Below are 55504 nucleotides of genomic sequence, written 5' to 3'. Positions count from 1 at the left end.
CACGATGAAGCCGGCGTGACAGCCGCACGTTGTCATCAAGGCGTCGCCGCCCCGGCCTATCGTCTGCGCCCCGATGGCACCGCTGACCCTCCCCGGCCGCAGCGCGCGGCGGCTCGGCGTCGGCGCGCCGGCGGCGCTGGCGTTGATGCTCGCTTCGGGCTTCTCCGGGCTGGGGCTGCAGATCGTCTGGACGCGCCAGGGCGCGCTCTGGCTGGGCCACGAGACGGCGGCGGTGCTGGCCGTCGTCGCCGCCTTCTTCGCCGGGCTGGCGCTGGGAGCGTCGACGCTGGGTGCGTGGCTGGAGCGTGGCGCCCGTCCGGCGCTGGGCTATGCGTTGTGCGAGGCCGTGATCGGGCTCTGGGGCCTGGTCCTGGCCGCCTTCGGCGCCCAGGCCGGCGGCTGGCTGGCGGCGCTGGCCGGCCCGGCGCCCGCGCCGGCCTGGCAATGGACGGTGGCCTTCGCGGCGACCTTCGTGCTGCTGCTGCCGGCCACCGCGGCGATGGGCGCCACCCTGCCGGCGCTGCAGCGGGCGCTGGCCGGGCGGCCCGGCGGCTCGGTCGCGGCGCTGTACGCGGCCAACACGGCCGGCGCGGTGCTCGGCGTGCTGGTGCTCGCGTTCTGGCTCGTGCCCTCGCTGGGGCTGCTGCGCAGCGCGGCGCTCTGCGCGGCGCTGAACCTGGGTTGCGCGCTGCTGGCGCTGCCGGTGCTCGGCGCCGGTTCACCGCCGCCGCAGCCGCGGCGCGACCCGCAGGCCGCGGCGACCCTGCTGCCGCGGCTGGCGGCCACCGGGCTGCTGGGCATCGGCTACGAGGTCGTCGTCGTGCGCGTGCTCGGCCAGGTGGCCGAGGACACGGTCTACACCTTCGCGCTGCTGCTGGCCGTTTACCTCGTCGGCAGCGCCGCGGGCGCCGCCTGGCAGGCGCGGTGGCCGGCGGGCAGCGTCGACGGCCTGCTGCGCGCGCTGGCTGCGGCCTGCCTGGCCGGCGGCGCCAGCCTGTGGTTCGCGCCGGAGCTCAAGGCCGCGGTGCTGGCCAGTACCGGCGGCGGTTACGCCGCGGCGCTGGCGGCCGAAGCGGTGCTGGCGCTGGCCGCCTTCTTCGCGCCCACCGTGCTGATGGGCGCGCTGTTCGCCCGCCTGGCCGAGCACGGCGTCGCCGCCGGGCTGGGTTTGGGCCGTCTGCTGGGGCTCAACACGCTGGGCGCGGCGGCGGCGCCGCTGGCCTTCGGTGTCGGCCTGCTGCCGGCGGTGGGCGCCAAGGTGGCGATCGTCGCCATCGCCGCGGGTTACCTGGCGCTGGGCTCGGCCGCGTCGCTGCGCTCGCGCCGCAGCTGGGCGGTCGGCGCGGCCGCGGGCGGCATGGCGCTCGTGGCCCCGGCGCTGGTCTTCGTCGACCTGCCGCCCGGCGGGCGGCTGCTGCAGCTGCACGAAGGCGCGATGGCCAGCGTCAGCGTCGTCGAGGACGCCAGCGGCAGCGCCTGGCTGAAGATCGACAACCGTGCCCCTGAAGGCAGCAGCGCCACGCGCTGGGCCGACGCGCGCCAGGCCTGGCTGCCGTTGCTGCTGCACCCGGACCCGCGGCACGTGCTGTTCCTCGGGCTGGGCACCGGCGTCACCGCGGCCTCGGCGGCCGAGGATCCCCGGCTGAGCGTCGATGCCGTCGAACTGGTGCCCGAAGTCGCGGCGCTGTCGCCGCGTTTCACTGCCGGCTTCGCGACCGCAGACCGCCTGCACCTCGTGGTGGCCGACGCCCGCCGCCACGTGCGCGCCAGCGATCGGCTCTACGAACTCGTCGTCGCCGACAACGTGCACCCGGCGCGCAGCGGCTCGGGCAGCCTGCTGACCGTGGAGCATTTCGCCGCGGTGCACGCGCGCCTGGCCGCGGGCGGCCTGTTCTGCCAGTGGCTGCCGCTGCACCAGATGGACCTGGAGAGCCTGCGCAGCGTCGTGCGCGCCTTCCGCGAGGTCTGGCCCGGCGCGGTGGCGGTGCTGGCGACGAACAGCCTGGACACGCCGGTCGTCGGCCTGATCGGCCGCGCCGGCGGCATGCGGCTGACGCCCGAGGCGCTGCGCGAGCGCCTGCGTGGCGCGCCGCAGGCCGCGCGCTGGGGTCTGGACGACGAGTTCGCGCTGCTGGGCAGCGTCATCGCCGGCCCGCGAGCGCTGGCGCGTTTCGCGGCCGACGCGCCGCTGAACACCGACGACCGCCCGGTCGTCGCCTACCGCGCCCCGCGCCTGACCTACGCCCCGGACTCGCGCCCGCGCGATCGCCTGCTGGCCTTGCTGGGCGCGCTGGACGTGGCCGCGGACGAACTGCCGGCCGACCCCGGTGCGCTGGCGCCACGGCTGGCCGCGTATCGCCAGGCACGCGACCTGTTCCTGGCCGCCGGGCGCGACGTCGTGCCCAGCGCCGATCCGCGCCGCATGCTGGCCCAGGTGCAGGCACCGCTGCTCGCGGCGCTGCGCCTGAGCCCCGACTTCCGCCCGGCCTACGAGCCGCTGGTGGCGATGGCGGCGGCGCTGGCGGCGCGCGACAGGCCGGCGGCGCGGTCCCTGCTGGCCGAACTGCACATGCTGCAGCCGGCCTGGCCCGAGGCGGGCCGTGTGCTGGAGGAACTGCGCTGACGCCGTGGCCGGCGCTGCGCGTCGGCTCCCGGGCCGCTCAGCCCCGCTTGTCCATCCACTTCAGCAGCAGCCGGTACAGCGTTCCCGGATCCACCGGCTTGCTGATGAAGTCGTCCATGCCGGCGGCCCGGCAGCGCGCCTTGTCCTCGGCGAAGGCGTTGGCGGTCATCGCGATGATCGGCAGGCCGGCCGACGGGCGCTGCTGGCGGATCGCGCGGCAGGCGTCCAGCCCGTCCAGGCCCGGCATCTGCATGTCCATCAGCACCAGCCGGTAGTCGTGCTGCAGCGCCATGTCGACGGCGCAGATGCCGTCGCTGGCGACGTCGACCACCAGGCCCACCTCGTCCAGCAGGGCCTGCGCGACCTCGGCGTTGACCGGGTTGTCCTCGGCCAGCAGCACGCGGGCGCCGGCGTGGCGGCGGCGCAGCGTCTGCTCGGCGTCGGCAGACGGTCCCTGCAGCAGCGTGGCGTGGGCCGACGGGTCGCGGCGCAGCCGGGCCGTGAACCAGAAGGTGCTGCCGGCTCCCGGCTCGCTGGTCGCGCCGGCGTCGCCACCCATCAGCTCGGCCAGCCGGCGCGTGATGGCCAGCCCGAGCCCGGTGCCGCCGGCGCTGCGCGTCGTGGAGCGGTCGGCCTGCTCGAAGGCCTCGAACAGCCGCGGCAGATCGTCGGCGGCCACGCCGATGCCGGTGTCCTGCACCTCGAAGCGCAGCAGCACGCCGTGCTCGTCCTGTTCCAGCAGCCGCACCCGGATCGTCACGCTGCCGCTCTCGGTGAACTTGACGGCGTTGTTGGCATAGTTCAGCAGCGCCTGCTGCAGCCGCGTCGGGTCGCCGACGAGGTCTCGCGGCATCGGGTCCACGGCACTCGCCAGCTGCAGGTGCCTGGCCTCGGCACGTTCCTCCACCATCGACATCACGTCGGCCACGGTGGTCTCCACACGCAGCGGCAGCGCCTCGAGCACCATCTTGCCGGCCTCGATCTTGGACAGGTCGAGCACGGCGTTGAGCACCTCCAGCAGGTGCCGGGCGGCGGTCTCGAGCTTGGACAGCCGGTCCAGCTGGCGCACGCTCAGATCCTCGCGCCGGATCAGGTGCGCCATGCCGATCATCGCGTTGAGCGGCGTGCGGATCTCGTGGCTCATGTTGGCCAGGAAGGCGCTCTTGGCCAGGTTGGCGGCTTCGGCGCGCCGGCTGGCCTCGGCCAGCTGGCGGGTGCGCCGCTCCACGGTGTCCTCCAGCTGCCGGCGGTGCTCGGCCAGCGCCTGCTGCGCCTGCAGCCGCTCGGTCACGTCCATCGCCACGCCGTCCCAGAAGGTGGCGCCGTCGGGGCGGCGCTGCGGACGCGAGCGCACGTCCAGCCAGCGCAGCCGGCCGTCGGCAAGCTGGAAGCACAGCGTGGCGTGGAAGTCGCTCAGGCCGGCGGCGCTGCGCGCCTCGTCGGCCAGGTAGCGCTCGCGCGCCTCGGGCGTGAGCAGCGCGAACAGCGGCCCGGCGTCGACCATCACCTCGGCCGCGCGCAGCCCCAGCGTGCCCTCGACGCCGCTGCTGACGTGGTCGAAACGTCTGCGGCCGTCGATGAGCTCGTAGCGGTAGATGAAGCCGGCGGGCAGGTTGTCGCCCATCGAGCGCAGCTGCTGCTCGCTGCCGCCCAGCTCCCATTCGATGCGCTGCGAGTTCATGCTGATCAGCGTCAGCGTGACCAGCTGCACCGACAGGATCTGCGCCAGCGCGTAGATGCCGCCGAAGCCCTTGATGGCCTCGAACGCGGTGCTGACGTCGCCCAGCTCCTGGCCGGCGCGCACCAGCGTGATCAGCGCGAACAGCGTCAGCCACAGCGCGAGCAGCAGGTCGTTGGAGCCGAAGTGGGGCGGGCGCCGGCGCAGCGTGACGGCGACGGTCGCCAGGCTCAGCGTGCAGGAGAACAGGCAGTAGCAGACGATGCGATCGGACAGCCGGGCGGCGTCGAGGCTGAGCCAGCCGAAGCTGCCCAGGAAGAGCAGCGCCAGCACCGCCTCCAGCCAGGCGCCCACGCGCAGGCCGCGGAACACCAGCATGCCGCGCAGGATCAGCGCGTGACCGGCCAGCAGCAGGCCGTTGCGCGCCACGCGCGCGGCCCAGCCCGGCGGCAGCACGTCGGGGATCAGCAGCGCCGTGCCCAGCGCCAGGCAGGCGATGCCGCAGGTCCAGAAACCGAAGCCCGGGTAGGTCCTGCGCGTGCGCAGCACCACGCCCATCACCAGGGCGGCAGCCGAGGACAGCAACGCGTTGGCGGTCAGCAGGGTCGCGGCGTCCATCGCCCCATCGTAGCCACCCCGGGCCGCCGTGAGGCGGCCGCCCCTCGGTCAGGGTGACGACGCGTGCGCCCGGGGGCTCAGGCCCAGGCCTTCAGCGCCCGCAGCAGCGGCCGCTTCTTGTCCTGGTGCGCCTGCATGCGGCGCAGGATGTCGTCCAGCGTGCGGATGGCCTCGACGACGTAGGGGCCCTTGTTGAGCATCACGCATTCGGCGCGGCCGGCCATCGCCGCGTCGGTGATCTCGGCGCGGCTGGGCTGGCCGGTCTTGGCCAGGCCCTCGAGCACCTGCGTGGCCCAGACCACCGGCAGGTGCGCGGCCTCGCAGGCCCAGAGGATCTCCTCCTGCACCTCGGCCAGGCGCTCGAAGCCGCACTCCACCGCCAGGTCGCCGCGCGCGATCATCACCCCGGCCGCGGGGCCTGCCATCGCCGCCAGCAGGATCTCGGGCAGGGCCTCGAAGCCCCGCCGGGTCTCCACCTTGAGCATCAGCGCCGGGGACGGCCCGGGCAGGGCGGCGAGCGCCGCGCGCAGCGCCTGCACGTCGGCGGCCGACTGGGTGAACGACAGCCCGACGAGGTCGGCGTGCGCGGCGACCGTCGGCAGGTCGCTCAGGTCCTGGGCGGTGAGGGCCGGCAGGTCGAGTTCGGTGTCGGGCAGGTTGATGCCCTTGTCGGCGCCGAGCTTCTGGCCGCCCTCGCGCGCGTGGGTGATCTCGACTTCCACCTTGCGCGTGCCGCCGCGGCGCACGACGCCGCCCAGGTGGCCGTCGTCGAACCAGACGCGGTCGCCCTTGCGCACCTGGGCCAGCGCCTGCGCCAGCGTGCAGCCGATGGCCGGCAGCGCGGCCGCCGGGTCGGCCGGGTGGCCCTCGCGCTCGGGCAGCAGCGCGAGCCGCGTGCCGCGGTGAAGCAGCAGCGCGCCAGGCGTGTGCGGCAGCGCCTGCAGCCTCGCGCCGTGCGGGTCGCCTGCGCGCCGGATCTCGGTCGTGTCGCCCAGCCACAGGCTGCGGCGGCATTCCAGCAGCACGCCGCCGCTGCGCCGTTCGGCCACGCGCAGGCGGCGGTGCCGCCCGCGGGTGTCCACGAGTTCGACGCGGTCGCCCGCGTCCAGCAGTTCGAGCCAGTCGCCTTCGACGGCCAGCGTGATCTCGGCGCCGGCAATCCCGGCGGTGCCGGCGCCGGCGCGCAGCCCCAGGCGCGCCGGCTGCACGACGCGGCCCAGCGCGTCGCGCAGGGGCTTCAGGTGCACCACTGCCGGCCCCGGCCGCAGCGCGCCGGTGCGCAGCTTCGGGCCGCCCAGGTCCATCAGCACACGCACCGGGCGGCCGCATTGCCGGGCGTGGTGGCGCACGCGGGCGGCCATCTCGACCCAGGCCGCGGCGTCGTCGTGGGCGCAGTTGATGCGGGCGATGTCCATGCCTGCGGCCACCAGCGCGGCCACCAGCGCATCGTCGTGCGCCGCCTCGCCCGGCAGGGTGACCATGATGCGCGCGCTGCGCTCGGCCGGCGCCGCCCCCAGCAGCGCCTCGGTGTGCCGGGCCAGCAGCCGTGCGCCCTGGCTCAGGCCGGTCGGCTCGGGCCGTGTCGGTGCGCGCCCTTCCTGGCCGACGAGCCGGCGCAGGATGCCCAGCACCTGGTCCAGGTTGGCCAGCACGTGGGTCTCGGCGCGCCCGAGCGAGGACAGGCCGATGGCCGCCAGCCGCTCCTGCACGCGGCGCAGGTCGTAGCGTCGCAGCGCCAGGTAGTGCGCGAGATTGATGGCGCTGTCCCGGAACGAGGCGTCGACGGCGGCGAGCCGCGGCGCCAGCCGCGCCTCGTGCTCGATCATCGATTCGCGCAGCACCTGCAGTTCGGCGATCAGCGCCTCGCAGCTGGCGTGGTCCCAGGGCCCGGTCGCAGGGCTTGCGGCGGGGCGGGTGGTGGTGGTTCGGTCCATCGGTCGGTGTTCTCCCTTGGGGGCACTCTGCGCGCGCCGCGTGGCGTTTTCGTGACCGTCACCTCGGCGTCACGGCCCGGCCCCAGGATGCGGGGCATGACGACGATCGACCTCGTCTACTTCAACGCCGGCGGCGGCCATCGGGCCGCGGTGCAGGCGCTGCAGGAGACGGCGAAGGAGCAGGGCCGGCCGTGGACGCTGCGCCCGGTGAACCTGGTGCGCGTGCTGGACCCGGGCGCGAGCTTCCAGCGCCTGACCGGCTTCGAGCCCGAGGACTACTACAACCTGCGCCTGCGCCGCGGCTGGACCGCCGGGCTGGCGCACGAGCTCAAGCTGCTGCAGGGGCTGATTCGCCTGGCGCACCGGCCGATGCTCGCGGCGCTGCGCCGCCACTGGCTTCAGAGCCGTCCCGACCTGGTGGTCTCGGTCGTGCCCAACTTCAACCGTGTGCTCGCCGAGTCGGTGCAGGCGGCCTGGCAGGGCCTGCCCTTCGCCACCGTGATGACCGACCTGGCCGACCACCCGCCGCGGTTCTGGATCGAGCCGCGTGTCGAGCAGCACCTGGTCTGCGGCACCCCGCGGGCGGCCGAGCAGGCGCGTGCCGCCGGCGTGCCGGCGTCGCGGCTGCACCACGTCTCGGGCATGGTGCTGCGCCCGGCCTTCCACCGTCCGGCCACCGGCGACCGGCGCGCCGACCGCGCCGCGCTCGGCCTGGACCCCGACCGGCCGGTGGCCGCGGTGATGTTCGGCGGCCACGGCTCGCGCCAGATGCTGAAGATCGCGCGCGCGCTGGGCGAGGTGCAACTGGTGCTGCTGTGCGGCCACAACGCCGCGCTGCAGGCCGAGCTGGCGGCAATGCGGCGCGCGGCACCGCACGTCGCGCTGGGTTTCACGCAGAACGTGCCGCGTGTGCTGCAGCTGGCCGACGTCTTCGTCGGCAAGCCGGGCCCGGGGTCGATCAGCGAGGCGGTGCAGCTCGGCCTGCCGGTGCTGACGCTGGAGAACGGCTCGACGCTGCCGCAGGAGCGCTACAACGTCCAGTGGCTGCGTGAACTGGGCCTGGGACTGGCGGTGGGCTCGGTGCGCGAGCTGCCGGCCGCGATGGCCGAACTGCTGCAGCGCCTGCCGCAGTACCAGGCGCGGGTGCGCTGGGTCGACAACCGCGCGGCGGCCGAGGTGCTGGAGGTCTTCGACGAACTGCTGCGCGGCCGCAGCGCTCCGTCGCGGCACGGCCTGGGCGAGGCCGAGGCCGTGGCGGCCTGAGCGCCGCAGGGCGCCGCTTCAGGCCACCGGCTCGGCCTCCGGCAGGGACTCGGCCGCTGCCGGCATCGCCGCCACCGGCAGGGTGCGCCGCCCGCCGCGCACGATCTCCAGCCGGCCGTCGGCGTGTTCGACGAGGGCCGTCAGGCTCTCGACCCAGTCGCCGTCGTTGCAGTAGAGAACGCCGTCGATCGTGCGGATCTCGGCGTGGTGGATGTGGCCGCAGACGACGCCGTGCGCGCCGCGGCGGCGCGCCTCGTGCGCGAGCACGGTCTCGAAGTCGTCGATGTAGCTGACGGCGCGTTTGACCTTGTGTTTCAGGTAGCCCGACAGGCTCCAGTACGGCAGGCCGAAGTGCGAGCGCGCGCGGTTGAACCAGCGGTTGAGCTCCAGCGCCAGCGTGTAGGCGGCGTCGCCGACGTGCGCCAGCCAGCGCGCGTGCTGCACGATGCCGTCGAACAGGTCGCCGTGCGTCACCCAGAGCACGCGGCCGTCGGCGGTCTCGTGCAGGCATTCCTCCAGCACCTCGACGCCGCCGAAGTTCAGCTCGGCGTAGCGGCGCGCGAAGCCGTCGTGGTTGCCGGGCACGAAGACGACACGCGTGCCCTTGCGCGCCTTGCGCAGGATCTTCTGCACGACGTCGTTGTGCGCCTGCGGCCAGTACCAGCTGCGTTTGAGCTGCCAGCCGTCGACGATGTCGCCGACGAGGTACAGCGTGTCGCACTCCAGGTCGCGCAGGAAGGCCAGCAGCGCCTGCGCCTGACAGCCGGGCGTGCCGAGGTGGATGTCGGAGATCCAGGCCGTGCGCACCCGCAGCGGCGCGCCGTCCGCGGCGCCGTCTCGGGCGTCGGGCGGGGAGGGAGGCGCCGTCTGCATGGACCGGCATCGTCGCCGGCCGGCGTGACGCGGTGGTGACGGTCGGTGCACCGTGCCGCCTTCGGCTTCGGCGGTCCGCGGCCGCAGCACCGGCGGCGTGCGCAAGTCTCGCGGCCGCTCGCAGGGGCGCCGCCGCTCAGATGGGTGTAGCCGTAGAGGCCGGCGGGCACGTTCAGCGGCGCAGCGCGACCAGGCCGCCCAGCGCCAGCCCGACGGCGAAGCTGCCGTAGACCAGCGACAGGCTGGGGCGCGAGAGCCGGTGCTCGAATCCCGGCGTCAGCCGCCGCGGCACCAGCTGCAGGTCGACGACGGCGGCCATCGCGGTGACGGCGGCGGCGTCAGCCATCGCGTTGAGCGGCGTCGGCCGGCGGCGGCGGGCGCGGATCAGGTCATAGACCGCGGCCCACAGCATCGACGATGCGACGTGGATCACGGTGCCGGTGGCGGCGTGGCGCAGCGAGGGCCCGTCCGCGTGCAGCGCGCGGCGCGGCCAGAGCCAGTGGCTGATCGCGTTCAGCGGCGCCGCCGGCGTGCTGTCCCGGCGGCCGCGCCAGACCAGTGCCACGGTCGACAGGGCGGCGGCCAGCAGGCCGTCGGTGAGGGTGTCGCGCGCATGGCTGCGCGGCGCCAGCGAGATCGTCGTTGTCATCGGTCGCTCCGTCGCCGTTTGCCCGGGGCGGCGGTATGCCGATTGCCCGGCCGGCTGGCCGCTTTCGGCAAGCGCTGTTCCCATGCGAATCCTCCTCACCGGCAGCAGCGGCTTCATCGGCTCGCACTTGCGCGACGCGCTGCGCGCACACGGTCACGAGGTGGTCTGCGCCGGCCGGCGCCCCGACGGCAGTGGCTGCGCCTTCGTCGCGGCCGACTTCGCCGCCGCGCCGCCGCGCTGGAGCGAGCACCTGGCCGGCCTGGACGCCGTCGTCAACACCGTCGGCATCTTCCGCGAGACCCCGGGCGCGCGTTTCGCCGACCTGCACGTCACCGGCCCGGTGGCCTTGTTCGAAGCCTGCGCCGCGGCCGGCGTGCGCCGCGTCGTGCAGGTCTCGGCGCTGGGCGCCGACGACGAAGCCGAGAGCGGCTTTCACCGCAGCAAACACGCCGCCGACCAGCGGCTGCTGGCGCTGCCGCTGGACGCCTGCGTGGTGATGCCGTCGCTGGTCTTCGGCGCGGGCGGCGCCAGCAGCGCGGCCTTCCTCGCCTGGGCCTCGCTGCCCGTGCTCGCGCTGCCGGCGGGCGGCCGGCAGGCGATCCAGCCGGTGCACGTGGACGACGTCGTCGCGGCGCTGCTGGCGCTGCTGCAGGCGCCAGCCGGGCGCTGGCGTGGCCGGCGCATCGCGCTCGTCGGGCCCGAGCCGACGACGCTGGCGGCCTATCTGCAAGGCCTGCGCGCCGGGCTGGGTCTGGCGCCCGCACGCGCACTCACGGTGCCGGCGCCGCTGATGGCGGCCGTCGCCGCAGCCGGCACCGGGCTGCTCGACCGTGACGCGTGGCGCATGCTGCAGCGCGGCAACACGGCCGACGCCCAGGACGTCTCGACGCTGATCGGCGGCCCGCCGCGGCCGGTGGCGGCGTTCATCCCGCGGACGCTGGCACCGGCACTGCGCACGACGGCCGAGGCCGGCTGGACGGTGCCGCTGCTGCGCGTGGCGCTGGCGCTGCTGTGGCTGCTGACGGCCTGGGTGTCGCTGTTCGTCTTCCCGCGTGACGAGAGCCTGGCGCTGCTGGCGCGCAGCGGCGTGCCCGAGGCGCTTCGGCTGCCGGCGCTGTTCGCCGCCGCGGGGCTGGACGCGGGGTTCGGCGTTGCGACGCTGTGGCCCGGCCGCCACCGCCGGCTGTGGGCGCTGCAGGCGGCGCTGGTGCTGGGCTACACCGCCGTCATCAGCGTCGCGCTGCCCGAGTTCTGGGCCCATCCGTACGGGCCGCTGACGAAAAACCTGCCGATCCTCGCGCTGCTGGCGCTGCTGTGGGCGCGCGACCGCTGATGGACTACCTGGTCGCCAAGTGGCTGCACGTGCTGTCGTCGACGCTGCTGTTCGGCGCCGGCGTGGGCTCGGCGTTCCACCTGCTGCTGGCCAGCCTGTCGGGGCGCACGGTGGCGGCGGCGCTCGTCGCGCGCCAGGTCGTCTGGGCCGACTGGCTGTTCACCGCGACCACGGTCGTGTTCCAGCCGCTGAGCGGCTGGTACCTGCTGCAGGTGCTGCAGCTGCCCTGGTCCACGCCCTGGGTTCGCGACGCGACCCTGCTTTACGCGCTGGCGGTGGCCTGCTGGCTGCCGGTCGCCGTGCTGCAGATGCGCATGCGCCGCCTGGCCGAAGCCGCGTCTGCAGCCGCCGCGCCGCTGCCCGCGGCTTACCGGCGCTGCCTGCTCGCCTGGGTGGCGCTGGGCGTGCCGGCTTTCACCGCCTTCGTCGCGGTGTTCTGGCTGATGGTCGCCAAGCCGGCCTGATCGGAGTCAGAGCGGACGGCCCAGGCGCTTCTCGAGCTGGCGGCGCTCCCACTCCGGGCCGAGGAAACGTTTGGGGCCCCACAGGCTCGCCGCCTGGACCAGCAGCGCGATGCCCCAGCCCAGCGCCGGCCAGACCACCCAGAGGTACTGCGGCACGGTCAGCAGGTTGATGACCAGCAGCATCAGGATGACGGCGGCGTAGGTCGTCAACTGGCTGTAGAAGTCGCGCAGCCGGCGCACGTGGCGCAAGGCCAGGCGTTCCTCGGCGCTGAGGCTCGCGCCGTCGGGGGCCATCGCCGGGGTGGCGGGTGGGGTCAGGGGCTCGGCTGCCATCGTGGTCTCCGGATCGGGCGCCGGCGTCTGGGCCGGCATGAGGACGGAAAAGTCGATCTCGAAGACCGACGCCAGCGATTTCAGGGTTTCCGCGCTGGCCGGCTGGCCGCGCTCGATGCGCTGGATGGTGCGCACGCTCAGGCCGCTCAGTTCGGCGAGCTGCTGTTGCGACCAGCCGCGTTGGATCCTCAGTTTCTGAACCAGCATCGTGTGTTCCTGCAATCGACGGCCTCAGCTTGCCCGGCGCGGCGGTCCGGCGCGACGCCAGCACCCCGACAGGCGGCGACAGCGAGGCGACAGTGGCACGACAGCACCCCTTCATGGTGCACCGCCGCCGGCGGCGATGATGCCGCAGCACGGCGCCGGCCGCGGGAGGCGGGCGCTTTGATCGGTCGCAAAACCCCTGGGGCGGGTGGGCGCCTAATCGCCCTGCCGGCCGCCCTGGCGGCGGTGCGGCGCCCTCACGTCAGGAGATCCAGAATGACCGCTGCGCCGAACTCGTCGATCATCAGGGCCGTCGTGCGCGAGATCCTGCCCCGCACGGGGCTGGCCTATCTCGATGGTGACGACCAACGCGAATGGACCGTCACCAAGAGCACGCCAGGCGCCGATTTCGAGCACCTGAGCCCGGGCGACCGGGTGGAACTGTGCGTCGAACGCCACGACGCCTGGCTGTTCGTCTCCGGCTACGCCGAACTCGAGCACTGAAATCCCGGCCTCCGGCCGGGACATCCCGCCGCCAGCAGGCGGCCAGGCGCGCCGGCGGCGCCGCGCTTCAGCCGACGTCCAGCACCCGCAGCCGCATGCCGTCGGCCGGCAGCGCGGGCAGGCGTGACATGCGCAGCGTCGTCACCTGGGGCGGCAGCAGCAGGCGCATGCGCAGCAGGCGCTGCAGCGCCATCAGCATCAGTCGCAGCGCGATCTCCTCGCCGGGACAGCGGTGGCCGCCGGCGATGTCGCCGCCGCCCTGCGCCAGAAATTCGTAAGGTCCGGGCCGGCGCTGCAGCCAGCGCTCGGGCAGGAAGGCCTGCGGCTCGCGCCAGGCGCGCGGGTCGTGGTGCGTGCCGTGGACGTCCAGCAGCACGCGGCGCCCCGCCGGGAAGTGCAGGCCGCACCAGTCGAAGTCGGCCCGCACGCGGGCGGCGATCGCCGGGAAGAAGGGATAGTGCCGGCGGACCTCGTCGATGAACGGGCGGCGCAGCTCGCCGCCCTCGGGCATGAGCAGCGCCGCACGGCAGGCCGGGAAGCGCTGCAGCGCGTGGGCGACGAAGGTGATCCAGACCGAGACCGCGACCACCGGCCGCAGCAGGTTCAGCAGCTCGACGGCCGCCGTGTGCGCCGGCAGCGGCCGGCCGTCGAGGTCGCGGTAGGCCACGATAACCTGCGCCGGGCTGCCCGGCGGCAGCGCCGCGCGCCCGGCGCGTGCATCTTCGACGACGCCCGCGAGCCAGATCTCGGTGCGCCGGCGCGCCCAGCGGGCCTGCAGATGCCCCAGCGGCCCCGCGGCCGCGGAGTCGAACAGCGCCGTCAGCTGGCGCGTGCGGCGTCCGGCCTCGGGCTCGGGCAGTGGCACGCCGGCCCAGCGACAGGCCGCACGCGCCAGCAGCGGCTGCACCGCGCGGTACAGCGTCACCGGCCGCTGCGCCGCGACCCACTGCGCGGCGGCACGGTCCCACTCCTGGGCGGCGATGTCGACCAGCGCCTGCACGCTGGCGGGCTCGGTGAGCCCGACGAGCAGGGCCTTGCGCACGCGGTGCGCGGCACCGTCGAGCGTCTGCACGCCGTCGCGCCCGAAGAGCGTGGCCTTCAGCGGCTCGGGTGCGGCGCCGGCACGCACGAAGCGGCGTTCGTCGTAGAACAGCTCGGCGGCCAGCGGGCCGGACAGGCAGATCACCGGCCGCAGCGCCAGCCGGGTCTGGAAGACGTCGGCACCCAGGGCCGCACAGCCGCGCGCGATGAAGCGGTAGGGGTCGGCGAGCCAGGCCAGCGTGTGATCGAAGCCGGGCAGGCGCGGCAGCGGCGAGGCGGCGCCGAGGGCGCCGGGGCGGGGCAGGACGTGCGGCATCGAGGTTCCCGGCAGAGGTTGGCGCGCCCGCCCGGCAAGCGCCGTGCGCGCCATGGCTCAGCGCGAGCCGCGGTCCGGCCTGGACGGCGGCTCGCCGCGCACCTCGGCCTGCACGGAACGCCGCCCTTCGCGCCGGGCGCGCATGACCTTGCGGTACTGGTACAGGCCGAAAACCAGCGCGATCAGCAGCGTGATCGCGAACAGGGCGGGGACGATGCCGAATTCCATGGGGCTCTCCTGCGGGGGGGTCAGGCCCGCAGCGACGGCAAGCCCGGTGCCCGTCAGGCGTCGCGCAGCGCGGCTTCGCCGATCGGCAGCCAGCGCAGCAGCTGCGCGTACAGGCGCTCGGCGGCCACCGGCTTGGCGAGATGGTCGTTCATGCCGGCGGCCATGCAGGCGTCGCGGTCCTCGCCGAAGGCGTTGGCGGTCATCGCGATGATCGGCACGCGCACGCCGCCAGGCTGGGCGCGGATCTCGCGCGTGGCCTGCAGTCCGTCGAGCACCGGCATCTGCACGTCCATCAGGATCGCCGCGTAGGGCGCCGTCGCGGCACGTTCGACGGCCTGGCGGCCGTCGGTGGCCAGGTCGACGACCAGGCCGGCGCAGACCAGCAGATCCTCGGCGACGAGCTGGTTGATCTCGTTGTCCTCGGCCACCAGCACGCGCTGGCCGGCGTGGCGCTGTCGCACCAGAGCCTCGAGGTCATCGCCGGGCGCCGGGCCGGGCAGGGCGTCCGCCGCCGGCTCCAGCCGGACCTCGACGTCGAAACGGCTGCCCTGGCCCGGCACGCTGTGCACGCCGATGCGGCCCTCCATCTGCTCGACGAGGTGGCGGCAGATCGCCAGCCCCAGCCCGCTGCCGCCGTAGCGCCGCGTGGTCGAGCTGTCGGCCTGCTCGAACGGGTCGAACAGCTGCGCCAGGCGCTCGGGCTCGATGCCGATGCCGGTGTCGCTGACCTCCAGCCGCAGCCGCGGTGCGGCCGGGTCGCGCAGGTCGACGCTGCAGCCCAGGCGGACCTCGCCGCGCTCGGTGAACTTGACCGCATTGCCCAGCAGGTTCAGCAGCAGCTGTGCGAGACGCGTCGGGTCGCCGCGCAGGCGAATGCCGGTGTCGCGGTTGTCGAGCACCAGCCGCAGCTGCTTGGACGCCGCGAGGTCGGCCACCAGGCCGCGGGCGCGCTCCAGCAGCTCGTCGAGCGCGAAGTCCACGCGTTCGAGCGTCAGCTTGCCCGACTCGATCTTGGACAGGTCCAGCACGTCGTTGACCAGCGACAGCAGGTGGTCGACGGCGCGCACGATGACCGACAGCGAACGCTGCTGCGCCGGCGTGGCCTCGCGCTGCAGCAGGTGCACCATGCCGGTGATGGCGTTGAGCGGGGTGCGGATCTCGTGGCTCATGTTGGCCAGGAACGCGGTCTTGGCGCGGCTCGCGTCCTCGGCCTTGCGCGTGCGTTCCTCGACCAGGGCCTCCAGGTGGTGCCGGTGGCGCTCGAGCTCGGCGACGATGCGCCGGCGCTCGGTGGTGTCGCGCAGCAGACCGAGCACCGCCGGGCGCCCGTGGTGTTCGAAGCGTGCGGCGCGCAGCTCCATCCAGACCCGCTGGCCGCAGCGGTGCAGCAGCGCGACCTCGTACTGGCGCTCGGGCTCGGGCGAGGGCGGCGCCATGCGCTGGCGGTAACGCTGCTCCCAGATCGCGTGCGACTCGGGTGCGACGACCTCGTCGAAGCCGCGGCCCTCGAAGGCCGCGCGATCCCAGCCGAGCATCGCCGCCAGCGCCGGGTTGACGAAGACGAAACGCCGGTCCTGGGCGACGAACAGCCCGTCGTCGAGCGAGCCGACGATGGTGCGGTTGAAGGCCTCGCTCTGCGCCAGGGCGCGCGTCGCGCGGGCGGCGTCGCGGCGCTGCCTCAGGTCTTGCAGGCAGCGTTCGATCGCCGGGACCAGGCGCGCCATGCGGTCCTTCAGCACGAAGTCGGCGACGCCGCGGCGCAGCAGATCCACGGCGAGCTCCTCGCCCACGGTCCCGGTGACCAGGATGACCGGGACCTCCGGCAGGCGCGCCCGGACCTCGGCCAGCGTGGCGTCGAAGTCCAGCCCGGGCAGCGAATGGTCGGCCAGCACGATCTGCCAGCCGCCTTCGCCCAGCGCGTGGCGTACCGCCTCGGGCGAGGCCGCGCGGCGGCAGTCCGCACCCATGCCGTGCTGGCGCAGCAGGCGCCGCACGAGCTCGTAGTCGGTCTCGAGGTCCTCGATGATCAGGATGCGGTCCGCCGTGCCGGCGGGCTGCGGCGTCGCTTGCTCCATCTCAGTCCCGGGTGGGCGGCTCGTTGGTGGCCAGCCAGTACACGCCCAGGCTGGCGACACGCTCGGCGAACTCGCCGAAGTCCACCGGCTTGCGCACGAAGCTGTTGGCGCCGCCTTCGTAGGAGGCCATGCGGTCGGCATCCTCGTCGCTGGAGGTCAGCACGACGATGGGCAGCAGGCGCGTGCGGGGGTCGGCACGCAGCCGGCCCAGCACCTCCAGCCCGGTCAGCCGCGGCAGGCCGATGTCCAGCAGCACGACGGTGGGCAGCGCGGGGCCGGCGCGCCCGGCGAACTCGCCTTGGCAAAAGAGGTAGTCCAGTGCCTGCTGGCCGTCGCGCACGACGTCGATGCGGTTGGCCACGCGCGCGCGCCCCAAGGCGCGCAGCGTCAGCATCTCGTCCTGCGGGTTGTCCTCCACCAGCAGGATCACGCGCTCGTTCATGCGGTCGCTCCTTCGTTGCCCGCTGTCCGCGGCCGCTCGGGGAGCGTGAAGCGGAACCTGGCGCCCCCGCCCGGGCTGCCTTCGGCCTCGATGCGCCCGCCGTGGCGGTGGACGATGCGCTGCACCGTGGCCAGTCCGATGCCCAGACCCGGGAACTCGTCCTGCCGGTGCAGCCGCGCGAAGGCCTTGAACAGCCGGCCCGCGTGCGCCATGTCGAAGCCGGCGCCATTGTCCTCCACGCAGAACCAGCGCAGGCCGTCATCGAGGGTCGCGTACACGCGGATGCGGGCCCCGGTGCGCCCGGCGGTGTACTTCCAGGCGTTGCCCAGGAGGTTGTTGACCAGCGCTGCCAGCATGCGCCGGTCGCCCTGCGCGACGAGGCCGGGCTCGACCTCGATCCCGACCTCGCGGGCGGGGTCGGCGCGGCGCAGGTCGGCCACCGTCAGCGCGGCCAGCGCCGACAGGTCCACCGGCGCCACCGACAGCGCCCCGCGCACCGTGCGCGACAGGGTCAGCAGGCCCTCGACGAGCTCACCCATGCGCTGGCCGGCGAGCACGATCTGGTCCAGATAGCCCCGGGCCTGGGGGGCGAGCGCGGGGCCGTGGTCCTCGATCAGCGCCTGCGAGAAACCGGTCATCGCGCGCAACGGGGCGCGCAGGTCGTGCGAGACGGCGTAGGCGAAGGCGTCGAGCTCGGCGTTGGCGGCCTGCAGCTCGGCGGTGCGCGCGGCCACGCGCGCCTCGAGCTGGGCGTTCAGTTCACGCAGCGCCGCCTGCGCCTGGCGCTGCTCGGTGATGTCGTGCAGCACCACCTGCACGCCGCGGCCTTCGGCGAGCGCGAGCCCCATCGCGGTCGACTCGACCTCTGCGACGCTGCCGTCCAGGCGCAGGATGCGATGCTCCAGGGTCGGTGTCGGCGCGCCGCCAGGCTGCAGCGCGGCCTGCTGGCGCTGGCGCAGCGTGGCCAGCGCCCCGTCGTCGGGATGGAACAGCTCGGCGCTGCCGCGCCCGACCAGTGCCTGGGCGTGCGGCACGCCGAACAGGCGCAGGCAGGCCTCGTTGGCGATCAGCAGCCGGTCCTCGACCGCGAGATAGATCGCCACGGGCGCATTGCGGAACAGGGTCTCGTAGCGTGCGGTGGCGAGCTGCTGCTGCTCGAGCCGGCGCGACAGCTCGTCGTGCAGGCGGCGCAGCGCGTGCGCGACCTGCGCCACCTCGTCCTCGCGCCCGAGCGGGATCGCGGCGAACTGCGGCGGCTGGTCGTGCACGACACGCAGCGCCGCGGCCGACAGTTCGCCGATCGGCCGCGCCACGCGGGCCGCCAGCCAGATGCTCAGCACGATGAACGCCAGCGTGCCGACCATGCCCTGCAGCAGCAGCCGGCGCGACATCTCGACGGCCGGGCGCAGGGCGAGCTCGGCCGGCTGGCGCAGCAGCACCGTCAGCCCCGCGGCGCCGCCGTCGCCGGGCCCGCGCACCCAGTCGCCGAGGTACTCGCCTTCGCCGGGCCAGGTCGACAGGGCCGGGGCGCTGCCGGGTGCGGGGCGCAACGGCGGCGGCCGGTCCAGCCAGGCCGGCGGGCCCAGCAGCACGCGGCCGTCGCGGTCGAGCACCGCGCTCTCGAGCCCGCTGCCGGCCGCCAGGTCGCCCTCGAGCCCCTGGTGCAGGCCGTGCAGCCATTGCCAGCGCAGGCGCGCGACGAGCACCCCGATGTGGCGCCCGCTCATGTCGGTCAGCGGCAGCCCCATGTCGACGAGCTGGGTCGCCTGGCCGTCCTCCAGCCCCAGGCTGGCGGTCAGCGCGCCAGCCGGGCGCCGGCCGCCGATCCATGGCCCGCGGCCTGCGGGCCCGAACCAGGGTTCGGCGTGCAGGTCGGCGCCTTCGAGCAGCGCGTTCGTCGCCACCTGCACCCGGCCGTCGGGCGCGACGATCGCCAGCCAGGCGAAGGCCGGCTGCTGCGCGCGCAGGCCTTCGAGCAGCAGCCGCGCGTCGCCCGGCTCGAACAGCCCGCTGGCCAGCAGCGGCTGCTCGGCGGTGGCCTGCAGCTGCTCCAGGCGCTGGCGCAGCGCGCCGTCAAGCACGCGCGCCAGCAGCAGCGCCTCGCGGCGCATCGACTGGCCTTGCTGCTCCACGAGCTGGGCCCGCTGCACGATGCCGACGAGGGCCGCCGTCAGCAGCGCCAGCGCCAGGCCGCTGCCCCCGAGCAGCAGCGCGAAGCGCGCGCGCAGGCTGCGCCGCGGGTCCAGCCAGCGTGGCAGCGTCAGCCTCACTTGAGGAGGCCGGCGGCCCGCATCTCGCGTTCGGCGGCCGCCTGCGACGCCTGCAGTGCCTGCTCGACGGTGCTGCGGCCCGTCAGCGCGGCGGCGATCTGCTGGCCGACGGCCGTGCCGATGGCCTGGAACTCGGGGATCGCCGCGTACTGGATGCCGCGGTAGGGGCTGCGCGGCAGCGTCGGGTCGTCCGGATCGGCGCTGTCGATCGCCTTGCGTTCGGCCGCGGCGAAGCCGCCCGCGACGCGCTGGAACTCGGGGTTCTCGTAGGTCGAGCGCCGGGTGCCGGTGGGCACCGCGCCCCAGCCGCGTTCGCGTGCGACGAGCTCGATGTAGGCGCGCGAGGTGGCCCAGCTCACGAAGCGGCGCGCCTGCTGCGGATGTGATCCCGTCGTCGGCACCGCCAGCGACCAGGTCCACAGCCAGTTCGCCCCTTTGGCGGTGACGGCGCGCGGTGCCTGGGCGAAGCCGACGCGGCCGGCGACGCGGCTGGTCGCGGGGTCGCTGAGGAAGCCGGCGGCGATCGTCGCGTCGACCCACAGCGCGCAGCGGCCGGCGCGAAACAGCGTCAGCAGCTCGTTGTAGCCGTTGGCCGCCGAGCCCGGCGGCCCGAAGCGCCGCAGCATCTCGACATACAGCGACACCGCGTCGCGCCAGGGCTTGCTGTCGAGCTGCGGACGCCAGTTCATGTCGGCCCACTGGCCGCCGAAGGCGTTGGCCATCGTCATCACCAGCGCCAGGTTCTCGCCCCAGCCGGGCTTGCCGCGCAGGCAGATGCCGTAGACGCCGGCGGCCGGGTCGTGCAGGCGTTCGGCGGCGTCGCGCACCTGGCGCCAGGTGGGGCGTTCGGGCAGCGCGATGCCGGCACGTTCGGCGAGGTCGCGCCGGTAGTAGAGCATCGAGCTCTCGCCGTAGAACGGCGCGGCATAGAGGCGGCCTTGGTGCGTCAGTCCGGCGCGGATGGCCGGCAGCAGGTCCTCGATCTCGTAGTCCGCGGGGGGGTCGATCGGCCGCAGCCAGCCGCGCGGCGCCCACAGCTGCGTCTCGTACATGCCGATGGTCAGCACGTCGTAACGCGAGCTGCCGCGCGCGATGTCGGTGGACACGCGCTGGCGCAGCGCCGTCTCCTCCAGCGTCACCCAGCGCACGCGGATTTCGGGGTTGGCGCGTTCGAAATGCGGCGTCAGGCGCTGCATCTCGATCATGTGCTCGTTGTTGACGGTGGCGACGACGATCTCGGTGACGGCCGACGCCGGAGCCGCCAGCGCGGCGAGCCAGCAAACCAGGCCCTGGAGCAAGCGCCTCATCGATCCTCCCCGGTCGGCGGCTGGAACCGCCTGTCGGCGTGCATGTTCGCGTGTCCGGGCGCGCTCGGCAATGGCCGCCGGCCGCGGAGCGCCCCAGCGTGCGAGCAGAACCGGCGGGGTGCCGCGGCGGGCCGGGTACCCGGCTTGCCCGTGGCCGTTCAGCCCGCACCCGGCGGGCGCCGATTGCAGTGCGAGGCAGCCATGACGACGAGCGGCCGCGTCCCGACCGACGCGATGGTGGATCTGATGTCCGGCGGCGACGAGGCCGAGGCGCTGTTCGAAGCCTGGCTCGCCGAAGGGCCTCCGCGCGGGCCGCTGCCGCCGGTGCGCGTGGTGAACACGCCGCCGGACGACGCCGCCGACGCCGTGCCCGATCCGGGCCCCGCGGTCTGGCGCGAGCCGCTGCCCCGGCCTTCGCGGCCGCGCTGAACCCTCAGCGCTCGAGCGCGCCGAGCGCGCGCAGCACGTCCCAGCAGGCCCCCATGTCGTGGTAGTCGGTCTTGCCGGCGGGGCTCTTCTCGTCGGTCAGCCTGCGGTTGTCCGGGCCGAGGATGCGATACCAGGCGCCGTGCTCGTGGTCGACGAAATGGCGCCAGACGTAGGCCCAGATGCGGTCGTACCAGCCCCAGAAGCGCTTGTCGCCCAGGCGCACGGCCAGCCAGGCCGCCGCGGCCAGGCTCTCGGCCTGCACCCAGTGGTACTTGTCACCGTCGCAGACGCCGCGGTCGGGGCCGAAGCCGTAGACCAGGCCGCCGTGCTGCGCGTCCCAGCCGTGCGCCAGCGCGGTGTCGAACCAGCGCGCCGCGGTCTCGGCCAGCCAGGCCGGCGCGCGCTCACCCAGGCGGGCGTCGAGCTGCAGCAGCAGCTTGGCCCATTCGGTCAGGTGCCCGGTCTGGAAACCCCAGGGACGGAAGATGTTGCTGCGATCGAAGCGGTTGTAGTCCCAGTCGATCGTCCACGGGACGTCGCCCTCGCGTCGCCAGTGCTCCCAGATCAGCCCGTGGCCGCAGGCGGCCAGGCGCTGGGTGACGGCGTGCGCGAGCCCGAGCGCACGTTGGAGGTGGCGGCGATCGCCGGTGGCCTCGTGCGCGGCGAGCATCGCCTCGCAGGCATGCATGTTGGCGTTCTGGCCGCGGTAGGGCGCCAGCCGCCAGCCGGCGTCGGCCTCGTCGGCATAGAGCCCGGCGGCCGGCTCCCAGAAGCGCCGCTCCATCAGCGCCACCGTGTCGTCCAGGCCGGCGCGGGCTTCGTCGACACCGGCCATCAGCGCGTGCGCGTGCGCCAGCAGCACGAAGGCCAGGCCATAGCAGTGATTCGTCGGGTCGGTGAGCTGCGCGCGGCCTTCGTGCCAGTCCAGCGTCCAGGCGTAGCCGCCGTCGGCCTTGCGGTGCGCCTCGTGCAGGAAACGCAGGCCGTGTCGCACCCGCTCGCGCTCGGCCGGGCTGCCGAAGTGGCGCGCGGCGAGCGCGTGCACGACGACGAAACGCGTGCTGCTGACGAGGTGGCGCGTGCGCCGGTCGTAGACCGTGCCGTCGTCGCGGAAGAAGTGGAAGAAACCGCCCGTGGGGTCGGTCGCACGGCCGGCGTAGAAGGCCAGCGTGTCGCGCACGTGGGCGCGCAGGAACTCGGGCGAACGGAAGTCGGGCCGCGCGCGGCCGTCGGGCGCGTCGGGTTCGGTCTCGGACATCGGCAGACTCTGGCGGCGAGGACGCGCAACGATACGACGGCGCTGCGGCGCTGCGGTGCTGTGAAGAGGCGCCCCCTCAGCCCGCGGGCGACACCGGCAAGCTGTCGTCCAGCCGCGCGTGCAGGGCTTTCAGGATGCCCAGCGCGTCGGCGAGTTCGGCCGCCGGAAGGCCCGCGGCCAGCCGCGCGTCCCAGGCCGCCTGCAGCGCCGAGGCGCTGGCGTGAAGGCGCTGCCCGGCGGCGCCCGGACCGTAGCGCGGCGAGCGCCGGTGGCGCGGGTTGGGCTGCGCGCCGAGCAGGCCGTCGGCGGCCAGCAGGTCGAGCTGCTTCTGCACGCCCTGGCGCGTGAGGCCCAGGGTCGCGGCGAGCTGCGGCGCCGACTGCGGCTCTCCGGCGCGCACGATGGCGTCGAGCAGCTGCCAGCGCGCGCCGGTCAGCCCCAGTGGCGCGAGCAGGGTGTGCGCACGGGCCAGCCGGCGCGCCTGCAGGCGCTGCGCTGCCGTCATCAGGTCTGATACGGATGCGGCGGGGCTGCTGCGGATCTGCTTCATCGTGGTGCCTGGAAGAATGGCAACCAGTTTCCATTGTTGACAGCTGGTGGTCAAGTCTGCCCCACGCTCGGGCGCGTCGGCGGGCCGGCTTTGCGCCGGCGCAGTTCATGGCCGGTGCAGCCTCGAATCGATTCAACTTTTCACTCGAACTGACGATACGCGGGCATGGCCGCCGCCGTGCCGGGCGGCCCCGACTCAGCACCGATCGTCAGAACCCATGCTTCGTTTCCTCCGACGCTTCACGCTTCGCACCCGACTGCTGGCCTCGATGGCCGTTCTGACCGCCGCGCTCCTGGGCCTGGGCGCCTGGGGGGTGGTGGAGAACCGGATCGTCACGCAACGCACCGCGGCGCTGTTCGACAGCGCCCAGCAGGGCTCGGACGCCGTCTCGCGGCTGCGCGAGTCGCTCGCCAACCTGCGCCGGCTGCAGGCCGACGCCATCGCCTCGGGCGCCAATCCGGTGGAAGTCGAGCGCATCGTCGCGTTGTGGAAGGCGGAGGCCGAGCGCGTGAAGCAGCTCGACGCCGACCTCGCGCGCATCGACGCCGGCAACACGACGATCGAGGCGCTCGTCAAGCAGCAGCTCGGCCAGCTGCAGCAGTACACCGAGATCGTCGGCCCGCTGCTGGACAAGCTGCAGTCGGCGGTGCTGGACAGCGCCGGCGCGCTGGCCTACGCGGAGGCGGCCGAGGAGCACGTCACCGCGCTGCGCACGACGGCCGACGCGATGCTCAAGGCCAGCCAGTCGCGCCAGGCCACGATCCGCGAGGAACTCGCCGACGCCGCCACGCTGGCCGCCAACCTGCGCCTGGCGCTGACGGTGCTGGCCGTCGTCGTGCTGCTGCCGGCGCTGTGGCTGACGCTGCGTTCGGTCTGCGAGCCGCTGCAGGCGGCCGTCGCGGCGGCCGACCGCATCGCGCGTGGCGACCTCGGCGAGGACCTGGCCACCGAGGGCCGCGACGAGACCGCGACGCTGCTGCGTTCGCTGCAGCAGATGCAGCTCGCACTGCGCCGCCTGGTGGGCCAGGTGCGCGAGTCGGCGGAGTCGATCCAGACCGCCAGCGGCGAGGTCGCCGCGGGCAACGCCGACCTCAGCCAGCGCACCGAGGAGCAGGCCAGCAACCTGCAGCAGACGGCCTCGTCGATGGAGATGCTGACCGACTCGGTGCGCCACAACGCCGACTCCGCGCAGCGCGCCAACGAACTCGCCAGCGACGCGGCCGGTGCCGCCGCGCAGGGCGGCAAGGTGGTGGGCCATGCGGTGACGACGATGCACGACATCGCCGCGTCGTCGCAGAAGATCGCCGAGATCATCTCGGTCATCGACGGCATCGCGTTCCAGACCAACATCCTGGCGCTCAACGCCGCGGTCGAGGCCGCGCGTGCCGGCGAACAGGGCCGCGGCTTCGCGGTGGTGGCCGGCGAGGTGCGCTCGCTGGCGCAGCGCTCGGCCGAGGCGGCGCGCGAGATCAAGACCCTGATCACCGCCAGCGTCGAACGCGTCGAGGCCGGCACGCGCCAGGTCAGCGATGCCGGCCAGGCGATGCAGGAGATCGTCGGCAAGGTCGAGCGCGTCAGCCAGCTGATCCACGACATCTCCGGGGCGACGACGGCGCAGTCGCGCGACATCGGCCAGGTCGGCGACGCCGTCGGCCAGCTCGACCGCGTGACGCAGCAGAACGCCGCGCTGGTGGAGCAGAGCGCCGCGGCCGCCGAGAGCCTGCGCGCCCAGGCCTCGCGGCTGGCCGAGGTGGTGGGCGTGTTCCGCGTCTGAGCTGCGCGGGGCTTGAGCTCCGTCAGTCCGGCGTCGATTCGTCGCGGCCCGGCCCGCGCGCCGGTCCCGGGTTTGCTTGCAGGCCGGTCATGCATGCGCATGCCACTGCCTTTGTCGGACTCGCGACACCCGCCGCTGTCCCGGCCGCGCCCCCGGCGGGCTTCGTGCCGCGACGGCTCGCCCGCGGCCAGGTGCTGTGCGCCCCCGGCGACGGCCGCAACCTCGTCTTCTGCGTCGCCAGCGGCCGCTTGCGCGTGCATCTGAGCGGCACCAACCGCGAGCTGACGCTGGCCTTCCTCGAGCCGGGCGACGTCTATTCGACGCATTCGCCGGCCTGGGTGACGGCCGCCGCGGCGGCCACCGTGTGGACCATCGACACGCGCGCCTTCCTGCACCGCCTGTCCGAAGACCCGGCGCTGCTGCCGCCGGTGATGGCGGTGCTGGGGCGGCTGCTGACGGGCGCCGTCGGCCTCGTCGAGGACCTCGCCTTCCGCGAGGTGCCGGCACGGCTCGCGCGTTTCGTCCTCGGGCTGGTGCAGCGCCGCGGCGAGCCCTGCGGCGAAGGCTGGCGCGTGCCGCTGGATCTCAGCCTGGAGGACATCGCCAGCCTGCTGGGCAGCACGCGCCAGACGGTGTCCGCGCTGGTCAGCCAGTGGCAGCGCGAGGGCGTGCTCGAGCGCCGCGGCCGGCGCTGCCTGCGCATCCCGTCGGCGCACGCGCTGCAGGCGCTGGAGCGCGTCGCCGGCCGGTGCGAACCGGCCGGAACGTCGCCTGGACGACGGACGCGGCGCCCGCGCGCGCCGCACAGTGCCACCGTGTACGTCCCACCCGGAGCCGAGTCCCGTGAGCCAATCCCCCTGTGACGACTGCCGCAAGACCGACCGCTACGTCAGCTTCGCCGGCATCGACTGCGCCGGCAACGCCCGGCGCATCATCGAGATCATCGACACCCATCTCGCGGTGCCGGGGCGGCGCGACCGCTTCTGGGACTACTTCGACCGCAAGCGCCATGGCGGCTCGGGCCCGCGGCCCGACGACCTGTTCCTCGTGCATTCGCACCTGAACCAGATCCGCGAGTACTTCGAGGCCTGGGCCGACGAGCCGGCGATCGCGCTGCTCGACCGCGTCGAGGAGGAATGCTGCTGACCCGCCGCGTCGAGCCTGCGTGGACATCTGCACGGTGATCCGGGCGTTCATCTTGAAACACTCTAAATACTAGAAAAGCAAAATCCGATTCCTTGAGCTGCCATTGCTGAATCCGTTGCAGTTCGTGGAAAGGATGTCTCCGTGCTCTCAGTGCTCGACCGATGGTCCCTGTCGCGCAAGCTGACGCTGATCGGCGTGCTCGCGTTCGCGCTGCTCGTCGTTCCCGGCACGCTGGCGCTGAACTCGGCGCTCGCGGAGGTCCGCCATGCCCGCCACGAACTGGACGGGCTCGCGCCGGCCAAGGCGCTGATTCAGATGGCGCGTCTGACCGCGCAGCATCGCGGTCTGTCCAACGGGGCGCTCGGCGGCAATGCCGAGGCCGAGGCGCAGCGCGCCAGCCTGGGCACGAAGATCGATGCCGCCGCGGCCTTGGCACGCGACGCGGTCGCCGGGCTGGGCCAGCCGGTGCTGGCCGAGCGCCTGGACCGGCTGCTCGCCGCGGAGCGTGAACTGGGCGAGGCGGTGGCCGCGCGTCGCATCGACGCGCAGTCCAGCTTCGAGCGCCACACGGCGCTCGTGGCCCGGCAACTGGATCTGCTCTACGACGTGACGGCGGAGTCGCAGATCGTGCTGCACCCGGTGGCGTCGGGCTACTTCCTGCAGGACGCGACGCTGAACCATCTGCCACAGCTGTCCGAACTGCTGGGCCAGCTGCGCGGCGCCGGCATGGGGCTGCTGGTGCGCGGCGAGGCCAGCCCGGCCCAGCGCACGCGGCTGTCGGGGCTCGTCGAGCGCGTGCGTGGCGTGGAGGGCGAACTCGCGCGCGCCCTGGCGCACGCGACCGAGGCCGACCCGGCGCTGGCGCAGGCGCTGGGCGCAGCGAGCCGCGAAGCGCACGAGGCCGTCGTCCAGGGGCTCGAGTTCGTGGCGCGCGAGGTGGTCGACGCACCGACGCTGGACCATCCCAGCGCCGACTGGTGGAAGCGCACGACCGAGGTCATCGACCTGCAGTACAAGCTCGGCGAGCAGGCGGTGGGCGCGCTGCAGTCCGAGCTGCAGCATGACGCGGACACGCGCCTGACCCGGCTGGGCTGGGCGATGGCGCTGCTGCTCCTGCTGGGCACGACCACCGCCTGGCTGATGTGGCAGATCGCGCGCCGCAGCGCACGATCGCTGGAGACGGCGATCGAGGCCGCCCACGCGGTGGCCGCGGGCGACCTCGGCCGCAGCCTGCCGCTGCCGCCGGAGAACGCGCGCGACGAAGGCCAGCGCATGCTGCGCGCGATGCACGCGATGTGCACGCAGCTCGTCGGCCTTGTCGGCACGGTGCGTGACAACGCGGCGCAGATCGCCACCGCCAGCAGCGAGATCGCCAACGGCAACGCCGACCTGAGCGCACGCACCGAGCAGCAGGCCAGCAGCCTGCAGCAGACCGCGGCGAGCATGGAGCAGATGACGGCCACCGTCGCCCAGACCTCCGAGCACGCCCACCAGGCCAGCCGCATGGCAAGCGCGGCCGCCGAAGCCGCGGGCCGCGGCGGCGAGGTCGTGCAGCGCGTGGCCTCGACGATGGCCGAGATCGAGGCCGGCTCGCGCCGCATCGGCGACATCGTCGGCACGATCGACTCGATCGCCTTCCAGACCAACATCCTGGCGCTGAACGCGGCCGTGGAGGCGGCGCGCGCCGGCGAGCACGGCCGCGGTTTCGCCGTCGTCGCCTCCGAGGTGCGCGCGCTGTCGCAGCGCAGCGCCGAGGCGGCGCGCCAGGTGCGCGCGCTGATCGCGGGCAGCAGCACGGCGGTGCAGGCAGGCGGCACGCTGGCACGTTCGGCCGGCGAGGACATGCAGGCCATCGTCGAGCAGGTGCGCCGTGTCGCGGCCCTCATCGCCGAGATCACCGCCGCCAGCGGCGAGCAGACCGAGGGCATCGGCCAGGTCAATGCCGCCGTCGGCGACCTGGACCGCACGACGCAGCAGAACGCCGCGCTGGTGGAACAAAGTGCCGCCGCCGCCGAGAGCCTGCGCCAGCAGGCGGCGCGGCTCGCGCAGGCCGTCGGCGCCTTCCGGCTCGAACGCGGCTGAGCGGCTGACGGCTGCCCCGCGCGCGGGCAGCGGGCATCCCCCTTGCCCCAAGCGTGCATGCCGACGCGCCGGTCCCGTCCCGCACGTGCCCGACCTGCACGGTGCCTCCCCGTGTCCACGGGGGTGCCGGAGTTGCCGTGAACACCCGGGCGGCGCGTGCGCGGCCGCTGCGCGTGCATCTGCGCCGGCTGGTCTGGTGGTGCATGTTGCCGGCGGGCCTGCTGGCCGTGGCGCTGGGCGTGCACGGGATCGACGGCGCGCGCGACGCGCGGGACCGGCAGGCGCAGGCACTGGCCGCGGGCATGGCCGCCGGCGTCGACCTGCACCTCGGCGCCCGCGTCGGCGCTCTCGGCGTGCTCGCCGAATCGGTACGTGCCGAAGCCGGCCAGGCCGGGCAGTACCGGGCGGCGTCGGCATTCCGCGAGGCTTTCGGCGGCCAGGTCGCGCTCAGCGACGCCGACCGCCGGCTCGTCTTCCACACCCTGCGGCCACTGGGCAGCAGCTTGCCGCCGATGTCCGAGCCGGCGCGCGCGCTGGCCCGCCGTGCGCTGGAGCAGCGCCGGGCGATCGTGGGCGACGCCTACCAGGGCAGCGTCTCCGGGCGCCAGGTGGTCGCCGTCGTCGTGCCGGTGACCGCCGCAGCGGCCGGCCCGGCGACGCTGCTGTGGTCGACGCTGGACCCGCATGAACTGGCGGCCTGGCTGGGCACCGCGGCGATGCCCGAGGGCGCCGCGGCCGCGTTGCTCGACAGCCACGGCCGGCTGCTCGCCGGGGCCGCCGTGGCCGCGGCCGACGGCGACGGGAACCGTTTCGTCGGCCGCAGCACGATGTCCGGCTGGAGCGTCGTCGTCGCCGTCGACCCCGCGGCCGAACGCGAGATGCTCGCCACCGCGCTGCGCTGGCTGGCGCTGGCGCTGGCGGCCGCGGCGGGCAGCGGCCTGCTTGGCGCTGCCCTGGCCAGCCGCCCGCTGTCGCGCGGGCTGGACGCGCTGGCCGAACGCCGCGCGCCGCCGGACACGACGCCGATCGCCGAGATCGAAGCCGCGCGTGGCCGGCTGGAGGAAGCCGAGCAGTCGCGCTCGCAGGCGCTCGCCGAGGTCGACGAGCACCGCGCCCTGCTGCGCCGGGTGGTCGACAGCATGAACGACATCGTCGTGCTCACCGACGCCGAGCGCCGCATCCGCCTCGTCAACCGCGCGTTCACACAGCGTTTCGGCTACCGCGCCGAGGAGGCGCTCGGGCGCACGACGCAGTTCCTCTACGCCGACCCGCGGGACTACGAGAGGCTCGCCGCCGAGCGCCTGCCCGAAGATCGGCCGTCCTCCGGCCCCACCTACGAGATGCGCTACCGCCGCCGCGACGGCGGCAGCTTCTGGGCCGAGACCGACGCCGTGCGCCTGAGCGGCGAGGACGGCCGCAGCACCGGCATGCTGGGCGTGATGCGCGACATCTCGCTGCGCCGCCGCGCCGAGAAGCGGCTGCGCCAGTCGGCCGCGCTGCTGTCGGCCTTCGTCGAACACGCGCCGCACAGCATCGCGCTGTTCGACCGGGAGATGGTCTGCCTGGCGGCCAGCGCACGCTGGCGGCGCGACTTCGGCGTCGGGCCCGAGGTCGTCGGGCGATCGCACTACGAGGTCTTCCCCGACCTGCCGCCGGGATGGCGCGACGTGCACGCGCAGGCGCTCGAAGGCCGGCCGCAGGCCAGCGAGCGCGAGCTGTGGCGGCGCGCCGACGGCTCGTGCATGTGGCTGTCCTGGGCCGTCGTGCCCTGGCGCGGCGAGGACGGCGGCGTCGGCGGCTTGATCATCTCGACCGAGGACATCACCGTGCGTGTCGCCTCGGCCGAGGCGCTGCGCGAGAGCACCGAGCGCTTCGAACGCGTGTTCCGGCACAGCCCGATCGCGATCGCCATCGCCGGCAGCCGCGACGGGCTGATGGTCGACGTCAACCCGGCGTTCGAGGCGCTGCTGGGCTGGCGCCGCGACGAGCTCATCGGCCGCAGCAGCCTGGAGCTGGGCATCTGGGCCGTGGGCGAGGAACGCGACGCGGTCGTGCAGCGTGTGCTCGCCGAGGGCTCGGTGCAGCTGGAGACGCGCTGGCGCTCGCGTGAGGGCGCCGTCGTCGACGTGGTGTTCTCCGGTGCCCGGGTGGAGATCGACGGCGTGCCGCACCTCGTCGGCATGGCCGCCGACATCCGCGAGCAGAAGGCCGCGCGCGCGGCACTGGAGCGCCAGCAGGAGGAACTGGAGAGCCAGGTGGGGCACCGCACCGCCGAACTCGAGGCGATGCAGGTGGAGCTGGCGCGGCGCGCGCAGCAGGCCGAGGCCGCCAACCGCGCCAAGAGTGCCTTCCTGGCCAACATGAGCCACGAGATCCGCACGCCGATGAACGCCATCCTCGGCATGGCGCACCTGCTGGCGCGCGAGATCACCGAGCCGCGCCAGCGCGAGCGCCTGGCCAAGATCGGCGACGCCGGCGAGCACCTGCTGCAGGTCATCAACGACATCCTCGACCTGTCCAAGATCGAGGCCGGCAAGATGGTGCTGGAGCACACCGAGTTCGCGCTCGACGCGCTCCTCGCACGCTGCTTCGAGATCGTCGGCGAGCGTGCCAGCGCCAAGGGGCTGGAGCTGGTGCTCGACACCGACCGGGTGCCGCCGCGGCTGCGTGGCGACCCGACGCGGCTGTCGCAGGCGCTGATCAACCTGCTGTCCAACGCCATCAAGTTCACCGAACACGGTTGGGTGGGCCTGCGCACCGAGCTGATCGTGGACGAGGGCGAGCGCCTGCTGGTGCGCTTCGAGGTGCGCGATACCGGCGAGGGCATCACGCCGGAGCGCCAGGCGCAGCTCTTCCATGCCTTCGAGCAGGCCGACGCCTCGAGCACGCGGCGCCACGGCGGCACCGGCCTGGGGCTGGCACTGACGCGCCACATCGCCGAGCTGATGGGCGGCGAGGCCGGCGTTCAGAGCACGCCCGGCGCTGGCAGCCGCTTCTGGTTCAGCGCCTGGCTGGCGCGCCTGCCCGAGCCCGACGCGCCGCAGGCCTCGGTGGCCACGTCGCCCGCGCTGGCGGGCCTGAGGGCGCTGCTCGTCGACGACCTGCTGGAGGCGCGCGTGGTGATCGCCGAGCGGCTGCAGCGCATGGGGCTGGAGGTCGACGCGGTCGACGGTGGCGAGGCGGCGCTGGCCCAGGCGCGCCGCCGGCTCGAGGCCGGCGGCGGCTACGACCTGGCGCTCGTCGACTGGTTGATGGCGCCGATGGACGGGCTGGAGACCACGCGCCGGCTGGCCGCGCTGCTGGGGCCGCGCATGCCGCCGACGGTGCTCGTCACCGCGGCCGACGACCCCGGCGTCGCGGCGCTCGCGGTGGCCGCCGGCTGCGTGGCGGTGCTCGCCAAGCCGGTGACGCCCTCGGTGCTGCTGGACACCGTGCTGCGCCTCGTGCGCCATCGCGGCGTGCCGGCCGAACGCGTGCTGCCGCCGCCGACCGGCGCCGAGCGCAGGCTGCGTGCCGCGTACGCCGGCCAGCGTGTGCTGCTGGCCGAGGACAACCCGATCAACCAGGAGGTCGCCGAGGAGCTGCTGCGCGCCGTCGGGCTGGTCGTGGACACCGCGGCCGACGGCCGCGAGGCGGTCGATCGGGCACTGGCCGGCGGCCATGCGCTGGTGCTGATGGACCTGCAGATGCCCGGGCTCGACGGCTTCGCGGCGACACGCGAGATCCGCGCTCGGCTAGGGCCGGGGCTGCCGATCGTCGCGATGACGGCCAACGCCTTCGACGAGGACCGCGAGCTGTGCCTGCAGGCCGGCATGAACGACCACGTGCCCAAGCCGGTGAGCCCGGAGAACCTGTACACGACGCTGCTGCGCTGGCTGCCGCCGGCGGGGCACGCGGCCGAGGCGGTGCCGCCCGCCGGCGACACGCTGCTGCCGGCGCGGCTGGCCGGCGTGCCGGGGCTGGAGCTGCGCGGCACGCTGCAGCGCCTGGGCGGAAGCGTCGTGATGTTCGAGCGCCTGCTGCGGCGTTTCGTCGCCACCTACGGCGCCGGCGTGCCGGCGCTGGTGGCGGCGGCGCAGGCCGGCGACGCGGCCGGCTGCCGCGACGCCGCCCATTCGCTGCGAGGTGCGGTGGCCACCATCGGCGGTGCCGAGCTGGCGGCGCGCCTGGAGAGGCTGGAGCGCGCGCTGGGTGAACACGGCGTTGCGGCGGCCGAGCGCGACGAGGCGATCGCCTTCGACGCCGCGCTGCGCGAGTTCGTCGCGCGGGTGGGCGCGGCGCTGGCCTGATCGGCGGCGTGGCCGTGGGCGCGCACGGGCATTCACCCGCCGTCGGGCGCGCCGGTGCCGTCAGCCTTAGGCTAGCCCTGTCGTGTCCCGCCCCCTCGTGATGCCTGCGCCGTTCCTGCCCATCTCACTGCGCCTCTTGCCGATTGCCGCGCTGCTGGCCGCCGGCTGCGCCTCGTCGCCGCCCGGCGTCGACGCCCAGTGGCGCGCGCCCGATGCCGGCCCGGCGCTGGGTGGCGGCGCACGCGTGCTCGTCGCCTGCGAGGCCGCCGAGACGGCGCTGGTGCGGCTGTGCGTCGAACGTCTCGCCGCCGAGCTGACGGCCCGTGGCGCGCGCGCCGTGCCCGCGCCCGACGCACCGCCGCCCCCGGCCGGCGGGCCGCGCGACGACGCGCGTTACGTCGTGCTGGCGCGCCAGGCCGGCGCGCAGGCGGTCTGGGTCGGCAGCGTCTCGGCCGCACCCGCCGAGCCGCGTGCCGGGGGCATGTCGATCGGGCTGGGCGGGTTCCACATCGGCGGAGGCGGCAGCGGGGTCGGCGTCGGCGTGACGCTGCCGGTGGGGGCCGCGGGCGGCGCCGCCGTGCGCTACGCCGCCGAGGCGCGTGTCACCGAGGTCGCCGGCGGCCGCCTGCAGTGGACGGCGCGCGCCGCGTCGGGCGCCACGGGGGACGCCGGCGCGCAGCTGGACGCGCTGGCGCGGCGCCTCGTCGACGCCGCGGCCGGCGCCGGGCTGTTCTGAGTCCCGCCGCCCGGTGCGTCTCGTCGCGCTGATCGCGCTGCTGCACGCGCTGCTCGCCTGGCGGCTGGCCGCGCCGCTGTCGCCGGCCGGCGTGCTGGCCGTCGCCGCCGCCGCCCTGGTCTCGGCGGCGCTGATCCCGATGGCCTTTGCCGGCCGGCGCGGGCACGACCGGGCGGTGGCCGACCGCTGGTCCTGGGCAGGGTTCGTCGCGATGGGGCACTTCTCGATCGTGTTCGTGCTGACGCTGCTGCGCGAGTTCTCGCTGCTCACCGCCTGGCTGCTGGGCTGGGCGCCGCATGCACGCGACAGCGCGCTGGCGGTGCTGCTGCTGGCCCCGGCGCTGACGGCCGTGGCCCTGGCCGGCGCACGCGCCACCCCGCGGCTGCGCACCGTGCATGTCGCGCTGCCGGGGCTGCCGCCGGCGCTGGAGGGGTTCACGATCGTGCAGATCAGCGACCTGCACGTCGGCCCGACGATCAAGCGCCGCTGGGTGCAGGCTGTCGTCGAGCGCGCCAACGCCGCGGGCGCCGACCTCGTCGCGCTGACCGGCGACCTCGTCGACGGCCGCGTCGAGGACCTGCACGAAGACCTCGCGCCGCTGGCCGGGCTGCGTGCGCGCCACGGCGTCTTCGCCGTGACCGGCAACCACGAGTACTACTCGGGCGCGCTGCCGTGGATCGCGGAATGGCGCCGGCGCGGCATCGTGACGCTGGTCGACGAGCACCGCGTCGTCGAGCACGGCGGCGCGCGGCTGGTTGTCGCCGGCGTCGCCGACTTCAATGCCGCGGGTTTCGAGCCCGCGCACCGCAGCGACCCGAAGCGTGCGCTGGACGGTGCGCCGCCAGGCGCTCCCCGGCTGCTGCTGGCGCACCAGCCGCGCAGCGCCGCCGCGGCGGCCGAAGCCGGCTTCGACCTGCAGCTGTCGGGCCACACGCACGGCGGCCAGATCTGGCCCTGGGGGCTGCTGGTGCCGCTGCAGCAGCCGATCACCGCCGGGCTGCAGCGTATCGGCCGCCTGCAGGTCTACGTCAGCCGCGGCACCGGCTACTGGGGCCCGCCGCTGCGGCTGGGGGCGCCGTCGGAGATCACGCGGCTGGTGCTGGAGCGCCGGACGGCGGGCTAGGGCGGCAGAATCCACTGCCGCCCGTTGCCCGCCGGAGCCCCGATGTCCTCGCCGAATCGCCGCCGTGCCCTGCAGACCCTCGCTGCCACCGCCCTCGGCCCGTGGCTGGCCACGCCCGCGCGGGCCGAGGGCCGCACGATCCGCCTGCTGGTGGGGTTCCCGCCGGGCGGCGGCACCGACGCCATCGCGCGCGTGCTCGCCGAGCGGCTGAAGGACGAGCTCGGCGCCACGGTCATCGTCGACAACCGCCCCGGTGCCGGCGGCCAGCTCGCGGCGCAGGCACTGAAGGCGGCCGCGCCCGACGGCACGACCTTCTTGCTGTCGCACGACCACACGATCTCGATCCTGCCGCTGGTCGTGCGCCAGCCCGGCTACGAGCCCGCACGCGACTTCGTGCCGGTGGCCGGTTTCGCCAGTTTCCCCAACGCCTTCGCGGTCTCGGCTCACACGCCCGCGCGCACGCTGGGCGAGTACGTGGCCTGGGTGCGGGCCCAGGGGGGCCAGGAAGCGGTGGGCATCCCGGCGGCGGGCTCGGTGCCCGAGTTTCTCGTGCGGCTCGTCGCCCAGCGCCACGGCCTGGATCTGGTCGCGCTGCCGTACCGGGGCAGCGCGCCGATGATGTCCGACATGCTCGGCCGCCAGATCGCCGCCGGCGTGGGTTCGGTGCCCGATTTCATCGACAACCACCGCCACGGCCGGCTTCGCATCGTCGCCGTGATGGGCACGCAGCGCCTGGCCCAGCTGCCCGAGGTGGCGACGCTGGCCGAGTCCGGCGTGCCGGGTTTCGAGGAACTGCCGTATTACGGCGTCTTCGCGCCGGCGGGCACCGCCGCGGCGACGATCGACGCCTTCGGCAACGCGCTGGCGCGGGTGCTCGTGCAGCCGGCGGTGCACGAGCGTCTGAGCGCGATGGGGCTGTCGGTGGGCTACACGAGCGCGGCGCAGCTGGGCGCGCGTGAACGCGCCTACACCGCGGCCTGGGCGCGCATCATCAAGGCGAGCGGCTTGCCGCCGCCGTGACCCGTGCCGTCCTGCGGCGGGCCAGCGCACGCTGGCGCAGTTCGCAGGCCAGCGCGCTGGAGCCGGTGACCGCCACCGAGGTGCCGAGCGCCAGCGGCCACCACGAGGCGCTGGCGGTGCTCAGCGCGGCGCCGCCGACGACGGCGGCCAGCCCGAGCGTGTAGTGGTGCAGGGCAGGGCACAAGAGCAGGTTCATCGTCCGTCTCCTCGTCGTGTGGCGGGCCGCTGCAGCGTTCAGCCCACCAGGAAGTCGATCACCACCGCGCCCGGGGCGCGCTGGCGGTAGGTGGCGCGAACCTGGCCGCGGTAGTGCTGCTCGATCTGCATCAGCAGCGGCAGGGGGTCGTGGTCGTTGGCGAAACGCAGGGTCTCGCCGGGTTCGAGCGCGTCGAGCGCGCCGAAGATCGCCGCGTGGCGGAAACGCTTGGCGACGCCGCGCGCGTCGAAGACGTGGATGCCGTCCTCGGACGGGTTGGAGCAGGAGCAGGACATGGGCGGTCCGGGGGCGTTGAAGGTGCATTCAGCGTATTGCTTCCGCCGGCCCGAATCCTTAAGATGCTTCAACTATGCAGCTTCAAGCAGTCCTGCTGCCCGACGACCGGCCCGCGGCGCATGCTCGGTCCGAACCCCGGCTGATCGGCGACCTCGCGGTCTGGCTGGTCATCGCAGCCGAACTGCTGACCTTCGGCCTGCTGTTCGTGTCCTACGCCTTCGCACGCCTGCACGAGCCGGCGCTGTTCAAGTCGCTGCAGGCCACGCTGGACCTGGAGCGCGGGGCGCTGAACACGGTCTTGCTGGTCAGCGGCAGCGCCGCGGTGGCGCATGCGGTGGCCGCCTTCGAACGCGGGCGTGTCGTCGCCGCCCGGCGCTGGCTGCTGGCCGCGCTGGGCTGCGGACTGGGCTTCACGCTGCTGAAGTCGGCCGAGATCGCCGCCAAGGTGGCCGCCGGGGCCGACCTGTCGGCCAACACCTTCTGGATGTTCTACCTGGTGCTATCGGGCTTCCACCTGCTGCACGTGGTCGCGGCGGCGGTGTTCCTGGCGATCGTCTGGTGGCTGGCGGGGCGCGGCGCCTACGGGCCGGGCCGTACCCACGTGCCCGAGACCGCGGCGGCGTTCTGGCACATGGTCGACCTGCTGTGGATCGTTCTGTTCCCGCTGCTGTACGTGATGAGGTGACCGTGTCGCGCATCGATCTCGTCTGGGCCGGCCTCGTGGTCGCCACGCTGCTCAGCTTCGCCGTCGGCGAGTCGGCCAGTGCCGGGGGCGGCGCGGCCTGGCCGGTGTGGCTGGTGTTCGCGCTTGCGCTGGCCAAGGGCGCGGCGGTGGCGCTGGACTTCATGGGGCTGGCCACGGCGCCGGCGCTGTGGCGGCGCCTCGTGCTCGGCTGGCTGGGCAGCGTCGTCGCGCTGGTGCTGCTGGCCTGGTGGCTGGCGCGCGCCTGACACGAACGCGGGGGAGTCCCCGGGCCGCGGGGTTTTCGGCCCGCCACGCGGGCCGGAACATGCCGCCATGGACACGCCCAAGCCCGACTCCACCGCCTCGCAGGTCCCCGCCTCGGCGCGCGCCGCGCTGGCGGCGCTCGTCGAACTGCGCGACGAGCTGCAGAAGATGCACGCCGAACTCGAGTACCTGCGCCTGATGCTGCGGCTGGGCGCACGCGACTGACGCGGCGGCCACGATCGGGCTGCCCCGAAACGTGACGGAATAAGACCGAAGATCACCGCCGGGTGATATTCCGACATACTTCGTTGAATCTCGTGACGGCGCCGTCATGAAACTCCCTGGAAATAAATGATGAGGGGATTTGGGGGCGCTATTTGAGGTATTCGCCGGGGTGCGACCTTCCTAAGCTGACGGCACTTGGAAGGAGCGCCCATGAGCACCATCGGATCCCTCGCCTCGGGGTACATCAATCCCCAAACCGGACTCGGCGCGTACGAGCGCAACGTCAAGGCCTTCGGCCCTGTCGTGGCCACCGCGATCGGGGCTGCGGACGCCACCAGCGGCGCCTGCCAATCCACCTGTTCGTTCAGCAGCGACGCGCTCAGCGCGCTCGACGACTGGGTCGACATGGGCGTCGACACCGTGGCGTCGGTCGGCGACACGCTGGCCGGGGCGGCTCAGGCCGTGCAGAGCGGTGTCGGCGACAGCGTCGACGGTTTCCAGGGAGCGTTGGACAGCATCGTCGACACCGTCACCGGCGCCGCCAAGGGGGTTGCCGACACGGTGGGTGATGCCGTCGAGAGTGTCGAGGACTTCGTCTCCGACGCTGCCGACACGGTGTCCGACGCGACCGACGCCGTCGTCGACGGCGCGGGCGACCTCTTCGACGGCATCGTGGACACGCTGGACACCGTCGCGGGCTACGCGGCGATGGGCGCGCTCTCGATCGGGCAGGCCCTCAATGAAGCCGTCTGATCGCCGCCGGGCGGCGGCCGTGCTGGCCGCGGCCACGCTGCTGCCGGGCTGCTCGATCATCTCGCCCGTGCCCGCGCTGGAGCTGGCGAAAGCCGCCAGCGGCGCCGTGCAGCACGCCATCCTGTACGGCCCGAGCCAGGCGTCGAATACCGTATTTCATGCCCCGCTGGAGGTTTCGGCGCTCTGCATCGAATATCGCCCGGACGCCCAGATCGTCGATTTCGTGCCGTCCCTGCAGGCCGAGCTGAAGAAACGCCAGGTGGACAGCCGGGTGTACGAGGCGGGGACTCCGCTGGAAACCTGCAAGGCCTGGCTGAAATACAGCGCGGCGATCGACTGGGATACCGCCCTGTTCGGCGGCGAGTACCGCCCCTATCTGCGCCAGGCGTCGCTCACGCTGCAAACCTCGAACGGCCGCACGCTGGCGTCGAGCCAGTACCGGCTCGAAGGCCGGCTGGAGGCCGGCAAGTGGTCCTCGACCCGCGAGAAGCTCGCCCCGGTGGTGTCCGCACTGCTCACCGGCGACTGAGCCCGCCCCCCAACCATCCGCCCAAGAGGCCCGTCATGAACCGTCCCATCCTCTGGCCGATTGCCGGCCTGGCCGCCGCCCTGGCGGGCGGCTGCGCCGACACGCCGACGTCGCAGCTGCGTGTGCCGACCGCGGTGACCGCCGTCGCGCCGCCGTCTTATGTCGAACGTGCGCCCACCGGGTCGCTGTTCCAGCCCGGCGCGCCGATCGCGACGCTGTTTTCCGGCGAGAAGCGGCCGCGTTCGATCGGCGACACGCTGAAGGTCGAGATCGACGAGAAGCTGTCGGCCAACCAGAAGGTGGCCACCGATACCAGCCGCGAGAACAAGGTCGCGACCAAGGGCCCGGGTACCGAATCGGAGAACGTGCGCGGCGTGCTCAAGAGCCTGATGAACCTGGACGCCGAGGCCAGCGGCAGCGACTCCTTCGTCGGCAAGGGCACGACCGAGAACTCCAACCGCTTCACCGGGCGCATTGCCGCATCGGTGATCAACGTGCTGCCCAACGGCCACCTCGTGGTCGCCGGCGAACGCAGCATCGCCTACAACGAGGGCGTGACGACGCTGCGTTTCTCGGGCGTGGTGAACCCCGACGACATCAAGGCCGGCAACGTGGTCGCGTCGGCCGACATCGTCGACGCGCGGCTGGAGGCGGTGGGCCGCGGCGGCGTGGCCGACACGGCGTCGCGCAGCTGGATGCAGCGTTTCCTCAGCAAGGGGCTGGCGATCTGGTGAGCACGCCGTCGAGCCAGGCGTCGATCGTGCCGGCCAGTTCGGCTTCGCGGCGGCGCATCAGCCAGTGGCCGGCGTCGAGTTCGAGCACGCGGTTGCGCGGGTCACGCGCGATGCGTTCGAGCCAGCGCCGCGACTGGAAGGCAAACGGCTTGCGCCGCCCCCACGCGTAGAGCATCGGGCAGGACGGCACGAACACCGTCGGACGACCGAAGCCGCCGGCAGCACCGAACCACTGCACGGCGTAGGGCCAGCCCATCGCGGCGGTCGCCGACCGAGGCTCGGGCGCGTGAAACAGGCGTGCAGCGCTGCGCGCGACGGCATCGCCGGCACGACCGCCGACTCGCCAGGCCGAGGCCAGGGTCAGCTGGTAGGCCAGGGCGCCGAACTGGCCGCGCCAGCCCATCTCGGCCCGGTTGGCCCTGGAGCCGGCGTCGCCGCCGATGTCCATCGCGACGATGGCGCGCACGCGTTCGGGGTGGCGTTCGGCGAACCGGTAGCCGAAGAAACAGCCCCAGTCGTGCAGGACCAGCACCACCGGCCGCGCCGGGCTCGCGGCGTCGGCCACGGCGAGCAGCGTCGCGACGATCTCGTCGAGCGAACGCGCGCGAGGGTCGTCGCCGGGCGCGAAGCCGGGCAGCGTGAAGCGGGCGCAGCGCCGGCGCGGGGCCAGAGCCGCGACCAGACCGTCCCAGACGGTGTGGCGGTCGGGCCAGCCGTGCACGAAGAGCAGCAGCTCGTCGCCACGGCCTTCCAGGTGGACGGTAACGCCGCCGGCCGGCCGCGTCGAAGCGTCGAGGGCCGGCGGCGCGGCCGTCACGGTTTGCGGCCGAGCGCGTGCGCCGCTTCGCGCACGTCACCCACCTTCTTCTGCGTCTTGCCTTCGGCCTGGCGCGCCAGGCCCTTGGCCTGCATCTCGCGGTCGCCGATGGCTTCGCCGGTCTTGCGCTGGATCTTGCCGGCCATGTCCTTGGCGCTGCCCTTCACGTGGTCGCTGTTCATGATCGTCGCTCCTGGTGTCGCGGCACGGGCCGCATGAGCAGCAGGATGCGTGGTTCGCGCCGCCCCGCCTGCCGGCGGGCGGCGCGAACGAGGGTGGGATCAATCCTACGACCGTCGCGACACTGCCTGTTTGTTGAGCAATCCAGGGAAAACCCTCGGGCCACAGTCACTTGCGCGCTGCGCCCCAGGGTTGTCCACAGGGATACCCAGTGCGGCCGGGGACAGTCTGGTCAGCGGCGCAGGCCTTTCGGGGCGATCTCGTAGAGCGTCGTCGTGTCGCTGCTCTCGTGCGCCACCGCGAGGTAGTGACGGCCCCGGGCGTGGAAGGCGTGCAGGCCTTCGGGCGAGACGTCGCCTTCGCCGATCACCATGCCCAGGTAGCTGGGGGCCGTCGGTTCGCTGACGTCGAAGGCGGCGATCGCAGCCTTCTTCGTGCGCTCCAGGCCGACGAAGGCCAGCGTGCGGCCGTCGACTTCCAGCAGCGCCACGCCCTCGGGTTCGACACCCTTGTTGTCGCTGCGACCGTCGTCATAGACGCCCAGGCGGATGGCCTCTGCGTCGAGCAGGCTGCCGCTGTCCCAGACCAGGCGGCCGCTGGCGTCGCGGATCGAGATCGAGCGTGCGCCGAAGGCCACCAGGTGCTCGGGCGTCGACGTCACGTTGTCGTAGGTCAGGCGAAACAGCTCGGCGGGGCCGGTGGACGGCACCAGGCGCGCGGCATCGCTGCTGCCGGCCGAGCCGCGGCGCTCGTCCTCGCCGTCGGCGCTGCCGTTGTCGCGGGCGTCGCCTTCGTTGGCCATCACCAGGTAGCTGCGGCCGCGCACGCGGTAGCTCGCCACCGAGTCCGGCTGGTACAGGCCGAAGACCGGCACCGTGCGCAGGAACACGCCGTTGTTCGTCGCCGGGTCGGCCGCGTCCTTGTCGTTGGGGTCGATGCCGTTGCCGGGCAGGCTGAAGTCCTTCTCGCCCAGGCCGACGATCTTCACGAAACGTCGGGCCTTGATGTCCAGCAGCGCGAGGCCGTTGGCCTCCTGCAGCGTCACCCAGGCGCGGCGGCCGGCAGCGTCGATGGTGATGTATTCGGGCTCGGGGTCGTAGGCGCTGTAGCTGGCGGGCTGGGTGGCGCGCGTGCCGGTGGCCGGGAACAGGCGCAGCTGCTCGTAGCCGGGGATGTCGGCGGTGATCGGCAGCGTCGTCACCGAGCGCTCGACGATGTCGACGATGCTCACGCTGCCCACCGGGTCCTCGGCGCTCAGGCCGGCCGGCGTCGGCCGCGCGTTGGGCGTGCCTTCGTTGGCCACGAGCAGCGTGCGGCCGTCGGGCGCGAAGCTCAGCATGTCGGGCAGCGAGCCCACCGGGATCGGGTTGCCGAGCTGGGCGCGGGTGCGGGTGTCGAACAGCACGACGACGCCGGGCAGCGTGCGGTCCTGGCCGTTCTCCACCGCCAGCGCGGCGACGCCGCGCGCGATGGCGACGCTGTTGACGGTCCCCAGGTGCGAAACGTCGAGGTGCGCGACGAGCTGGCCGCTGGCGCGGTCGAGCACGTCGACACCGACCACGCCGGCGACCCACAGCGTGTCGCTGCGCGCGTCGTGGGCGACGATCTCGGCCTTCTGGCCGGCGGCGCCGGTGGCGGCGTGGGCGTACTGCCAGACGCGCTGCAGCGCGAAGTCGGTGGCCTGTGCCGGCAGTGCGGCGGCGCAGGCGAGGGCGGCAACGGCGGCCAGCCGGGTCGGGTTCAGCATCGTGGGGCTCTCGGGAGGTCGAAGACGACCGCGCAGCGTGCCCGGCGGCGATGGCAGTTGCGTGACGGCCGGCGTCGCCGCGGCCCCGCGGGCGCGGGGTCCGGACCGTGCAGCCCGTCACGCCAGCGGCGCCTGCGCGGCAAGTTCATCCTGTGAACAGGGGAACGATGTGCGGCCGTTCGCATCCGGGCACTCAACTCCCCCGCGCGGGCCGCCGAAGCACCGTCATCGGCGCTCCCGGTTCGTTCGAACTCCGGGGGCGCATCGGTTCGCATCAACGGGAGTGTTCGCGATGAAGACCTGGAGCGATCTGCGCATCGGCCTGAAGCTTGGCCTGGGCTTTGCCCTCGTGATGGTGGCGACGGCCGTCGTCGCCGTGTTCGGCCGTTACGCGCTCGAAGGCGTCGGTGGCCAGGTGCACGAGCTCGTGGAGCACCGGCAGGCCAGCGTCGGCATGGCGCGCGACGTGAAGGACGAGCTCAACGTCGTCGCGCGTGGCGTGCGCAACGTGGCCCTGCTCGATGATCGCAAGCAGATCGACGCCGAGATCGAACGCATCCGCGGTTGCGAGACGCGCATCGCCGGGCTGCTGGAGCGCCTGCAGGCGGGCGACCGGGACGGCGAGGCGGGCAGGCGCCTGGACGCGGTGCAGGCGTCGCGTACGGCCTACACGCCGCTGCTGACGCGGGCGCTGGAACTCGCCGCCGCCGACCGCAGCGACGAGGCGCGTGACCTGCTGCTCAAGGAGGTGCGCCCGGTGCAGGCGGCTTACCTGAAGTCGCTGGACGCCTTCGTCGAGCACGAGGTCCTGCGCATGCAGGCCAGCGCCTCCGACACCGAAGCGGCCATCGCGCGTGCCGGTACGGTGATGCTGCTGGTCGCGCTGGCGGCGCTGGGCTGCGGCAGCGCGCTGGCCTGGCTGATCACGCGCAGCGTGACGCGGCCGCTGCGCTCGGCGCTGCAGGTGACCGAGCGTGTGTCCGCCGGTGACCTGTCCGGGCCGGTGCCGGCCGGCAGCGCCGACGAGCTCGGCGTGCTGCTGCGCTCGCTGGACGGCATGCAGGCCAGCCTGCGGCAACTGGTCGGCGGCGTGCGCGGCAATGCCGAGAGCGTGGCCACCGCCAGCGCCGAGATCGCGCGCGGCAACCAGGACCTGAGCCAGCGCACCGAGGAACAGGCCGGCGCGCTGCAGCAGACCGCGGCGACGATGGAACAGTTGGGCGCCACGGTGCGCCAGAACGCCGAGAACGCACGCGAAGCGAACTCGCTGGCGCACGGCGCGTCGCAGGCCGCGCTGCAGGGCGGCGCCGCGGTCGACGAGATGCTGGGTTCGATGAAGGGCATCACGACCTCGTCGCGCGAGGTGGCCGAGATCGTCGGCGTCATCGACTCGATCGCCTTCCAGACCAACATCCTGGCGCTGAACGCGGCGGTGGAGTCGGCGCGGGCCGGCGAAGCGGGCCGCGGTTTCGCCGTCGTCGCTGCCGAGGTGCGCACGCTGGCACAGCGCAGCGCCGACTCGGCGCGCCAGATCCGCACGCTGATCGGCCAGAGCGTCGAGCGTATCGACGCCGGTGCGGCGCAGGCCGAACGTGTCGGCCGCACGATGCACGAGGTGGTGCAGGCGATCGGCCGTGTGACCACGGTGATCGAGTCGATCAGCGCCGCCAGCACCGAACAGAGCGACGGCATCTCCCAGGTCGGCGACGCCGTCGGCCAGATGGACACCGTGACGCAGCAGAACGCCGCGCTGGTGGAGGAGAGTGCCGCCGCCGCCGAAAGCCTGCGCGTGCAGGCCACGCAGCTGGTCGGCGCGGTCTCGCGCTTCCAGCTGCCGCAGCCGGCCTGAAACAAAAGAGCCCGCCGGGAGGCGGGCTCGTCAGCTGCCGCGGTGCGGATTCAGCCGCAGGCGCCGATGTGGCCGCAGTTGGTGCACTTGGTGCAGCCGTCGATGTGGTGCATGTCGTGCGCGCCGCACTCCGGGCACTTGGAGCCGGTGCCGGCAGCGAACTGCATGCCCGCGGCCGGCTTGGCCGCGGCCGCATTCTCGGCCACGGCCGGCGCCGGGGCCGGGGCGGCCGTGCCGGCGGCGTAGGCGCGCGCCAGTTCACGCACCGGCAGCTGCGCGCCCGACGCGGTGAGGTAGCCGCGCGCGTGCAGCAGCTGCTGCACCGCATAGGCCAGCGCCGCGACCTCGGAGTCGTGGAAACGCGGGATCTGCGTGCCGTCGCCGCGCACCAGCATGCCGCTGCGCACCGCGCCGTTGGTCCAGGCGATCTCGCGCAGGTTCTCCAGCGCCTTCTCGATCGACGCGCCCGAACGCGCGGCCAGCGACAGCAGGCGCATCGCGCCGTCCAGCCACTGGTCCTGCTCGCCCTGCAGCAGGAACTCGACCGGGCGCTCGATCGTCACCTTCTGGCCGTCGACGACGCCGTCCACCGGCAGGAAGCCGACGGTGACGTACATCGAACGCTTGCCGGCCTGGGTCCACATCTCGACCTTCTCGGTCACGCTGGAGATGCGGCCCACCGGACGGCCGACGTGTTTGGTCAGCGGGTCCTCGTCGCGCGGCGTGGCCTCCGTGGCGGCGGGGGCCGCGGCCGGCGTGCCGACCGACAGCACCGAGCCCAGCACCGAGTTCGGACGGTAGGTGGCCAGGCCCTTCAGGCCGGCCTTCCAGGCGTCGAGGTAGAGGTTCTGGAAGTCCTCGTAGGGGTAGTCGGCCGGCACGTTGACCGTCTTGCTGATCGAGGTGTCCAGGAAGGGCTGGACGGCCTCGAGCATGCGCATGTGGTCGTTGGCCGACATCTCCAGCGCGGTGACGAACTGCGGCGGCAGCTGCGCCACGTCGCCGCCGAGGTGGCGGAACAGGCGCCAGGCGCGGTCGGCGACCTCGAAGATGCGGTGCGAACCGTCCGCTTCGCGCTTCTTGCGGTTGTAGGTCCAGGAGAACGGCGGCTCGATGCCGTTGCTGGCGTTGTCGGCGAAGGCCAGCGAGATCGTGCCGGTGGGCGCGATCGCCAGCAGGTGGCTGTTGCGGATGCCGTGCTTGCGGATCGCCTTGCGGATGGATTCCGGCAGGCGCTTGGCAAAACCGCTGGCCAGGTACTTGGTCTTGTTCAGCAGCGGGAAGGCACCCCGTTCGCCGGCCAGCTCGACCGACGCGAGATAGGACGCGTCGCGCATCGTCTCGGCGATCCTCGCGGCGAGTGCGCGGCCTTCGTCGCTGTCGTAGCGGATGCCCAGCATCACCAGCGAGCTGCCCAGGCCCAGGAAACCCAGGCCGACGCGGCGCTTGGCGGCGGCTTCGGCACGCTGCTGCTCCAGCGGCCAGTAGGTCACGTCGAGCACGTTGTCGAGCATGCGCACGCCCACGCGCACGACGGCGGCGAAGCCCTCGAAGTCGAAGTGCGCGTCATCCGAGAAGGCGCCGACGACGTGGCGCGTCAGGTCCACCGAGCCCAGGCAGCAGCAGCCGTAGTCGGGCAGCGGCTCCTCGGCGCAGGGGTTGGTGGCCTCGATCGTCTCGCAGTAGTGCAGGTTGTTCTCGCGGTTCATCTGGTCGATGAACAGCACGCCCGGCTCGGCGTGGTCGTAGGTCGACCGCATGATCTGGTCCCAGACCTCGCGTGCCTTGACGCTGCGGTAGACCCACTTGCCGTCCTCGCGCTGGCGCGCGCCGGCAGCGACCAGTTCCTCGTGCGGACGCGCGGCGTGCACGAGCTCGAACTCGGCGTCGGCGATCACCGCCTTCACCAGCGCGTCGGTGACGCCGACGCTGATGTTGAAGTTGCGCAGCTCGCCCTTGTCCTTGGCGTGGATGAAGGCCTCGATGTCCGGGTGGTCGCAGCGCAGCACGCCCATCTGCGCGCCGCGGCGCGCGCCGGCGGACTCGACGGTCTCGCAGGAGGCGTCGAAGACGCGCATGAAGGACACCGGGCCCGAGGCGCGCGAATGCGTCTGCGTGACGAGCGCGCCCTGCGGGCGGATGCGGCTGAAGTCGTAGCCGACGCCGCCACCGCGACGCATCGTCTCGGCGGCTTCGGTGACCGCGGTGTAGATGCCGGGCTTGTCGCCTTCGTAGCCGGTGATGGAGTCGCCGACCGGCTGCACGAAGCAGTTGATCAGCGTGGCCTGGATATCGGTGCCGGCGGCCGACATGATGCGGCCGGCGGGCACGAAGCCGCGCTGCATGGCCCACAGGAACTCGGCCTCGCGCGCGGAGCGTGCGTCCTCGGCCTCGATGGCCGCGAGCGCGCGGGCGACACGCGCCTGCACCTGCGCGATGTTCTGTTCGTCGCCTTTGGCGTACTTCTCCAGCAGGGCGACGGTGGCAATTTCCTGGGGTTGCAGGGCGTCGAGCAGGTGCTTGTCGGGTGCGTTCATCGGCAACGGAAAGGGCGACGCCGCGCAACGCGCGGCGTGGGGTTGAGGGATTCGGGGGTGGGTGGCGCGGCGGCGTCGTCGGAGTGCAAGAAAGACGACCCGCCACGGGCTGCCGGCTCGAGGGCGACGGTGACGGCGCCACCGGCTGGCCCTCTCGGGCGCCGGCCGGGCGCGTCGGGAGCGGGGCGGATTTTAGTTCAAGGCCGGCGCCCGCGCGGCCGGGCCGGCGCTTCGCCGACCGGGTCGCGACAAGGGTCTTGACGGCCGCCGGCGAACGTGCCGGACGGCCGGCTTCGGCCCGTTCCGGCCCGCTGTGGCGGCGTGGCGCGGGTAAGCACCAGATACCCGTCTGGGTATCTGAGCTAGGATGTTCACATGTGTAACGCTCCGCCGTCCGTCGTACGCCCGCCACGCCTGCGGCGCTGGGCTGCCGCACTCGCGCTGGCCTGTGCGCTGTCGCTGGCCGGCGCGGCCGAGCTCGCGCCCGGTGAGCCGATGCCCGCCTGGTCGCTGCAGGACCAGAACGAGCGCGCCTGGAGCGTGCAGCCGCAGACGCGCCTGCTGCTGTTCGCCGCCGACAAGGCCGCCAGCGACCTTGTCGTCGCGGCGCTCGGCGCCGAGGGCGGGCCGGCGCTGGCCGCCGCGCAGGCGCAGTACCTGGCCGATGTGCACGCGATGCCGGCGCTGGTGACGCGGCTGTTCGCGCTGCCGGCGCTGCGTGCGCTGCCGTATCCGGTGGGCCTGGTGCGCGACGAAGCCGCCGCCAGCCTGCCGCGCCGGCGCGGCGAGGTCACGCTGCTGGAGCTGGCCGAGGACGGCCGGGTCCGGGCGGTCGCCCACGCCGCGGACGTCGCGGCGCTGCGCCGCCGCCTGGGCCTCGACGCACGCTGAGCCGGCGTGCATGCCAAGACGAGAGGAGACACCGTGAACCATCCCCCGAGCCTGCCGCGCCAGGCCCCCGACGCCGACCGCCGTCGCTGGCTGGCCGCTGCCGCGCTGCTCCCGGCCGCCGCCGCGCTGAACCCGCGGCCGGCCGCGGCCGCGCGCCTGCCGACGCGCGCCCACGTCGTCATCGCCGGCAGCGGCCTGGGTGGCATCGCGGTCGCCAACCGCCTGAGCGCGGCGCTGGACGGTGTGCGCATCACCCTCGTCGACCGCAAGGAAGAACACAACTACCAGCCGGGCTACACGCTGGTGGCCACCGGCGTGTGGCCGGTGTCCAAGGTGCGCGACCGCAATGCCGACTTCCACCCCGAGGGTGTCGAGTGGGTGCACGACATGGTGGCCGAGTTCGACCCGGCGTCCAACAGCCTCGTCACCGCCGGCGGCCGGCGCATCGCCTACGACTACCTCGTCGTGGCCACCGGCGTGCACCTGGACTACGACCAGATCGAAGGCATGGACGTCACCGCGATCGGCCGCCACGGGCTGGCCAGCGTCTACAACGGCCCGCAGGCCGCCGAGGCCACCTGGAGCGCGATGCGCGAGTTCGCCGAACGCGGCGGCGAAGCCTTGATGACGCTGCCGGCGACGCCGCTCAAATGCGCCGGCGCGCCGCTGAAGACCACCTTCATGCTGCGCGACCGGCTGCGCCAGGCCGGCACGCTGGAGCGCAGCCGGGTGACGTTCATGTCGGCGCCGAAGAACGTCTTCGGCGTCAAGCCGGTCAACGACAACGTGCTCGAGCGCTGGCAGCAGCTGGGCATCGCCGTCGAGACCGGGCAGCGGCTGGCCGCGGTGGACATCGGCGCGCAGCGCGCGAGTTTCGTCGGCGCCGACGGCCGCCGCACCGAACGCGGCTACGACTTCCTGCACGTCGTGCCGCCGATGCGTGCGCCCGACGTCGTCAGGAACAGCGACCTGGCCTGCAAGGACGGCCCGTTCGCCGCCGGCGGCTGGCTGGAGGTCGACAAGACGACGCTGCGCCACCGCCGCTACGCCAACGTCTTCGGCGTCGGCGACATCAACGGCACGCCGCGCGGCAAGACCGCGGCGACGGTGAAGAAGTCGGCCCCGGTGGTCGTGCACAACCTGGTGCAGCTGATCGCCGGCGCCGAGCCCGACGCCGTGTTCGACGGCTACACCTCGTGCCCGCTGATCACGCGCGAAGGCTCGGCGATGCTCATCGAGTTCGACTACGAAGGCCGGCTGACGCCGTCGCTGCCGATGATCGAGCCGCTGCAGGACAGCTACTTCGCCTGGTTGATGAAGGTGCGGCTGCTCAAGCCCGCGTACCTGTCGGTGCTCAAGGGCCGCGTCTGAACGGAGAACACCATGTACGAGATCTGGCTCGCCGCGAACATCGTCTGGGAGATCGTGCTGGACGTCTGGCCGGGGGTCGCCGCGGCTGCCCTCGCCTGGCTGCTGGTGCTGGTGGCGGCCGCACGGCAGCCGCGCCGCTGGGCGGCCGCGCTGCGCCCGGCGGCGCTGGCGGGGCTGGCCGGCCTGGTACTCGCCTTCCTGGCGGTGCCCTCGCTCACACGATCGTCGCTGGGCGAACTGGCCTACTGGGTCGACTGGGCCAACCTGCTGGCCATCGCCGCGGGTGCCGGTGCCGCCGTGCTGGCCTTCGCCTGGCCGCTGCTGGCGATGCGCGGGCGCGGCGGCTGAGCGCGCGCCCGGCCCGGTTCAGCGCGCCGTCTGCGGCGAGCGCGCGAACAGCCCGACGTCCAGCCCCTGCGCGCGCAGGCGCTGCATCAGCGCCTCGTAGCGCGCCGGCTCGACCTGCGGCGTGCGCGACAGCACCCAGGCGTAGGCGCGGCGCGGGTCGGTGATCGCCACCAGCGTGTAGTCGGCGTCGAGGTCGACGATCCAGTAGTCGCCCCAGACGAAAGGCAGCCAGGACAGCCACTCGGGCGCGAACCGCACCTTCAGCGTCGGCGACTCGGGCCCGCCGACCTGGCGCGCCTGGCCCAGCGCCTCGTCCATCGTGCCGTCGGCCAGCCGGCAGCGGTTGCGCACCTGCAGCGTGCCGTCCTCGCGCAGCGTGTAGTTCGCGCTGGTGTCGGCGACGCACTGGCGCTGGAAGCGGTTGGGGAAACGTGCGACCTCGTACCAGGTGCCGAGGTAACGCGGCACGTCCAGTCGGTCGATGGTGCGCAGCGCGCCGGCGGCGGCCGGGGTTTCGGTGGCGGTCGGCGCGGTGGCCGTGGGGGCGCCGGCGCCGGCCGTGGAGCAGGCCGCGGCCAGCAGCAGGGTGATCAGGGGTTTGTTCGTCATCGGCGGGATCATCGCCGAGGGCCCGGTTCCCGTGCTGGATCGCCGTCAACGGCCGCACTGAGGAACAATCGCGCCCCCGCAGCGTGCCGCCGGCGCGCCTGCCGCCGTCGCCCACCGCATGAGTCTTGCCGAGATCCGCGCCGCGCTGGCCGCCGAACAGGCCGCCACGCCGTCCTACTTCGACTTCAAGGTCGAGCGCCTGGAGCGCGACGGCGCGCTGTGGCGCGTCACGCTCGAGGCCGGCTACGTCTATGCCGAGGGCCAGCGGCCGGGTGCCGCCTCGGCGCAGGCGCTGCTCGACGAGAGCCTGGACGGCGCCTCGGCCTGGTGGGGCGAGCCGCACAAGGGCGCTGCCGCGGTGCTGGCGGTCGTCGTCGAGGACGACCAGCTGATCCTGCACAACGCCAGCGGTCCGCCGCCCGGGCCGGGGCGGCTGATCCGCGTCTACCCGCCGCGTTTCCTCGACGCGCTGGTCGCCGCCTGGGACGACGGCGAGTGGGCGGCGCGGGCCCTCGAATGCGAGGCCGTGCTGTCCCGGCCGGCCGAGACCGCCGCGCCGGCGCTGACCGGCGCGCCGTTTCGCTGGCTGCGCGCGGCCCAGCGCCAGGCGCTGGCGCTGCCTCGCTGGACCGGCAGCTTTCTCTGGGGCCCGCCGGGCACCGGCAAGACGACGACGCTGGGCGTGCTGCTGGCCGAGACGCTGGACGCCGAGCCCGAAGCGCGTGTGCTGCTGCTGTCGACGACCAACCAGGCCGTCGACCTGGCCACCGTTGCCGTCGACAAGGCGCTGGAGAAGGGCCGCCGCGAACGCTGGCGCGAGACAGTGCGCCGCCTCGGCACGCGCTTCAACCCGGCGCTGTACGAAGGCCGCGAGCACCTGATCCCGAACGCCGACCGGGCGCTGCTGGCCCGCCTGGCGCGTGCCGAGTCCGAACGCCCCCCGGCGCGCGACCTGGAAGCGCTGGAGGCCTGGAGCCGGCGCGTCGCCGAGCTGCGCAACGAGCTTCGGGCCGCCTCGCTGGCCGTGCTGCGCGCCAGCCGGCTGGCGGCGATGACGACGGCGCGCGCCGTCGCGACGCTGAAGACCTTGCGTGAACTGGCCGACGACGGCGCGCCGCCGTTCGAGCTGATCGTCTTCGACGAGGCCAGCCAGGTGCCGCTGGCCCAGGCGCTGGCGCTGATGCCGCTGGGCAGGCGCTGCCTGTTCGCCGGCGACCCGAGCCAGCTGTCGCCGGTGCAGCGTGCGCCCGAGCGCGAGGCGCGGCGCTGGCTGGGGCGTTCGCCGTTCGCGGCGATGCCGCGGCGCTCGCCTTCGGTCGTGCTGCTGGACGAGCAGTCGCGCATGGCCGCGGCGATCGGCGCGCTGGTCGGCGACCTCTATTACGACGGTGCGCTGCGTGTCGCCGCCGACGCCGAGGCCTCGCCCGGCTGGCAGGCGGCGCGCCGGCGCGTGCTGGGTCCGGCCGGCGAGGACGTTCACGTGCACGTCGAGCCGGTGGCGCGCGACGGCGGCTGGTCGGCGGCCTGGCGCGGGCCGGTGCGGCCCGAGTCGGCCGAGGCGATCGTCGCGCTGGTGGCCGACGCGCTGGCCGGCGGTACCTGGCAGGCGCACGAGATCGTCGTGCTGACGCCGTTTCGCGCCCAGCGCGCGCTGATCCGTCAACGGCTGGAAGCCGCCGGCGTGGCCGGCGTGCGCGTCAGCACCGTGCACCGGGCCCAGGGCAGCGAGGCCGCCGCGGTGCTGTTCGACCCGGCCGACGGCGGCCAGCCCTTTCTGCAGACCGAGGAAGCGGCGCGCCTGGTCAACGTCGCGCTGAGCCGCGCCCAGGCCAAGGTGATGCTGTGGCTGTCGCCGGCCGACCGCGCCAACCCGCTGCTGGCGCCGATCGTGCGCCGGCTGCGCCTGGCCGGCGACACGCGCGAGGCGGCCGACCTGCTGGAGCTGGCGCGCGCGCCGGACTTCCCGGCCGGCATCGCCGGCCGGCGTGTGCGCGCCGGGCGCCACGTCGGCGAGGTGCAACGCATCGCGCCCGACGGCAGCCGTTTCTGGCTGGCCAACGAGCGCACCGGCGCGGAGCAGGAGATCGACGCCGGCTTCTGGCGCGCCAGGGCACGTGCCGCCGGGCGCTGAACGCTGTCAGCCCAGCGTCGCCATGTCGACGACGAAGCGGTAGCGCACGTCGCTCCTGAGCATGCGCTCGTAGGCGGTGTTGATCTGGTCCATGCGGATCGTCTCGGTGTCGCTGACGATGCCGTGCTGGGCGCAGAAGTCCAGCATCTGCTGCGTCTCGCGGATGCCGCCGATCAGCGAGCCGCCCAGGCGGCGGCGCTTGAAGATCAGCGCGAAGACGTCGGGCGAGGGGTGGCGCTCGGCCGGTGCACCGACCAGCGTCATCGTGCCGTCGCGCTTGAGCAGCGCGAGGAAGGCGTTCAGGTCGTGCGGCGCGGCCACCGTGTTGAGGATGAAGTCCAGCCGGCCGGCCTGGCGGCGCATCTGCTCCGGGTCCTTCGAGACCACGACTTCATCGGCGCCCAGGCGATGGCCGTCGGCGATCTTGTCCGGCGAGGTGGTGAACAGCACGACGTGCGCACCCAGCGCGTGCGCGAGCTTGACGCCCATGTGGCCCAGGCCGCCCAGGCCGACGATGCCGACCTTCCTGCCCGGGCCGGCCTCCCACTGGCGCAGCGGCGACCAGGTCGTGATGCCGGCGCACAGCAGCGGCGCGACGCCGGCCAGTTGCGACTCGGGGTGGCCGATGCGCAGCACGAAGGACTGCCTGACGACGATGCTCTGCGAGTAGCCGCCGAAGGTGTTCTCGCCGCCGAACACCGGTCCGTTGTAGGTGCCGGTGAAGCCGCTGTCGCAGTACTGCTCCTCGCCTTCGGCGCAGGACGGGCAGTGGCCGCAGCTGTCGACCATGCAGCCGACGCCGGCCAGGTCGCCGACCTTGAACTTCGTCACCGCCGAGCCGACGGCGCTGACGCGGCCGACGATCTCGTGGCCGGGCACCGAGGGGTAGAGCGTGTTCTTCCACTCGTTGCGCGCGGTGTGCAGGTCGGAGTGGCAGACACCGCACCAGAGGATGCGGATCTGCACGTCCTCGGGGCCGGGTTCGCGGCGTTCGATCGTGAACGCGCCGAGCGGGGCGCTGGCGTCCTGCGCGGCATAGGCCTGGATCGTGGGCATGGCGGCTCCTGGTGCGAGGGTGGGGCGGATGGGGCCACGGTCGGCGGGGCCGTCACGCGGCACCCGTACGATAGCGGCCGAGGCGAGCCCGCGTCCCGGTCGGGACAACCGATCGCCGTGCGGGGACGTTTGACCACGATGACCATGTATTCGCCGCTGCCGGCCCGCCGTCGGGCCGGGGCCTTCGCCACGATGCTGCTCGCAGCCGCCGTCGCCGGCTGCAGCACCCCGAACAAGATCGCCACCACGGTCTACCAGAACGAGCACTTCAAGTCCGACGAGACCTATTCGCGCCAGTTCGAGGCCGACGCGCCGACGACCTGCGAGGCCTCGCGGCTGGCGCTGCTGAGCCAGGGCTACGTCGTCACCTCGGCGACGCCCGAACTCGTCGTCGGCAACAAGCGCTTCCAGCCCGACGGCGACATCCACGTGCAGATCACCTTCACCGTGACCTGTGCGCCGGATCCCTTCGACAAGGCCTCGACGACGGCTTTCGTCAACGCCGTGCAGGACCGTTACGCGCTGAAGAAGGCCTCGTCTTCGGCCAGCGTCGGGCTGCCGGTGGGCTCGCTGTCGATCCCGCTGTCCTCGTCGGACGACTCGCTGGTCAAGGTCGGCAGCCTGACGATCCCGGCCGGCAGCTTCTACGACCGCTTCTTCGTCCTCGTGCAGCGCTACGTGCGCAGCCGCGTCTGCGGCGGCGAGGAGCGGTGTGCGGACATCGAGGCGGCCAGGGTCGAGGCGGCCAAGGCCGCGGCGGCCGGCGCGGCGGCTGCACCCTGAGTTCGGTCTCGCGGATCGCCCGCATCGACCGTTCTCGGCGCCCAACCCCCGATGACCCATGACACGCCTGCTGATCATCGAAGACAACCCCGAGCTGGTCGCCAATCTCTACGGTTTCTTCGAACCCCTGGGTTACGTGCTGGATGACGCGCGCGATGGCCTTGCCGGCCTGCGCATGGCGACACGCAACGATTACGACGCGGTCCTGCTGGACCTGATGCTGCCGCGGCTGGACGGCATGACGCTGTGCCGCAGGCTGCGGGAGGAGTTCCAGAATCCCGTGCCGGTGCTGATGCTGACCGCTCGCGACCCGGTCGAAGACCGCATCGAGGGTTTTGCGCTGGGCGCCGACGACTATCTGGTCAAGCCCTTCTCGCTGATGGAGCTGGACGCCCGCATCAAGGCGCTGGTGCGCCGTGCCCAGGGACGGCAGGTGCAGGGCACGCTGGTCTGGGAGGACTTGAAGGTGGACACCCGCGTGCCCCAGGCCTCGCGCCAGGGACGAACCATCGCGCTGACGCCCACCACGCACAAACTCCTGCTGAGCCTGGTGCGCGCCGCGCCGGACGTGGTCAAGAAGCAGGCACTGGAATACCTCCTGTGGGGCGACCAGCCGCCCGAAAGCGGCGCCTTGCGCACCCACGTTCACGACCTGCGGCAGCAGCTTGACAAGAAGTTCACGCCGGCACTGATAGAAACCGTGCACGGCATCGGCTGGCGCCTGACCCAGGCGCCGGCACCCGGCCGGCACTGATCGACGAAGAAAACGGAGGCATCGTGGCTCTCGGCTGGCGCCCCATGACGCTGCGCACGCGCATCACCGTGTCGTTCGTGCTGCTGATGGTGGCGGTCATGGCGTTCGTCGTCGCGGCGGAGCAGCTCGACTACGACGATCTGCGCGCGTACGTGATCTCGCAGAGCCTGCACGACGAGGTTCGGCGCCTGCGGGCGGACATCGCCCAAGGCGCCGCTCCGGGCATTTCGGCGGGCAGCAAGTTCTACGACGTTCAGACCGTGCCACCGGCGCTGCGCGCCTATGCGCCCGGCTACCACCCGCTGCAACTGCCCGAGGCCTGGCATCTGCAGGTGTTCGAGCTCGAGGGCCGGCGCTACTACCTGCTGCACGACGGCGAGCACTACGCGTATCTCGAGCACGTCATCGACGCCTACGCCCTGCTGGTGATCCTGTCGTGCATCCTGTGTGCGTTCTGGATCGGGCGAAAGACCTCGGCGCGTGTCATCGCGCCGATCACCCGCCTGGCCGAGGCCGTGCAGAACAAGCACAAACCTCTGCCGTTCCAGGATGCGAGCGACGAGATCGGCGTGCTGGCCCGCGCGTTTGCCCGCCACAGCGACGAACTGGAGCAGTTCCTGCAACGTGAACGCTGTTTTGCCGGGGATGCCAGCCACGAGCTGCGCACGCCGCTGGCGATCATCGGCGGCGCTGCGGAGACCGTCTTGCACCAGTTGCCCGCCGACAGCCATCTGAGGGCCAGCGCCGAGCGCATCGTGCGCACGGTGCAGGAGATGCAGCGCCAGCTCGCCTGTCTGCTGCTGCTCTCGCGCGACCCGCAGACCCTGGCCAGGACCGAGGTCGCCCTGCGCCCGCTGATCGAGGAGTGCAGGGCGCGCTGCCAGCCCTGGCTGGCGGACAAGCCGGTGCGGCTGCTCGTCGACGTGCCGCTGGACAGCCGGGTGCACACCCATGCCGAGCTGGCACGAAGCGTCATCTGGAACCTGCTGCGCAACGCCTGTCAGTACACCGACGAAGGCGAGGTGCGCATCGTGCAGCGGGGGACGACGCTGGTGATCTCCGACACCGGCCCGGGCCTGCCGCCCACCCTCGACCCGCAGCAGTTCCAGCGCTTCGTGTCGGGCGCGCGCCAAAGCGGCGAAGGGCTGGGTCTGTCCATCGTGCAGCGCATCGTCGAGCATCTGGGCTGGTGCATGCGGGTCGAGAGTTCGGACCAGGGCAGCAGCTTCACGCTGACGATGTCGGCCGCGGCGTAGGCCGGCCAGGCGGCGCGCGTGCGCTCATTTCACGGTCGGATGCCCTCGCCGCCGGCCAACTGCGGCAGGGAAGCCGGGCCCGGCTCGCGGCAGGCGGCAAAGAGGTCCAGCTCGGGTTCGTAGACCCGGGTCTGCACGGCGAACAGGCCGAGCAGCGAGTGGTAGAGGTTGTCGTGGCTGTAGGCGCCTTGCTCCGCGTTCCGGCGCAGGCAGGCGATGCCGAGGCGGGCGTTGCGCAGGAACTCCGGGGAGAACCACATCAGCATCGGCACCTGCGTCTGCTCCCGGGGCGCGAGGAGGTAGGGCGTGCCGTGCAGGTACATCCCGCGCTCGCCCAGCGACTCACCGTGGTCGGAGACGTAGATCAGCGCCACGTCGCGCTCTGCCGAGTGGCGCTCAAGCAAGTCGATGGTCCTGCCGAGCATCCTGTCGGTGTAGACCAGGGTGTTGTCGTAGGTGTTGCGCAGGGCCTCGTTGCTGCATTTCTGGATCTGGTTGCTGTCGCAGCTGGGGCGGAAGGTCCCGGCTTCCGGCGGATAACGCTCGAAATACGTCGGGCCGTGGCTGCCGATCTGGTGGAGGACGATCAGCGCATCACCCGGCATCGCGTCGATGCGCGCCCCGAGATCGTCCAGGAGGACCTCGTCATAACAGGTTCCATCTTGGTTGAGACAATACCCGGGGACTTTCAGCGCCGGCATGTCCTCGCTCGGAACACGGCTGCAAAGGCCTTTGCAGCCGCCGTTGTTGTTGTTTCGCCAGAGTATGTTCAGGCCGGTTCGCTGCAACACGTCGAGGAGGTTCTCTTCGGTTGCCGCCTGGACGTCGTCGTATCGCGAGCGGGGCATGCGAGAAAACATGCAGGGCAGCGAGACCGCCGTCGCGGTGCCGCACGACGATACCTCCCGGAAACTGATGACGTCGCCGCGT

General features: G+C 73.4%; 50 protein-coding genes (1 of these 50 only partly in view). 28 read left to right on the top strand and 22 right to left on the bottom strand.

What is annotated here, in order from left to right:
- The first annotated feature begins 73 nt into the window (after positions 1-73).
- Positions 74-2623, top strand: coding sequence for a spermine/spermidine synthase domain-containing protein (locus EV684_RS20865; RefSeq protein WP_132649272.1), 2550 nt, complete (start codon positions 74-76; stop codon positions 2621-2623).
- 37 nt (positions 2624-2660) lie between these two features.
- On the opposite strand, the gene EV684_RS20860 is transcribed toward EV684_RS20865, so the two are convergent.
- Both EV684_RS20860 and EV684_RS20855 read right to left on the bottom strand, forming a co-directional pair.
- Positions 2661-4919: a hybrid sensor histidine kinase/response regulator gene (locus EV684_RS20860; protein ID WP_132649271.1), complete on the bottom strand. Its 2259-nt coding sequence runs from the start codon at positions 4917-4919 to the stop codon at positions 2661-2663.
- A 77-nt stretch (positions 4920-4996) separates the two neighbouring features.
- The gene (locus EV684_RS20855; protein ID WP_132649270.1) at positions 4997-6853 is read right to left on the bottom strand and encodes a pyruvate kinase; all 1857 of its coding nucleotides are present in this window, start codon (positions 6851-6853) and stop codon (positions 4997-4999) included.
- Positions 6854-6949: 96 nt separating this feature from the next.
- Here EV684_RS20855 and EV684_RS20850 point away from each other — a divergent pair, with 96 nt between their 5' ends.
- Entirely contained in the window at positions 6950-8116 is a 1167-nt protein-coding gene (locus tag EV684_RS20850; protein ID WP_132649269.1) for a glycosyltransferase, read from the top strand.
- Between the two features lie 18 nt (positions 8117-8134).
- Here EV684_RS20850 and EV684_RS20845 read toward each other — a convergent pair whose 3' ends face one another.
- Positions 8135-8989, bottom strand: coding sequence for a UDP-2,3-diacylglucosamine diphosphatase (locus EV684_RS20845; RefSeq protein WP_132649268.1), 855 nt, complete (start codon positions 8987-8989; stop codon positions 8135-8137).
- Between the two features lie 172 nt (positions 8990-9161).
- Positions 9162-9638 (bottom strand): hypothetical protein, encoded by a 477-nt coding sequence (locus tag EV684_RS20840; RefSeq protein WP_132649267.1) that lies wholly within the window; start codon positions 9636-9638, stop codon positions 9162-9164.
- Between the two features lie 82 nt (positions 9639-9720).
- On the opposite strand from EV684_RS20840, the gene EV684_RS20835 reads away from it, so the two are divergent.
- Both EV684_RS20835 and EV684_RS20830 read left to right on the top strand, forming a co-directional pair.
- Complete coding sequence (locus EV684_RS20835; RefSeq protein WP_132649266.1) at positions 9721-10971, top strand: SDR family oxidoreductase; 1251 nt, start codon at positions 9721-9723, stop codon at positions 10969-10971.
- The gene (locus EV684_RS20830; RefSeq protein WP_132649265.1) at positions 10971-11435 is read left to right on the top strand and encodes a DUF2269 family protein; all 465 of its coding nucleotides are present in this window, start codon (positions 10971-10973) and stop codon (positions 11433-11435) included. The genes EV684_RS20835 and EV684_RS20830 overlap by 1 nt, the downstream gene beginning before the upstream one ends.
- A gap of 6 nt (positions 11436-11441) precedes the next feature.
- On the opposite strand, the gene EV684_RS20825 is transcribed toward EV684_RS20830, so the two are convergent.
- Positions 11442-11975 (bottom strand): helix-turn-helix domain-containing protein, encoded by a 534-nt coding sequence (locus EV684_RS20825; protein WP_132649264.1) that lies wholly within the window; start codon positions 11973-11975, stop codon positions 11442-11444.
- 273 nt (positions 11976-12248) lie between these two features.
- Between EV684_RS20825 and EV684_RS20820 the strand changes: the two genes are divergently transcribed.
- The gene (locus EV684_RS20820; RefSeq protein WP_132649263.1) at positions 12249-12476 is read left to right on the top strand and encodes a hypothetical protein; all 228 of its coding nucleotides are present in this window, start codon (positions 12249-12251) and stop codon (positions 12474-12476) included.
- A 67-nt stretch (positions 12477-12543) separates the two neighbouring features.
- Here the strand turns inward: EV684_RS20820 and EV684_RS20815 are convergent, their stop codons facing one another.
- The 6 genes from EV684_RS20815 to EV684_RS20795 are packed head-to-tail and all read right to left on the bottom strand — an operon-like array spanning position 12544 to position 20155.
- Positions 12544-13833 carry a cytochrome P450 gene (locus EV684_RS20815; RefSeq protein ID WP_132649262.1) on the bottom strand — a complete coding sequence of 430 codons (1290 nt, stop codon included), beginning with the start codon at positions 13831-13833 and terminating at the stop codon, positions 12544-12546.
- 57 nt (positions 13834-13890) lie between these two features.
- The gene (locus EV684_RS24095; RefSeq protein WP_165908553.1) at positions 13891-14061 is read right to left on the bottom strand and encodes a hypothetical protein; all 171 of its coding nucleotides are present in this window, start codon (positions 14059-14061) and stop codon (positions 13891-13893) included.
- A 53-nt stretch (positions 14062-14114) separates the two neighbouring features.
- On the bottom strand, positions 14115-16136 hold the full coding sequence (locus EV684_RS20810) for a response regulator (RefSeq protein ID WP_132649261.1): 2022 nt from the start codon (positions 16134-16136) through the stop codon (positions 14115-14117).
- A 1-nt stretch (position 16137) separates the two neighbouring features.
- Complete coding sequence (locus tag EV684_RS20805; protein WP_132649260.1) at positions 16138-16578, bottom strand: response regulator; 441 nt, start codon at positions 16576-16578, stop codon at positions 16138-16140.
- Complete coding sequence (locus tag EV684_RS20800; protein ID WP_243651244.1) at positions 16575-18848, bottom strand: sensor histidine kinase; 2274 nt, start codon at positions 18846-18848, stop codon at positions 16575-16577. Before EV684_RS20800 ends, EV684_RS20805 begins: the two co-directional genes overlap by 4 nt.
- On the bottom strand, positions 18845-20155 hold the full coding sequence (locus tag EV684_RS20795) for an ABC transporter substrate-binding protein (protein ID WP_132649259.1): 1311 nt from the start codon (positions 20153-20155) through the stop codon (positions 18845-18847). Before EV684_RS20795 ends, EV684_RS20800 begins: the two co-directional genes overlap by 4 nt.
- Positions 20156-20356: 201 nt before the next feature.
- Between EV684_RS20795 and EV684_RS20790 the strand changes: the two genes are divergently transcribed.
- Positions 20357-20584, top strand: coding sequence for a hypothetical protein (locus EV684_RS20790; protein WP_132649258.1), 228 nt, complete (start codon positions 20357-20359; stop codon positions 20582-20584).
- Positions 20585-20588: 4 nt separating this feature from the next.
- Here EV684_RS20790 and EV684_RS20785 read toward each other — a convergent pair whose 3' ends face one another.
- Positions 20589-21842 carry an AGE family epimerase/isomerase gene (locus EV684_RS20785; RefSeq protein WP_132649257.1) on the bottom strand — a complete coding sequence of 418 codons (1254 nt, stop codon included), beginning with the start codon at positions 21840-21842 and terminating at the stop codon, positions 20589-20591.
- A 76-nt stretch (positions 21843-21918) separates the two neighbouring features.
- On the bottom strand, positions 21919-22392 hold the full coding sequence (locus EV684_RS20780; protein WP_132649256.1) for a MarR family winged helix-turn-helix transcriptional regulator: 474 nt from the start codon (positions 22390-22392) through the stop codon (positions 21919-21921).
- A gap of 268 nt (positions 22393-22660) precedes the next feature.
- Between EV684_RS20780 and EV684_RS24615 the strand changes: the two genes are divergently transcribed.
- From EV684_RS24615 to EV684_RS20740, 8 genes are all read left to right on the top strand, one after another.
- The gene (locus EV684_RS24615; protein WP_132649255.1) at positions 22661-24166 is read left to right on the top strand and encodes a methyl-accepting chemotaxis protein; all 1506 of its coding nucleotides are present in this window, start codon (positions 22661-22663) and stop codon (positions 24164-24166) included.
- Positions 24167-24330: 164 nt separating this feature from the next.
- Positions 24331-25029 (top strand): Crp/Fnr family transcriptional regulator, encoded by a 699-nt coding sequence (locus EV684_RS20770; RefSeq protein ID WP_243651243.1) that lies wholly within the window; start codon positions 24331-24333, stop codon positions 25027-25029.
- Positions 25010-25312, top strand: coding sequence for a N(2)-fixation sustaining protein CowN (cowN, locus tag EV684_RS20765; protein WP_132649253.1), 303 nt, complete (start codon positions 25010-25012; stop codon positions 25310-25312). Before EV684_RS20770 ends, cowN begins: the two co-directional genes overlap by 20 nt.
- Positions 25313-25453: 141 nt before the next feature.
- On the top strand, positions 25454-27394 hold the full coding sequence (locus EV684_RS20760; RefSeq protein ID WP_243651241.1) for a methyl-accepting chemotaxis protein: 1941 nt from the start codon (positions 25454-25456) through the stop codon (positions 27392-27394).
- 137 nt (positions 27395-27531) lie between these two features.
- A complete protein-coding gene (locus EV684_RS20755) occupies positions 27532-31683 on the top strand; it encodes a PAS domain S-box protein (protein WP_132649252.1) in 4152 nt (1383 codons plus the stop codon).
- Between the two features lie 82 nt (positions 31684-31765).
- Positions 31766-32419 (top strand): hypothetical protein, encoded by a 654-nt coding sequence (locus EV684_RS20750; RefSeq protein ID WP_132649251.1) that lies wholly within the window; start codon positions 31766-31768, stop codon positions 32417-32419.
- A gap of 13 nt (positions 32420-32432) precedes the next feature.
- On the top strand, positions 32433-33542 hold the full coding sequence (locus EV684_RS20745; RefSeq protein ID WP_132649250.1) for a metallophosphoesterase: 1110 nt from the start codon (positions 32433-32435) through the stop codon (positions 33540-33542).
- Between the two features lie 42 nt (positions 33543-33584).
- Positions 33585-34562: a Bug family tripartite tricarboxylate transporter substrate binding protein gene (locus tag EV684_RS20740; protein WP_132649249.1), complete on the top strand. Its 978-nt coding sequence runs from the start codon at positions 33585-33587 to the stop codon at positions 34560-34562.
- On the opposite strand, the gene EV684_RS20735 is transcribed toward EV684_RS20740, so the two are convergent.
- Both EV684_RS20735 and EV684_RS20730 read right to left on the bottom strand, forming a co-directional pair.
- Positions 34534-34758, bottom strand: coding sequence for a hypothetical protein (locus tag EV684_RS20735; protein WP_132649248.1), 225 nt, complete (start codon positions 34756-34758; stop codon positions 34534-34536). The genes EV684_RS20740 and EV684_RS20735 overlap by 29 nt on opposite strands.
- A 38-nt stretch (positions 34759-34796) precedes the next feature.
- Positions 34797-35054, bottom strand: coding sequence for a DUF2249 domain-containing protein (locus EV684_RS20730; RefSeq protein WP_132649247.1), 258 nt, complete (start codon positions 35052-35054; stop codon positions 34797-34799).
- 74 nt (positions 35055-35128) lie between these two features.
- Between EV684_RS20730 and EV684_RS20725 the strand changes: the two genes are divergently transcribed.
- The 6 genes from EV684_RS20725 to EV684_RS20705 all read left to right on the top strand — a co-directional run bounded on the left by EV684_RS20725 (position 35129) and on the right by EV684_RS20705 (position 38245).
- Positions 35129-35740 carry a cytochrome c oxidase subunit 3 gene (locus EV684_RS20725; protein ID WP_132649246.1) on the top strand — a complete coding sequence of 204 codons (612 nt, stop codon included), beginning with the start codon at positions 35129-35131 and terminating at the stop codon, positions 35738-35740.
- Positions 35741-35742: 2 nt separating this feature from the next.
- A complete protein-coding gene (locus EV684_RS20720; RefSeq protein ID WP_132649245.1) occupies positions 35743-36006 on the top strand; it encodes a cytochrome C oxidase subunit IV family protein in 264 nt (87 codons plus the stop codon).
- Between the two features lie 67 nt (positions 36007-36073).
- Positions 36074-36229 carry a hypothetical protein gene (locus tag EV684_RS24090; protein WP_165908552.1) on the top strand — a complete coding sequence of 52 codons (156 nt, stop codon included), beginning with the start codon at positions 36074-36076 and terminating at the stop codon, positions 36227-36229.
- Positions 36230-36439: 210 nt separating this feature from the next.
- Positions 36440-36982, top strand: coding sequence for a hypothetical protein (locus EV684_RS20715; RefSeq protein ID WP_132649244.1), 543 nt, complete (start codon positions 36440-36442; stop codon positions 36980-36982).
- A complete protein-coding gene (locus EV684_RS20710) occupies positions 36969-37511 on the top strand; it encodes a cell division protein FtsI (RefSeq protein ID WP_132649243.1) in 543 nt (180 codons plus the stop codon). The genes EV684_RS20715 and EV684_RS20710 overlap by 14 nt, the downstream gene beginning before the upstream one ends.
- Before the next feature lie 35 nt (positions 37512-37546).
- A complete protein-coding gene (locus EV684_RS20705) occupies positions 37547-38245 on the top strand; it encodes a flagellar basal body L-ring protein FlgH (protein WP_132649242.1) in 699 nt (232 codons plus the stop codon).
- On the opposite strand, the gene EV684_RS20700 is transcribed toward EV684_RS20705, so the two are convergent.
- The 3 genes from EV684_RS20700 to EV684_RS20690 form a co-directional block, all read right to left on the bottom strand.
- Positions 38220-39062, bottom strand: a complete 843-nt coding sequence (locus EV684_RS20700) for an alpha/beta fold hydrolase (protein ID WP_132649241.1) — start codon at positions 39060-39062, stop codon at positions 38220-38222. The two genes, EV684_RS20705 and EV684_RS20700, sit on opposite strands and share 26 nt — an antisense overlap.
- Positions 39059-39244: a CsbD family protein gene (locus EV684_RS20695; protein ID WP_132649240.1), complete on the bottom strand. Its 186-nt coding sequence runs from the start codon at positions 39242-39244 to the stop codon at positions 39059-39061. Before EV684_RS20695 ends, EV684_RS20700 begins: the two co-directional genes overlap by 4 nt.
- 230 nt (positions 39245-39474) lie before the next feature.
- Positions 39475-40989 (bottom strand): choice-of-anchor I family protein, encoded by a 1515-nt coding sequence (locus tag EV684_RS20690; protein WP_132649239.1) that lies wholly within the window; start codon positions 40987-40989, stop codon positions 39475-39477.
- Positions 40990-41281: 292 nt separating this feature from the next.
- Between EV684_RS20690 and EV684_RS20685 the strand changes: the two genes are divergently transcribed.
- Complete coding sequence (locus tag EV684_RS20685) at positions 41282-42838, top strand: methyl-accepting chemotaxis protein (protein WP_132649238.1); 1557 nt, start codon at positions 41282-41284, stop codon at positions 42836-42838.
- Positions 42839-42888: 50 nt separating this feature from the next.
- Here EV684_RS20685 and EV684_RS20680 read toward each other — a convergent pair whose 3' ends face one another.
- Entirely contained in the window at positions 42889-45375 is a 2487-nt protein-coding gene (locus EV684_RS20680; protein ID WP_132649237.1) for an adenosylcobalamin-dependent ribonucleoside-diphosphate reductase, read from the bottom strand.
- 375 nt (positions 45376-45750) lie between these two features.
- Here EV684_RS20680 and EV684_RS20675 point away from each other — a divergent pair, with 375 nt between their 5' ends.
- From EV684_RS20675 to EV684_RS20665, 3 genes are read left to right on the top strand one after another with little or no spacing between them, the layout of a single operon-like run.
- Complete coding sequence (locus EV684_RS20675; RefSeq protein WP_132649236.1) at positions 45751-46266, top strand: hypothetical protein; 516 nt, start codon at positions 45751-45753, stop codon at positions 46264-46266.
- A gap of 33 nt (positions 46267-46299) precedes the next feature.
- On the top strand, positions 46300-47637 hold the full coding sequence (locus EV684_RS20670) for an NAD(P)/FAD-dependent oxidoreductase (protein ID WP_132649235.1): 1338 nt from the start codon (positions 46300-46302) through the stop codon (positions 47635-47637).
- A 12-nt stretch (positions 47638-47649) separates the two neighbouring features.
- Positions 47650-47985 carry a hypothetical protein gene (locus EV684_RS20665; protein ID WP_132649234.1) on the top strand — a complete coding sequence of 112 codons (336 nt, stop codon included), beginning with the start codon at positions 47650-47652 and terminating at the stop codon, positions 47983-47985.
- Between the two features lie 18 nt (positions 47986-48003).
- Here EV684_RS20665 and EV684_RS20660 read toward each other — a convergent pair whose 3' ends face one another.
- The gene (locus tag EV684_RS20660) at positions 48004-48594 is read right to left on the bottom strand and encodes a lipocalin family protein (protein WP_132649233.1); all 591 of its coding nucleotides are present in this window, start codon (positions 48592-48594) and stop codon (positions 48004-48006) included.
- Between the two features lie 118 nt (positions 48595-48712).
- Between EV684_RS20660 and EV684_RS20655 the strand changes: the two genes are divergently transcribed.
- The gene (locus EV684_RS20655) at positions 48713-50725 is read left to right on the top strand and encodes a DEAD/DEAH box helicase (protein WP_132649232.1); all 2013 of its coding nucleotides are present in this window, start codon (positions 48713-48715) and stop codon (positions 50723-50725) included.
- Positions 50726-50731: 6 nt separating this feature from the next.
- On the opposite strand, the gene EV684_RS20650 is transcribed toward EV684_RS20655, so the two are convergent.
- On the bottom strand, positions 50732-51781 hold the full coding sequence (locus EV684_RS20650; protein WP_132649231.1) for an NAD(P)-dependent alcohol dehydrogenase: 1050 nt from the start codon (positions 51779-51781) through the stop codon (positions 50732-50734).
- 138 nt (positions 51782-51919) lie between these two features.
- On the opposite strand from EV684_RS20650, the gene EV684_RS20645 reads away from it, so the two are divergent.
- The 3 genes from EV684_RS20645 to EV684_RS20635 are packed head-to-tail and all read left to right on the top strand — an operon-like array spanning position 51920 to position 54574.
- Complete coding sequence (locus EV684_RS20645; protein ID WP_243651239.1) at positions 51920-52564, top strand: DUF2242 domain-containing protein; 645 nt, start codon at positions 51920-51922, stop codon at positions 52562-52564.
- A gap of 58 nt (positions 52565-52622) precedes the next feature.
- Positions 52623-53318 carry a response regulator transcription factor gene (locus tag EV684_RS20640; protein ID WP_132649230.1) on the top strand — a complete coding sequence of 232 codons (696 nt, stop codon included), beginning with the start codon at positions 52623-52625 and terminating at the stop codon, positions 53316-53318.
- Positions 53319-53362: 44 nt separating this feature from the next.
- Positions 53363-54574, top strand: a complete 1212-nt coding sequence (locus EV684_RS20635; RefSeq protein WP_132649229.1) for a sensor histidine kinase — start codon at positions 53363-53365, stop codon at positions 54572-54574.
- 29 nt (positions 54575-54603) lie between these two features.
- Here the strand turns inward: EV684_RS20635 and EV684_RS20630 are convergent, their stop codons facing one another.
- A protein-coding gene (locus tag EV684_RS20630) for a phosphoethanolamine transferase (RefSeq protein WP_132649228.1) crosses the window boundary here: on the bottom strand, positions 54604-55504 show its 3' portion. The gene runs 797 nt beyond the window's last position; 901 of the gene's 1698 nt are visible here — the last part of the coding sequence; the start codon falls outside the window, past its right edge — the gene reads right to left on this strand; the stop codon is at positions 54604-54606.

The sequence above is a fragment of the Rubrivivax gelatinosus genome, from assembly GCF_004340905.1.
Classification (GTDB): domain Bacteria; phylum Pseudomonadota; class Gammaproteobacteria; order Burkholderiales; family Burkholderiaceae_C; genus Rubrivivax; species Rubrivivax gelatinosus.
This window is presented reverse-complemented; position numbering and strand designations above follow the sequence as displayed.

Coding starts and splice junctions, on each gene's coding strand:
- EV684_RS20865 (WP_132649272.1), top strand. CDS start 74: ATGGCACCGCTGACCCTCCCCGGCCGCAGCGCGCGGCGGCTCGGCGTC.
- EV684_RS20860 (WP_132649271.1), bottom strand. CDS start 4,919: ATGGACGCCGCGACCCTGCTGACCGCCAACGCGTTGCTGTCCTCGGCT.
- EV684_RS20855 (WP_132649270.1), bottom strand. CDS start 6,853: ATGGACCGAACCACCACCACCCGCCCCGCCGCAAGCCCTGCGACCGGG.
- EV684_RS20850 (WP_132649269.1), top strand. CDS start 6,950: ATGACGACGATCGACCTCGTCTACTTCAACGCCGGCGGCGGCCATCGG.
- EV684_RS20845 (WP_132649268.1), bottom strand. CDS start 8,989: ATGCAGACGGCGCCTCCCTCCCCGCCCGACGCCCGAGACGGCGCCGCG.
- EV684_RS20840 (WP_132649267.1), bottom strand. CDS start 9,638: ATGACAACGACGATCTCGCTGGCGCCGCGCAGCCATGCGCGCGACACC.
- EV684_RS20835 (WP_132649266.1), top strand. CDS start 9,721: ATGCGAATCCTCCTCACCGGCAGCAGCGGCTTCATCGGCTCGCACTTG.
- EV684_RS20830 (WP_132649265.1), top strand. CDS start 10,971: ATGGACTACCTGGTCGCCAAGTGGCTGCACGTGCTGTCGTCGACGCTG.
- EV684_RS20825 (WP_132649264.1), bottom strand. CDS start 11,975: ATGCTGGTTCAGAAACTGAGGATCCAACGCGGCTGGTCGCAACAGCAG.
- EV684_RS20820 (WP_132649263.1), top strand. CDS start 12,249: ATGACCGCTGCGCCGAACTCGTCGATCATCAGGGCCGTCGTGCGCGAG.
- EV684_RS20815 (WP_132649262.1), bottom strand. CDS start 13,833: ATGCCGCACGTCCTGCCCCGCCCCGGCGCCCTCGGCGCCGCCTCGCCG.
- EV684_RS24095 (WP_165908553.1), bottom strand. CDS start 14,061: ATGGAATTCGGCATCGTCCCCGCCCTGTTCGCGATCACGCTGCTGATC.
- EV684_RS20810 (WP_132649261.1), bottom strand. CDS start 16,136: ATGGAGCAAGCGACGCCGCAGCCCGCCGGCACGGCGGACCGCATCCTG.
- EV684_RS20805 (WP_132649260.1), bottom strand. CDS start 16,578: ATGAACGAGCGCGTGATCCTGCTGGTGGAGGACAACCCGCAGGACGAG.
- EV684_RS20795 (WP_132649259.1), bottom strand. CDS start 20,155: ATGAGGCGCTTGCTCCAGGGCCTGGTTTGCTGGCTCGCCGCGCTGGCG.
- EV684_RS20790 (WP_132649258.1), top strand. CDS start 20,357: ATGACGACGAGCGGCCGCGTCCCGACCGACGCGATGGTGGATCTGATG.
- EV684_RS20785 (WP_132649257.1), bottom strand. CDS start 21,842: ATGTCCGAGACCGAACCCGACGCGCCCGACGGCCGCGCGCGGCCCGAC.
- EV684_RS20780 (WP_132649256.1), bottom strand. CDS start 22,392: ATGAAGCAGATCCGCAGCAGCCCCGCCGCATCCGTATCAGACCTGATG.
- EV684_RS24615 (WP_132649255.1), top strand. CDS start 22,661: ATGGCCGTTCTGACCGCCGCGCTCCTGGGCCTGGGCGCCTGGGGGGTG.
- EV684_RS20740 (WP_132649249.1), top strand. CDS start 33,585: ATGTCCTCGCCGAATCGCCGCCGTGCCCTGCAGACCCTCGCTGCCACC.
- EV684_RS20735 (WP_132649248.1), bottom strand. CDS start 34,758: ATGAACCTGCTCTTGTGCCCTGCCCTGCACCACTACACGCTCGGGCTG.
- EV684_RS20730 (WP_132649247.1), bottom strand. CDS start 35,054: ATGTCCTGCTCCTGCTCCAACCCGTCCGAGGACGGCATCCACGTCTTC.
- EV684_RS20725 (WP_132649246.1), top strand. CDS start 35,129: ATGCAGCTTCAAGCAGTCCTGCTGCCCGACGACCGGCCCGCGGCGCAT.
- EV684_RS24090 (WP_165908552.1), top strand. CDS start 36,074: ATGGACACGCCCAAGCCCGACTCCACCGCCTCGCAGGTCCCCGCCTCG.
- EV684_RS20715 (WP_132649244.1), top strand. CDS start 36,440: ATGAGCACCATCGGATCCCTCGCCTCGGGGTACATCAATCCCCAAACC.
- EV684_RS20710 (WP_132649243.1), top strand. CDS start 36,969: ATGAAGCCGTCTGATCGCCGCCGGGCGGCGGCCGTGCTGGCCGCGGCC.
- EV684_RS20705 (WP_132649242.1), top strand. CDS start 37,547: ATGAACCGTCCCATCCTCTGGCCGATTGCCGGCCTGGCCGCCGCCCTG.
- EV684_RS20695 (WP_132649240.1), bottom strand. CDS start 39,244: ATGAACAGCGACCACGTGAAGGGCAGCGCCAAGGACATGGCCGGCAAG.
- EV684_RS20690 (WP_132649239.1), bottom strand. CDS start 40,989: ATGCTGAACCCGACCCGGCTGGCCGCCGTTGCCGCCCTCGCCTGCGCC.
- EV684_RS20685 (WP_132649238.1), top strand. CDS start 41,282: ATGAAGACCTGGAGCGATCTGCGCATCGGCCTGAAGCTTGGCCTGGGC.
- EV684_RS20680 (WP_132649237.1), bottom strand. CDS start 45,375: ATGAACGCACCCGACAAGCACCTGCTCGACGCCCTGCAACCCCAGGAA.
- EV684_RS20675 (WP_132649236.1), top strand. CDS start 45,751: ATGTGTAACGCTCCGCCGTCCGTCGTACGCCCGCCACGCCTGCGGCGC.
- EV684_RS20665 (WP_132649234.1), top strand. CDS start 47,650: ATGTACGAGATCTGGCTCGCCGCGAACATCGTCTGGGAGATCGTGCTG.
- EV684_RS20660 (WP_132649233.1), bottom strand. CDS start 48,594: ATGACGAACAAACCCCTGATCACCCTGCTGCTGGCCGCGGCCTGCTCC.
- EV684_RS20655 (WP_132649232.1), top strand. CDS start 48,713: ATGAGTCTTGCCGAGATCCGCGCCGCGCTGGCCGCCGAACAGGCCGCC.
- EV684_RS20650 (WP_132649231.1), bottom strand. CDS start 51,781: ATGCCCACGATCCAGGCCTATGCCGCGCAGGACGCCAGCGCCCCGCTC.
- EV684_RS20645 (WP_243651239.1), top strand. CDS start 51,920: ATGACCATGTATTCGCCGCTGCCGGCCCGCCGTCGGGCCGGGGCCTTC.
- EV684_RS20640 (WP_132649230.1), top strand. CDS start 52,623: ATGACACGCCTGCTGATCATCGAAGACAACCCCGAGCTGGTCGCCAAT.
- EV684_RS20635 (WP_132649229.1), top strand. CDS start 53,363: ATGACGCTGCGCACGCGCATCACCGTGTCGTTCGTGCTGCTGATGGTG.